Source organism: Brachybacterium paraconglomeratum (assembly GCF_039541415.1).
GTDB lineage: Bacteria > Actinomycetota > Actinomycetes > Actinomycetales > Dermabacteraceae > Brachybacterium > Brachybacterium paraconglomeratum_A.
Map to the genome: position 1 here is coordinate 115,344 of NZ_BAABGE010000002.1, position 56,822 is coordinate 172,165.

48 protein-coding genes and 1 tRNA gene (2 of these 49 cut by a window edge) are annotated in these 56,822 nt (G+C 70.0%); 23 read left to right on the forward strand and 26 right to left on the reverse strand.

Going from position 1 to position 56,822, the window contains the following annotated elements; genetic code table 11:
• Positions 1-1,684, reverse strand: partial view of an HAD family hydrolase gene (locus tag ABD893_RS00515; RefSeq protein WP_345075522.1) — the 5' portion only. It extends 140 nt beyond the left edge of the window; only the first 1,684 of its 1,824 coding nucleotides appear in the window; the start codon lies at positions 1,682-1,684; its stop codon lies off the left edge, out of view.
• A 185-nt stretch (positions 1,685-1,869) separates the two neighbouring features.
• Between ABD893_RS00515 and ABD893_RS00520 the strand changes: the two genes are divergently transcribed.
• The 6 genes from ABD893_RS00520 to ABD893_RS00545 all read left to right on the forward strand — a co-directional run bounded on the left by ABD893_RS00520 (position 1,870) and on the right by ABD893_RS00545 (position 9,276).
• On the forward strand, positions 1,870-2,943 hold the full coding sequence (locus ABD893_RS00520; RefSeq protein ID WP_345075523.1) for a LacI family DNA-binding transcriptional regulator: 1,074 nt from the start codon (positions 1,870-1,872) through the stop codon (positions 2,941-2,943).
• A gap of 320 nt (positions 2,944-3,263) precedes the next feature.
• Positions 3,264-4,508 carry a tyrosine--tRNA ligase gene (gene tyrS, locus ABD893_RS00525; RefSeq protein ID WP_345075524.1) on the forward strand — a complete coding sequence of 415 codons (1,245 nt, stop codon included), beginning with the start codon at positions 3,264-3,266 and terminating at the stop codon, positions 4,506-4,508.
• 224 nt (positions 4,509-4,732) lie between these two features.
• Positions 4,733-4,820, forward strand: a tRNA-Ser gene (locus tag ABD893_RS00530).
• Positions 4,821-5,151: 331 nt separating this feature from the next.
• Complete coding sequence (locus ABD893_RS00535) at positions 5,152-6,444, forward strand: hypothetical protein (protein WP_345075525.1); 1,293 nt, start codon at positions 5,152-5,154, stop codon at positions 6,442-6,444.
• A gap of 538 nt (positions 6,445-6,982) precedes the next feature.
• Positions 6,983-7,963 carry a hypothetical protein gene (locus ABD893_RS00540; RefSeq protein WP_345075526.1) on the forward strand — a complete coding sequence of 327 codons (981 nt, stop codon included), beginning with the start codon at positions 6,983-6,985 and terminating at the stop codon, positions 7,961-7,963.
• Between the two features lie 32 nt (positions 7,964-7,995).
• The gene (locus ABD893_RS00545; RefSeq protein WP_345075527.1) at positions 7,996-9,276 is read left to right on the forward strand and encodes a hypothetical protein; all 1,281 of its coding nucleotides are present in this window, start codon (positions 7,996-7,998) and stop codon (positions 9,274-9,276) included.
• 49 nt (positions 9,277-9,325) lie between these two features.
• Here ABD893_RS00545 and ABD893_RS00550 read toward each other — a convergent pair whose 3' ends face one another.
• Positions 9,326-10,390 (reverse strand): Rv2578c family radical SAM protein, encoded by a 1,065-nt coding sequence (locus tag ABD893_RS00550; protein ID WP_345075528.1) that lies wholly within the window; start codon positions 10,388-10,390, stop codon positions 9,326-9,328.
• A gap of 125 nt (positions 10,391-10,515) precedes the next feature.
• On the opposite strand from ABD893_RS00550, the gene ABD893_RS00555 reads away from it, so the two are divergent.
• From ABD893_RS00555 to ABD893_RS00570, 4 genes are read left to right on the forward strand one after another with little or no spacing between them, the layout of a single operon-like run.
• Complete coding sequence (locus tag ABD893_RS00555) at positions 10,516-11,061, forward strand: OsmC family protein (protein WP_345075529.1); 546 nt, start codon at positions 10,516-10,518, stop codon at positions 11,059-11,061.
• Positions 11,062-11,115: 54 nt separating this feature from the next.
• On the forward strand, positions 11,116-11,847 hold the full coding sequence (locus tag ABD893_RS00560; protein WP_345075530.1) for a methionine ABC transporter ATP-binding protein: 732 nt from the start codon (positions 11,116-11,118) through the stop codon (positions 11,845-11,847).
• Entirely contained in the window at positions 11,844-12,521 is a 678-nt protein-coding gene (locus ABD893_RS00565) for a methionine ABC transporter permease (protein WP_345075531.1), read from the forward strand. Before ABD893_RS00560 ends, ABD893_RS00565 begins: the two co-directional genes overlap by 4 nt.
• 26 nt (positions 12,522-12,547) lie before the next feature.
• Positions 12,548-13,384: a MetQ/NlpA family ABC transporter substrate-binding protein gene (locus tag ABD893_RS00570; RefSeq protein WP_345075532.1), complete on the forward strand. Its 837-nt coding sequence runs from the start codon at positions 12,548-12,550 to the stop codon at positions 13,382-13,384.
• 161 nt (positions 13,385-13,545) lie between these two features.
• On the opposite strand, the gene ABD893_RS00575 is transcribed toward ABD893_RS00570, so the two are convergent.
• Entirely contained in the window at positions 13,546-14,421 is an 876-nt protein-coding gene (locus ABD893_RS00575) for a tyrosine-protein phosphatase (protein ID WP_345075533.1), read from the reverse strand.
• Positions 14,422-14,488: 67 nt separating this feature from the next.
• Positions 14,489-16,585 (reverse strand): S9 family peptidase, encoded by a 2,097-nt coding sequence (locus ABD893_RS00580; RefSeq protein WP_345075534.1) that lies wholly within the window; start codon positions 16,583-16,585, stop codon positions 14,489-14,491.
• 263 nt (positions 16,586-16,848) lie between these two features.
• On the opposite strand from ABD893_RS00580, the gene ABD893_RS00585 reads away from it, so the two are divergent.
• Positions 16,849-18,006 carry an LLM class flavin-dependent oxidoreductase gene (locus tag ABD893_RS00585; RefSeq protein ID WP_345075535.1) on the forward strand — a complete coding sequence of 386 codons (1,158 nt, stop codon included), beginning with the start codon at positions 16,849-16,851 and terminating at the stop codon, positions 18,004-18,006.
• 58 nt (positions 18,007-18,064) lie between these two features.
• Complete coding sequence (locus ABD893_RS00590) at positions 18,065-18,763, forward strand: CE1759 family FMN reductase (RefSeq protein ID WP_345075536.1); 699 nt, start codon at positions 18,065-18,067, stop codon at positions 18,761-18,763.
• A 76-nt stretch (positions 18,764-18,839) separates the two neighbouring features.
• On the opposite strand, the gene ABD893_RS00595 is transcribed toward ABD893_RS00590, so the two are convergent.
• Positions 18,840-19,439 carry a hypothetical protein gene (locus tag ABD893_RS00595; RefSeq protein WP_345075537.1) on the reverse strand — a complete coding sequence of 200 codons (600 nt, stop codon included), beginning with the start codon at positions 19,437-19,439 and terminating at the stop codon, positions 18,840-18,842.
• 276 nt (positions 19,440-19,715) lie between these two features.
• Between ABD893_RS00595 and ABD893_RS00600 the strand changes: the two genes are divergently transcribed.
• From ABD893_RS00600 to ABD893_RS00610, 3 genes are all read left to right on the forward strand, one after another.
• Entirely contained in the window at positions 19,716-20,510 is a 795-nt protein-coding gene (locus ABD893_RS00600) for a sugar phosphate isomerase/epimerase family protein (RefSeq protein ID WP_345075538.1), read from the forward strand.
• A complete protein-coding gene (locus ABD893_RS00605) occupies positions 20,507-21,499 on the forward strand; it encodes a hydroxyacid dehydrogenase (protein WP_345075539.1) in 993 nt (330 codons plus the stop codon). The genes ABD893_RS00600 and ABD893_RS00605 overlap by 4 nt, the downstream gene beginning before the upstream one ends.
• 143 nt (positions 21,500-21,642) lie before the next feature.
• Positions 21,643-22,707 carry a LacI family DNA-binding transcriptional regulator gene (locus ABD893_RS00610; RefSeq protein ID WP_345075540.1) on the forward strand — a complete coding sequence of 355 codons (1,065 nt, stop codon included), beginning with the start codon at positions 21,643-21,645 and terminating at the stop codon, positions 22,705-22,707.
• An 80-nt stretch (positions 22,708-22,787) separates the two neighbouring features.
• Here the strand turns inward: ABD893_RS00610 and ABD893_RS00615 are convergent, their stop codons facing one another.
• From ABD893_RS00615 to ABD893_RS00635, 5 genes are all read right to left on the reverse strand, one after another.
• Positions 22,788-23,576 (reverse strand): hypothetical protein, encoded by a 789-nt coding sequence (locus ABD893_RS00615; RefSeq protein ID WP_345075541.1) that lies wholly within the window; start codon positions 23,574-23,576, stop codon positions 22,788-22,790.
• Positions 23,573-23,899, reverse strand: coding sequence for a hypothetical protein (locus ABD893_RS00620; protein WP_345075542.1), 327 nt, complete (start codon positions 23,897-23,899; stop codon positions 23,573-23,575). Before ABD893_RS00620 ends, ABD893_RS00615 begins: the two co-directional genes overlap by 4 nt.
• A gap of 105 nt (positions 23,900-24,004) precedes the next feature.
• Complete coding sequence (locus ABD893_RS00625; protein ID WP_345075543.1) at positions 24,005-24,886, reverse strand: sugar phosphate isomerase/epimerase family protein; 882 nt, start codon at positions 24,884-24,886, stop codon at positions 24,005-24,007.
• Positions 24,883-26,151, reverse strand: coding sequence for a DUF993 family protein (locus ABD893_RS00630; protein WP_345075544.1), 1,269 nt, complete (start codon positions 26,149-26,151; stop codon positions 24,883-24,885). The genes ABD893_RS00625 and ABD893_RS00630 overlap by 4 nt, the downstream gene beginning before the upstream one ends.
• A 5-nt stretch (positions 26,152-26,156) precedes the next feature.
• A complete protein-coding gene (locus ABD893_RS00635; protein ID WP_345075545.1) occupies positions 26,157-27,320 on the reverse strand; it encodes a Gfo/Idh/MocA family protein in 1,164 nt (387 codons plus the stop codon).
• A 300-nt stretch (positions 27,321-27,620) separates the two neighbouring features.
• Between ABD893_RS00635 and ABD893_RS00640 the strand changes: the two genes are divergently transcribed.
• Together ABD893_RS00640 and ABD893_RS00645 are read left to right on the forward strand one after the other, a co-directional pair.
• Positions 27,621-29,897, forward strand: coding sequence for a glycosyl hydrolase family 95 catalytic domain-containing protein (locus ABD893_RS00640; protein ID WP_345075546.1), 2,277 nt, complete (start codon positions 27,621-27,623; stop codon positions 29,895-29,897).
• Positions 29,898-30,007: 110 nt separating this feature from the next.
• The gene (locus ABD893_RS00645; RefSeq protein ID WP_345075547.1) at positions 30,008-31,543 is read left to right on the forward strand and encodes a hypothetical protein; all 1,536 of its coding nucleotides are present in this window, start codon (positions 30,008-30,010) and stop codon (positions 31,541-31,543) included.
• 24 nt (positions 31,544-31,567) lie between these two features.
• On the opposite strand, the gene ABD893_RS00650 is transcribed toward ABD893_RS00645, so the two are convergent.
• Positions 31,568-32,059 (reverse strand): hypothetical protein, encoded by a 492-nt coding sequence (locus tag ABD893_RS00650; protein ID WP_345075548.1) that lies wholly within the window; start codon positions 32,057-32,059, stop codon positions 31,568-31,570.
• Positions 32,060-32,322: 263 nt separating this feature from the next.
• Here ABD893_RS00650 and ABD893_RS00655 point away from each other — a divergent pair, with 263 nt between their 5' ends.
• Entirely contained in the window at positions 32,323-33,867 is a 1,545-nt protein-coding gene (locus ABD893_RS00655) for an HNH endonuclease signature motif containing protein (protein WP_345075549.1), read from the forward strand.
• A gap of 29 nt (positions 33,868-33,896) precedes the next feature.
• Here ABD893_RS00655 and ABD893_RS00660 read toward each other — a convergent pair whose 3' ends face one another.
• Positions 33,897-34,769 (reverse strand): phytanoyl-CoA dioxygenase family protein, encoded by an 873-nt coding sequence (locus tag ABD893_RS00660; RefSeq protein ID WP_345075550.1) that lies wholly within the window; start codon positions 34,767-34,769, stop codon positions 33,897-33,899.
• A 55-nt stretch (positions 34,770-34,824) separates the two neighbouring features.
• Between ABD893_RS00660 and ABD893_RS00665 the strand changes: the two genes are divergently transcribed.
• Together ABD893_RS00665 and ABD893_RS00670 are read left to right on the forward strand one after the other, a co-directional pair.
• A complete protein-coding gene (locus ABD893_RS00665; RefSeq protein ID WP_345075551.1) occupies positions 34,825-35,712 on the forward strand; it encodes a helix-turn-helix domain-containing protein in 888 nt (295 codons plus the stop codon).
• 4 nt (positions 35,713-35,716) lie between these two features.
• Entirely contained in the window at positions 35,717-36,211 is a 495-nt protein-coding gene (locus ABD893_RS00670; protein WP_345075552.1) for a thioredoxin domain-containing protein, read from the forward strand.
• Here the strand turns inward: ABD893_RS00670 and ABD893_RS00675 are convergent.
• From ABD893_RS00675 to ABD893_RS00730, 12 genes are all read right to left on the reverse strand, one after another.
• On the reverse strand, positions 36,208-36,717 hold the full coding sequence (locus ABD893_RS00675) for a hypothetical protein (RefSeq protein WP_345075553.1): 510 nt from the start codon (positions 36,715-36,717) through the stop codon (positions 36,208-36,210). The two genes, ABD893_RS00670 and ABD893_RS00675, sit on opposite strands and share 4 nt — an antisense overlap.
• Before the next feature lie 93 nt (positions 36,718-36,810).
• Positions 36,811-38,496 (reverse strand): ribonuclease J, encoded by a 1,686-nt coding sequence (locus ABD893_RS00680; protein WP_345075554.1) that lies wholly within the window; start codon positions 38,494-38,496, stop codon positions 36,811-36,813.
• A gap of 322 nt (positions 38,497-38,818) precedes the next feature.
• Positions 38,819-39,769, reverse strand: coding sequence for a dienelactone hydrolase family protein (locus ABD893_RS00685; protein ID WP_345075555.1), 951 nt, complete (start codon positions 39,767-39,769; stop codon positions 38,819-38,821).
• A complete protein-coding gene (locus tag ABD893_RS00690; protein WP_345075556.1) occupies positions 39,766-41,184 on the reverse strand; it encodes a pectate lyase family protein in 1,419 nt (472 codons plus the stop codon). Before ABD893_RS00690 ends, ABD893_RS00685 begins: the two co-directional genes overlap by 4 nt.
• A 42-nt stretch (positions 41,185-41,226) precedes the next feature.
• Entirely contained in the window at positions 41,227-42,732 is a 1,506-nt protein-coding gene (locus ABD893_RS00695; protein WP_345075557.1) for a pectate lyase family protein, read from the reverse strand.
• Positions 42,733-42,767: 35 nt separating this feature from the next.
• Positions 42,768-44,810 (reverse strand): pectinesterase family protein, encoded by a 2,043-nt coding sequence (locus ABD893_RS00700; RefSeq protein ID WP_345075558.1) that lies wholly within the window; start codon positions 44,808-44,810, stop codon positions 42,768-42,770.
• Between the two features lie 190 nt (positions 44,811-45,000).
• Positions 45,001-45,972 carry a carbohydrate ABC transporter permease gene (locus ABD893_RS00705; RefSeq protein ID WP_345075559.1) on the reverse strand — a complete coding sequence of 324 codons (972 nt, stop codon included), beginning with the start codon at positions 45,970-45,972 and terminating at the stop codon, positions 45,001-45,003.
• A complete protein-coding gene (locus tag ABD893_RS00710; RefSeq protein WP_345075560.1) occupies positions 45,969-46,478 on the reverse strand; it encodes a DUF4064 domain-containing protein in 510 nt (169 codons plus the stop codon). Before ABD893_RS00710 ends, ABD893_RS00705 begins: the two co-directional genes overlap by 4 nt.
• Positions 46,462-47,757, reverse strand: a complete 1,296-nt coding sequence (locus tag ABD893_RS00715) for a glycoside hydrolase family 28 protein (RefSeq protein ID WP_345075562.1) — start codon at positions 47,755-47,757, stop codon at positions 46,462-46,464. The genes ABD893_RS00710 and ABD893_RS00715 overlap by 17 nt, the downstream gene beginning before the upstream one ends.
• A 127-nt stretch (positions 47,758-47,884) precedes the next feature.
• A complete protein-coding gene (locus ABD893_RS00720; protein ID WP_345075563.1) occupies positions 47,885-49,399 on the reverse strand; it encodes an extracellular solute-binding protein in 1,515 nt (504 codons plus the stop codon).
• On the reverse strand, positions 49,396-50,124 hold the full coding sequence (locus tag ABD893_RS00725; RefSeq protein ID WP_345075564.1) for a YesL family protein: 729 nt from the start codon (positions 50,122-50,124) through the stop codon (positions 49,396-49,398). Before ABD893_RS00725 ends, ABD893_RS00720 begins: the two co-directional genes overlap by 4 nt.
• A complete protein-coding gene (locus ABD893_RS00730) occupies positions 50,124-51,140 on the reverse strand; it encodes an ABC transporter permease (RefSeq protein WP_345075565.1) in 1,017 nt (338 codons plus the stop codon). The genes ABD893_RS00725 and ABD893_RS00730 overlap by 1 nt, the downstream gene beginning before the upstream one ends.
• A 450-nt stretch (positions 51,141-51,590) precedes the next feature.
• Here ABD893_RS00730 and ABD893_RS00735 point away from each other — a divergent pair, with 450 nt between their 5' ends.
• Genes ABD893_RS00735 through ABD893_RS00745 form a run of 3 tightly spaced genes read left to right on the forward strand, consistent with a single transcriptional unit; the run spans position 51,591 to position 55,950 of the window.
• Positions 51,591-53,183, forward strand: coding sequence for a glycoside hydrolase family 43 protein (locus ABD893_RS00735; RefSeq protein WP_345075566.1), 1,593 nt, complete (start codon positions 51,591-51,593; stop codon positions 53,181-53,183).
• The gene (locus tag ABD893_RS00740) at positions 53,183-55,159 is read left to right on the forward strand and encodes a DUF6807 family protein (RefSeq protein ID WP_345075567.1); all 1,977 of its coding nucleotides are present in this window, start codon (positions 53,183-53,185) and stop codon (positions 55,157-55,159) included. The genes ABD893_RS00735 and ABD893_RS00740 overlap by 1 nt, the downstream gene beginning before the upstream one ends.
• A gap of 2 nt (positions 55,160-55,161) precedes the next feature.
• Positions 55,162-55,950 carry a rhamnogalacturonan acetylesterase gene (locus tag ABD893_RS00745; RefSeq protein ID WP_345075568.1) on the forward strand — a complete coding sequence of 263 codons (789 nt, stop codon included), beginning with the start codon at positions 55,162-55,164 and terminating at the stop codon, positions 55,948-55,950.
• Positions 55,951-56,060: 110 nt separating this feature from the next.
• Here ABD893_RS00745 and ABD893_RS00750 read toward each other — a convergent pair whose 3' ends face one another.
• Both ABD893_RS00750 and ABD893_RS00755 read right to left on the reverse strand, forming a co-directional pair.
• Positions 56,061-56,651, reverse strand: a complete 591-nt coding sequence (locus tag ABD893_RS00750) for a DinB family protein (RefSeq protein WP_345075569.1) — start codon at positions 56,649-56,651, stop codon at positions 56,061-56,063.
• Positions 56,648-56,822, reverse strand: the 3' portion of a protein-coding gene (locus ABD893_RS00755; protein WP_345075570.1) for an SRPBCC family protein. 335 nt of this gene lie beyond the right edge of the window; 175 of the gene's 510 nt are visible here — the last part of the coding sequence; the start codon falls outside the window, past its right edge; the stop codon is at positions 56,648-56,650. Before ABD893_RS00755 ends, ABD893_RS00750 begins: the two co-directional genes overlap by 4 nt.

Consider the following 56,822-nt stretch of genomic DNA (forward strand, 5'->3'; position numbering starts at 1 on the left):
GGCAGATGGTGCCGATGCCGGCCTCGCGCCCGCCGCGGCCGTCGTTCAGGGCCTTGTCCCCGACGTAGAGGACGTCCGCCCGGTCGGTGGCGAGTCCCGCGAGGGCGGCCTCGAAGATCTCGCCGCCGGGCTTGCGCACGCCCACCTCGTCCGAGTAGGCGGAGGGACCGATCATCGCGGTGAGCCCGTAGCGGGCGAGGATCTCGCGCACCCCTTGGCCGGAGATGGTGTTGGAGACGATGCCGACGACGATTCCCTGTTCGTGGCACCACCGGATCAGCTCGAGCGCGCCGGGGCGCGGGGCCGGCAGGTTCTTGCACCGGTGCAGGGTGAGGGAGAGCTGCGGGGCCTCGAGCCGCAGGGCGGCGCGCAGCGGAGCGGGCAGCTCTGCTCCGACGAGATCACCCCAGAGCATGGCCGGGTCGATCTCTTCGTGCAGGTGAGCGGGGTCGGCGGCGGCGTCGCGGGCGCGCTTGCGGGTGCGGTGACGCTCCCAGCCCTCGGCGGCGGCACGTTCGGCGGTGGCGAGGTCGATCGGGCTGCCGATCCGCTCGGACAGGGCCACGATCTGGGCGGAGACCTCCGCGAACCGCTCCGGGTTCGGGGTGGACAGGGTGATCACTCCGCCGTGGTCCAGCAGCAGCGCGGGGCGGCGGGAGGCAGCGGCCGACGGAGCGGGGGTGTGCTCGCCGGGCAGCGCGGTGCCGTCGGCGGTCGCGACCTCGCCCGTGGCGCCGCCGGCGGTCAGGGCGTCGCTGCCGGCGGCGCTCGCGGGGGCGGCAGCAGCTGCGCGGGCGGCCGCTGCCTCGAGCGCCGCCCGCAACGGTGCCAGCAGGCCCTCCGGGGTCTCGAGCACCAGGTCGGGGGTGTCGGTGACGCGGAAGGGAGGGTGATCGGTGCGGCGATCGCGGGTGATCACCACAGCGCCGACGCCGGCGCGGCGTCCGGCCACGACGTCGCGGTCCAGGGTGTCGCCGACGTACCAGGCCTCGGCCGGGTCGACGTCCAGCGCTTCGGTCGCGAGGCGGATCATGTCCGGATGCGGTTTGCGGATCCCGACCTCGTCGGAGTAGATCTGCACGCCGAAGGCCTCCCCGAGACCGAGGTTCTCGAGGATCGTGCGATGCGCGCGGCCCGAGTGAGCGTTGGAGACGATCCCGAGGCGGATTCCGCGGGCGGCGCATTCGGCGAGCAGCTCGGTGATGCCGGGGCGCTGGTGGTGGTCGGCGACCAGAGGCGCCATCGCGGCGAGGAGCTCACGGGCGTCCAGGGCCAGGGCGCTGCGCACGGTCGCGGGGAGGTCCGCCAGCAGGAAGTCCTCGACGATCTCGCGCGGCCCGAGCTCGCGTGGGGAGAGCCGCCGGCTGGCTGCGTTCTTCCACAGCGACAGGGCGGTGCGGCCGGTGCGCAGGGACTCCTCGACCTCGGCGAGATCAAGGTTGGCGCCGACGGCGAGGGCACGGTCCACCACGATCTCGGCCAGCTCCCGAGCCCAGGTCACGCGCGAGGTGGTGGAGATGACCACTCCCCCGAAGTCCAGCAGCAGCGCCCGCGGGGCCGGCAGGGAAGGTGCCGACGGCACGGGGCCCGGCTCCGGGGCGCGGCGCATACCGAGGGAGGGGTCCGGCAGTGAGGAGTCCAGCTGCATGGTGTCCGGCAGCGGCGGGCGAGGCGCAGTGCTCACGTCTCTCCGATCAAGAGGGGGAACGGCGCGAGGCCGGGATTCCGACGTCGCAAGAGCAACGCTAGGAAGAGACTCCGGTGGGCTCATGAACTCCTGGTGAACCTCCCGGCACGTCTTCACCGCTGGGTCTGAAACTCTTCAGTTCCACCGGTCAGAACACGAAAAGAGTCGTGTAGACCAGTCTCATGAGCTTTCCTGCTGACCGGACCGTCCGCCGGATCACGCTCGCGGACGTCGCCCGGGAGGCGGGGGTGTCGTCGGCCTCGGCGTCGATGGCGCTGAACGACCGCGCCGGGGTGGCGCCGGGAACCCGCGAACGGGTGCAGGCTGCGGCGCGGCGCCTCGGATACGGGCGCCGGCCCCGGGGTGCCGGGCTGATCGGGGTGCTGCCCACCGACCTCGGGAATCCCTATCACACGGACGTGATCGCAGGGATCGAGGCCGAGGCGGAGAGCCTCGGGCTCGGGGTGGTGATCGCCCACGGCCGACGCGACGGTCCCCACCTCGAACGGCAGCTCCAGCGGCTGCTGGAGCTCGACGTGGACGGGATCGTCGCGGTGACCACCTGGCTGAGCCCGCAGGCGCTCGAGCAGGCCGGGCAGCGGGTGCCGGTGGTGGTGATCGGGCGGATGCAGGATGCGGTCCCCGGCACCGATTCGGTGCTCAACCATGACCAGGCCGGTGCGGCGCTGGCCGTGAGACACCTGGTCGAGCAGGGGCATCGGCAGCTGGCCCATGTCACCCTGTCCACCCGGCCGGGCCCGGCGATGCGCAGGGCTGGCTTCCTGGCGGAGGCCGAGCGGCTGGGGCTGCGGGAGAGCGCGCGGGTGATCGGGCCCGACCCTGCGGAGGCTGATGCCGGCATCGAGCAGCTGCTGCGCGCCCTGCACCGCGGAGACGCCGACGCACCCACCGCCGTCTTCGCGGCCAATGACATCGCAGCGGTCACTGTGCTGCATCGCGCGGCAGACCGCCGCATCGAGGTTCCCACGCAGCTCAGCGTCGTCGGCTACGACTCCTCCGCGGTCGCGCTCACCGTGCGTCCCCACCTGACCAGCGTCAATCAGCCGCGTCAGGAGATGGGTCGCCTCGCCGCCCAGATGCTGCGCGAACGGATCGCGGGACGAGCGCACGACGCTGCGAGCGTCGTCGATCCGGTGCTGACGGTGCGTGCCTCCACAGGTCCCGGCCCGGCGCTGCAACGATCAGCCCCGCCTCCCCTTCGCTCGCCCGCTCGGCGACCGCCGGTTCTGCGCTGAGGACCTATCCGCCCCGCTCGGATCGGTCTGCAGCGCAGAATCGTTGCGCGCCCCTTCACCGCCTCGGCATCGTCGGCACCTTCGACGCTGTCGGACACCGGGCATGGGCTACTCTTCCGGCATGCACCTGCGCATCGACTATCCGCACGGCTCTGAGACGAGCCGCGCTGTCGTGCGCGCGCCGATGCCGTGAGGCAGGCGAGGTGAGATAGCACCGCTCGACTCAGAGCCCCAGGCGAGGACCACACGGTCCTCGCCTTTTTCGTCGCCACGACGCGGGGTTCACACGAGGTTCCTCGCCCTCCCGGAAGGACCTCTCCATGACCATCGACCCGACCCCGCCGCACGGCTCCCCTGAGCAGCTCCTCGCCGAGCTGGATCGCACGACGGACCAGATCATCGGCCGCCAGGACCTGCTGAACCGGCTGCGGGAGGGACGGCCTCTGCGCATCAAGTTCGGCGTCGATCTGACCGCCCCGGACCTCCATCTCGGCCACGCGGTGAACCTGTGGATGATGCGCACCCTCCAGGACCATGGCCACACCGTGATCTTCCTGCTCGGGGACACCACCAGCCGCATCGGCGATCCGACCGGCCGCAGCGCCTCACGCCCGGTGCTCACCGACCAGCAGATCAGTGACAATGCCGCCTCATTCCTCTCTCAGGTGACGAGGGTGCTGCGCTCTGAGCCCGAGCTGCTGCAGATCCGTCGGAACTCCGAATGGTTCGACGAGATAGGGGTCGCCGGGCTGCTGTCCGAGCTGAGCCTGGTGACGCACGCCCACCTGATCTCCCGGGACATGTTCCGCTCACGGAGCGCCGCAGGGGCGGAGATCGCGATACACGAGCTGATCTACCCGGTGCTGCAGGGCTTCGACTCCGTCGCCCTGCAATCGGACCTGACCATCGTGGGCACCGACCAGCTGTTCAACGAGTCGATGGGACGCGAACTGCAGGTCAAACATGGCCAGGCACCGCAGACGATCATCACCACCACCGTCACCCCGGGCCTCGACGGCGGCCCCAAGCAGTCCAAGTCGCTGAACAACTACGTGGGCCTGTGCGCCGCGCCGGAGGAGAAGTTCGGACGGCTGATGACACTGCAGGATGAGCTGGTGGACACCTGGGCCCGCGTCTACTCGGACCTTCCCCTCGAACAGGCGGAGGAGCTCGGCCGACGGGCACGTTCCGGAGGTGCCGCGGCCCGGGATGCGAAGCTGGACCTGGCCGAGGCGATCGTCTCCCGGCACGACGGCGCACCCGCAGCGAGGCGGAGTCGTGAAGAGTTCCTCCGCGTCTTCTCCGCGCGGGAACAGCCTCGGGAGATGGTCGCGCTTGCGCTGCGCAGCGCAACGATGTCGGCGCTCGACCTGGTGATCATGGCCCGGCCCGAGCTCTCCCGGAGCGAGGCCCGGCGCCTCCTGGCCGGCGGCGGGGTGGAGCTGGACGGACGCCGCCTCGCGGACCCTGAGGATGCCCTCGCCCCCGCCGACGGGCTTGTCCTGCGTGCAGGGAGACGGCGCTGGTTCCGACTCGAGGTGGCCGACCCGCGAGGGCTCCCCTGACTGGCCTCGGGGCCAGTGCCGCCGCTGCCCTGCTCTGCGACCGCCGCCTGCCTCGCCACCCATGTCGAGAATGGGCGCGTGGGAGCACGCTCTGGTCATATTTCCGCAGTGTGCTCCAGAGCGCCCGAACTCGACCGCGGCATGGGACGGATGTGACCTGCGTCAGTCCGGTTCGCACCACCCTGGGGTGTCAGGTACGCTAACCACTGCTCTTCTAGAGCGCTGGAGGATTCGCCTAGCGGCCTATGGCGCACGCCTGGAACGCGTGTTGGGTTAACGCCCTCGGGGGTTCAAATCCCCCATCCTCCGCCAGCGAAATAGCCCCTGACCTGCGATTTCATCGCAAGTCAGGGGCTATTTCTCTGCCCGGGTCCGGCTGCTCGAAGAAAGCCCGTGCCCGGCAGCTCGAAGACGGCGCTGTCCGCGGCCCGGAACCAGGTCCCCACGACGCCGCATACTCGTGACCGCATCGGAAGGTCACCCGCCACTCACGACGTCGATGCACGTCAGCGGGACGAAGCCCACCCGGAACCGGAAGCCGTGACAGCTCCGCACGTACCCCTCGACTCCCTTCACCTTCTCCCGTGCGGCCTGCACGGATATCCTTCGCCCAGCAGATGCTGACAAAAGCAAAGGGGAGCTGATGTCGAACGCAGGATGGGGTGGGCCCGGCAACGGACCGCAGGATGAGGCATGGCAGGACGGAGCTCCACAGGCGGGGGCACCGTCAGCCGGGGCGCCGCAGGGCGGCCAGCCGCAGCCCGGCGGCGGGCAGCATCCCGGTGGCCAGCCGCATCCCGGCGGCGGGCAGCCCGCCAGCCCGTACGGTGCTCCCTCGACCGCCCCCTGGCAGTCACCGCCCGCAGTCCCGCAGAGCCCCGGCCAACCCCACGGTCCCGGCGGCCCCCAAGGCCCCGGCCACCCCCAGGGCCCGAACGGTCCCGGACACTTCGGCCCGCAACCTCCACGCAAGCGTCCGTGGGCGCTGATCGCCGTCGCGCTGGGCTGTGTGCTGGCGATGATGGTCGTGGTCGGGGGTGGGATCACCTACCTCGTGCTGAGCCGCACCGGGGATGACTCCACGATCGCCACCGACACACCCGCAGATCCGTCAGCCTCTGGCGAGGCGGAGTCACCCACTCCGGCGGAGGCGAGCACCCCCTTCGAGGTGGTCGTGCCCTATGACCCGCCGACCGGCACCGTCGATGAGCTGTGGCAGGTCATGTCGGACAACCCGCTGACCGAGGGCACGCTGCCCACGCTCGGCACCTGCGATCTTCCGGCGACTCCGGTGGAGCCGAGCGTCGAGGAGCTGCAGGCTGTGCTGGACGCCGCCTCGACCTGTCTGAATCAGCTCTGGTCCACGACGAGCTCGGACCGGGAACTGCCGTGGCTGAGCCCGAAGATCGTCGTGTACACGCACCCGGATGTCCCTGCGGAGGCGGTCTGCGACTCCCAGTTCTCCGCAGATGCTCCCCGCATGTGCAATCTGGACGCCACGATCTACTGGCCCGTCGGCTACGGGACCGCGTCGGATCTCACCGACCCGGCGGACGTGCCCGCCGCCTACCTGTGGGACCTCGCCTTCACCTACACGAACACCGCGAGCTGGAACAGCTCGCTGACGGTCTACTACGTGACCATGCGCAATGAGCTCGAGACCACCGACCCGGAGCGGTTCGACGAGGCCTGGCGACGATTCACTTTGCAGAGGTTGTGCCTCGCCTCCGCCGCCTCGATGCAGTTCCCGACCGATGTCGAACCCGCTCCGGCGCTCCGCGACATGCTCACCGACCCCGGCAACTGGTCCGAGGGGGAGCCTCCGGAGAGCGTCAGCCCCGAGTCCCAGGCCCTATGGATCGAGCGCGGATTCTCCTCCCAGGGCGACCTCTCCGTCTGCAACGCCTGGGTGGCCGACCTCGAGCAGGTGACCTGACCATGGTGCCTGTCGGCGCAGCAATGACGTGGAGGACGAGGTCCATGGTGGCGGCCGCGAGCGGACCCCGCCCCTCGCGCGGCCCGCGCGGATATCCTGCCAGCAGCAATGACGTGACGGAAGCGAGGGGGAGCTGATGTCGAGCGCAGGATGGGGCGGTCCCGGCAACGGTGCGCAGGGGCCTGATCAGCAGCGACAGCACCCGCAGGGGCAGAACCCACAGGGACCGCACCAGCAAGGACAGCACCAGCCGGGCGGCTGGCAGCAGCCTCCTTCCCCGCAGGGTTCCGGTGCTCCCGCGCCCGGCGGCTGGCAGCGACCTCCCTCCCCGCAGTCCGCGCCTCCGGCGATGGGCGCTCCGGGCTACGGCGGACCCGGGCAGTACGGGCCCGTCGGCCCCGGATACGGAGGCCCTTCCGGTCCTCCGGGCCCTGGCGGTCCCCAAGGTCCCACCGGCCCCCATGGCCCGGCCGGCCCTCCCGGCCCCGGCGGTTTTGCCCAGCAGGCTTCGAAGAAGCGGCCGTGGGCACTGCTCACCGTGGCACTGGGCTGCGTCCTGGCGATGGTGCTCGTGGTCGGCGGCGGGATCACCTACCTGGTGCTCAGCCGCGGCGGGGAGGAGACCCCGATCGCCTCCGGCCCTCCGCCCGAGACCGAGCCCGTGACCGACCCGGAGACTGATCCGGACTCCGAGTCTCCGAGCGAAGACGTCACCACCGCTCCCGAGGAGGAGAGCTCCGGGTTCGAGGTCATCTCTCCGATCGACCTGCCGCCCGGCGATGCCGACGACATGAGGGCGATCCTGGAGGACAACCCGCTGGTCCACGGCACGTTGCCCTCGCTGACCGAGTGTGAGCTCCCTGACACTCCCGTCTCCCCGACTCCCGAGGAGCTGCAGGCCGTGCTCGATGCCTCCTCCACCTGCCTGAACCGGGTCTGGGCCACGGCGAGCTCGGATCGCGGGCTGCCCTGGGTGGGGCCCTCCGTCGTGGTCTACACCTACCCGGACATCCCCGCGGACTCCTCGTGCGATTCGAGCTTCGAGGAGGACTTCCCCCGGGTGTGCAACCTCGACAACACGGTCTACTGGCCCATCGGCTACGGCACCGCGCTCGACTTCCCCGACGCGGCGGACGTCCCGGGGGCATACCTGTGGGATCTCGCCTTCCTCTACCAGAACGCAGTGGGCTGGCAGAGCTCGCTGTCCACCTACTACGGGACCTTGCAGGACATGCTCGAAGACGGCAACGACGAGGAGCTCCTCCACGAATCCTGGCGGCGCTACAGCCTGCAGATGCAGTGCGTGTCCTCGGCGGTCGCCATGCAGGTCCCCTCGGGCGCCGAGCCCACCCCGGCACTGCGCGAGGCCCTGGCCAAGCCCGAGAGCTGGACCGAGGGCGACCCGCCGTACAACATCTCCCCCGAGAACCGGGCGAAGTGGCTGGAGATCGGCTTCAATTCCGGCGGCGACCTCGCCGCCTGTAACACCTGGCTGGCCGACGCCGAACAGGTGAGCTGAGCCAGAGGCAGAGCGCTCGGGGCAGGAGGAAGATGAGCAGCGAGGCCGACGGGGTCGACCCCTCCGACAGCCCCCATGTCACGGCTGACGACGAGGACACGGTGCAGCGCCCGGTGCTCGACGACGCCCCCTTCGGTCGCGAGATCATCCCTGATCACGCACCGATCCAGCGCTTCGACCAGCGCCCACGGTTCGAGACTCCGCCGTCGCAGCCGACGCCGCAGCACACCATCCCGTCGGCTCCCCCGCCCGGCCCGCAGTCGACCCCGTCGCACTCTCCACCGCCACGAGCCTCACCGCCGGACGCGTCACCGCCACACAGCTCGCCTCCACTGCCACCCGGGATCGACGCCACCACCGGGCCCCGACCCCGCAGGTTGCTGATCCCGGCGCTCGCCTTCGGCTGCGCGATGCTCCTGCTGATGGGGATCGGAGGCGGACTCACTGCGCTGTGGCTCACCGGTCCTCGCCAGCTCCCCTCCCCGACCGCGAGCGCGGAGCCCTCCGCCGGGACGTCGGAGGCCGAGCCGGGCGTCTGGCAGCCGCTCGAGCCCGGGCAGGTGCCCGTCGGCACTGCGGATGAGCTCCAGCAGGTCCTGGCCGAGAATCCGCTGCTCGCGGCGCGGCTGCCGGTCCCCGCCCAGTGCTCGCTGCCCGCGACCGAGGGCGGGGCGGTGCCTGCCGCGGAGCTGCCGGCGTATCTCGAGGCGGGCGCCGGATGCCTCGGCGCCGCCTGGGGCAAGGCGCTGGGCCCGGCGGGCATCGCCTTCGCCGCGCCCGCAGTGGTCGTCTACACCGCGGAGTCGCCGCCGGCCGAGGCCGCCTGCACGGCGGTGAACTTCACGGACTCGGCGCCCGTGATCTGCCATGATGACAACACGCTCTACTGGCCCGCCGCCTGGGACCCCGGCTTCTCCCACACCTCCGCGGACGAGGCACCGCAGCTGTACATGTGGCACCTCTCGTACTCGTACACGCTGTTCGCGCTGGCAGCGACGTCGCTGGATGGCTACTACGGTGCGCTGCTGCTCGAGCTGGCCGAGGATCCGGATCGGGCCGACGAGGCCCAGCGGCGCTGGGCGCTGCAGATCTCCTGCCTCTCCTCGGCGGCGGCCTTCCAGCTGCCGCAGGGGGTGCGACCCACCGATCGGGTGGAGGAGTTCGTCAGCTCAGTCCCGGCGCAGGGCGAACCGGTCCTCGCCGGAGATCCGGCGCAGGACTCGCGGGCCGCCTGGGTGGGCACCGGGCGGGACAGCCGGGGATTCCTCGGCGAGTGCTCCACCTGGGACGCTCCGGCGGGCGAGGTCGCCTGAGCGCTCAGCCCGACACTGTGCAGCCCAGCACCGTCCTGACCGGCACGTCTCAGAACAGCGACGGCTGCAGGGTGAGGTCCAGCGCCGCTGGCACGCTGCGGGGCCGACGGGCCGCGGCGACCGCACGCTGTCGCTGCTCGGGCTGGTCCTCATCCTCCTGGGAGTCCAGGCCGTGACGGATCAGCAGGGGCCGGAGCCGCTGCGCGAGGTGCTTGCGGTACGCCGCCGGGGCGTAGGAGGAGTTGCCGTAGAACCGGCGGTATCCGATCGCGAGCTCCGGATGCTCCCGCTGGATCCACTCCAGGAACCATTCCTTCGCTCCGGGGCGCAGGTGCAGCGCGCCGAAGATGACACGTGCGGCACCCGCCTCGGCGATCCGGGCGAGGGCCTCGTCGAGCTGGGCATCGGAATCGGTCAGCCACGGCATGATCGGCATGAGGAAGACGGTGACGCGGAAGCCGGCGTCGGTCGCAGCGCGCACGGTCGCCAGTCGCGCCGCGGTGGTGGGAGTGCCCGGCTCGACCGCCTTCTGCAGCGCATCGTCGAACACGGCGATCGACATCGAGATGTCTACGGGGACGCGCTCGGCCACCCGCTCGAGCTGCGGCAGATCGCGGCGCAGCAGCGTGCCCTTGGTGAGGATCGACAGCGGGGTGCCGGACTCCGCGAGAGCGTCGATGATGCCCGGCATCAGCCGGTAGCGTCCCTCCGCTCGCTGGTAGGGGTCGGTGTTGGTGCCGAGTGCGACCAGGTCGCGGGCCCAGGAGCGCTTGGCGAGCTCGGCCCGCAGCACGTCGGCGACGTTGACCTTGACGATCACCTGCTGGTCGAAGTCGGCGCCCGCGTCGAGGTCGAGATAGCGGTGGCTGCTGCGGGCGAAGCAGTAGACGCAGGCGTGGGAGCAGCCGCGATAGGGGTTGACCGTCCATTCGAAGGGCATCGAGCTCGCCGCCGGCACCCGGTTCAGCGCTGATTTCGCGGTGACCTCGTGGAAGGTGACGCCCTGGAATTCGGGCGTGGTCACGCTGCGCACCAGGCCCGACAGCCCCAGCAGCGCCGGGGCCTGCTGCTGCCCCTCAGACTCCGCGCCGATCTGCTGTCCACTCCATCGCATGCCGCACAGTCGAACACATGTTCGATCAAGCGTCAAGGTCGGCAGTGGTGGTCCCGCTCGAGAGGGGATCTCTTCGCGGGCAGGGCAGGAGCTCGACGGCACGGCGCGCGGCTTAGCCTGGAACGATGGCGACCACTCCCGCACCCCGCTCCACCCCCGGCCCGCAGGCCCCCACACGGCACGCCGTCGACCCCGCGCTCTACACCGCTCGGGTCGAGAACACCTGCGGCACCTCCGGCCGCGTGCTCATCCACGACGCCTCCGCCGTCGAGCTGGGAGTTGTGGACTCAGACCACGCCTCCCGCCCCGAGGGAGGCCCTCACCCTGAGGGAGCGGTCGCACTGCCGACGGGCGGTCCGGTCGCGGGCGCCGAGGGCTTCAACCCCGAGCAGTTCCTGGCGATGGCCTGGAGCACCTGCCTCGGGGAGACGCTGCGAGTGGTGATGGCGGCGCAGGGGCTCGAGCATCCCAGCCAGGTGAGCGTCGAGGTGGGGCTGCATCGCGACCCGGCCGGCGGCTACCGCTTCGCGCCCCGCGCCCTGGTGAGCATCGAGGGCATCGCCCCGGACCGGGCCCAGCAGCTGGTCGACGCCGCGCACGCCCGCTGCCCCGTCTCCAAGCTTCTGCGCGGGCAGGGCGAGCCGATGGTCGAGCTGATAGTTCAACACTGAACGTGATGCAGCGCATAACAGTCTGACCTGCATGCTCGGTAGGCTGGCTCGACGATGATCGAGCTGCGGAATGTCACCAAGAGCTTCCCTCAGGGACGCTCCACGGTGGCCGCGCTGAATGACATCACCCTCACCATCGAGGACCGCGAGATGTTCGGCATCGTGGGGGAATCGGGCTCGGGGAAGTCGACGCTGCTGCGACTGATCAACCACCTCGAAGCCCCCACCTCCGGGACTGTGCTGGTGGACGGCGAGGATCTCGGCGCGTTGCCGCCGCGCGAGCTGCGGAAGCGCCGACGCGACATCGGCATGGTGTTCCAGCAGTTCAACCTGCTGGGCAACTCGACCGTCTTCGACAATGTGGCCCGGCCCCTGCGGCTGCAGCGTCGCCGCGAGCGCGACACCGTGATGCAGATGCTCGAGTTCGTGAAGATGGCGGACCACCACCGCAAGCACCCCAGCCAGCTCTCCGGCGGCGAGAAGCAGCGGGTGGCGATCGCCCGGGCGCTGTCGACCCAGCCTCGGATCCTGCTGTGCGATGAGCCCACCTCGGCCCTCGATTCGGGGACCACCGAGGAGGTCATGGCGATCCTGCGCGACGTCCGCGACCGCTTCGGCACCATGATCGTGCTGGTCAGCCATGAACTGGACGTCATCAAGTCCTCCTGCGACCGGGCCGCCGTGCTCGAGCGGGGCCGCGTCGCCGCCCTCACCACGGTGACGCCGCCGCCCCGGACGGAGCGCTTCGACTCCTACGCCGAGCGCGCCCAGGAGTTCCTGGGATGAGCGATCTGCTGGCGCGCCTGGCCGAATACCGCGGCGAGATCACGCTCTCGATCCTCGAGACCGGGATCATGATGGTCAACTCCATGATCGCCGCGGTGCTGGTGGGACTGCCGATCGGGACCCTGCTCTACCTCGCCCGGCCCGGCGGGCCCTACCCTCGCCCCTGGCTGCACCGGGTGCTGAACACCTACGTGAACGTGGTGCGCTCGGTGCCCTTCCTGCTGTTCGTGGTGGCGCTGATCCCCGTCACCCGCTGGCTGGTGGGGACCTCCTTCGGCACCACGGCGGCGTCGGTCCCGCTCGCCTTCGTGGCCGCGGCGCTCTATGCCCGCTTCTCCGAGCAGACCCTGCTGGACGTGCCCGAGCAGACCGTGGAGCTGGCCCGTTCGCTGGGCGCCGGGCCGCTGCAGCTGATCGGCCTGTTCCTGTTCCCTGAAGCCCGCTCCGGCCTGGTGCTGAGCCTGACCACGGTGACGATCTCGATGGTCAGCTACTCCACGATCATGGGCGTCGTCGGCGGTGGCGGCGTGGGCGACTTCGCGATCCGGTACGGCTATCAGACCTACGAATACGACCTGATGTACACGACGATCCTGATCATGGTCGTGTCCGTGATGGTCATCCAGGGAGCGGGCACCCTGCTTGCCCGCATCATCGACAAGCGGGCGCGATGAGCGCCCTGACCAGGAACGAGACCCCCATGAACCGACACCTGTTGAACCGCCGCAGCTTCACCGCGACCGCGCTGGCCGGAACCACCGCCCTGGCCCTCGCCGCCTGCGGCGCGGGCGGCTCCGGGGGCGGCGAGGAGGACAAGGTCATCAAGGTGGCCTCCCACCTGCCGCCGATGACCGACGTAGTCACCCTCGCCGGGGAGGTCGCCGCCGAGGAGGGATACACGGTCGAGCTGGTGCAGGTCAGCGACAACGTCCAGTACAACAGGGTGCTCGCCGACGGTGAGGTCGATGCGAATTTCGCCCAGCACGAGCCGTACATGCAGGCGTTCAACGAAGCGCATGACGCGAACCTGGTGCTGCTGGACGGCATCTACGACGCGAAGGTCGGCTTCTACTCCAAGGCCTATGACGACGCCGAGCAGCTCCCAGAGGGCGCGAAGGTCGCGATCCCGAACGACCTCACCAACGAAGGCCGTGCGCTCGCGATCCTCCATCACGCAGGCCTGATCACCCTGCCCGAGGGCGCCGGCTTCGAGGGCCGAGTGAGCGGGATCGCGGAGAACCCTCTCTCCCTCGAGTTCGTGAACATCGACCTGCTGAACCTGCCCTCCGCCTACGACGAGGAGGGCATGGCGCTGGTCTACAGCTACCCCTCCTACATCGAGAAGGTGGGCCTGACCCCGGCCGATGCGATCCTGCTCGAGGAGCTGGTGGACCAGCGCTTCACCATCTCCCTGATCGCACGCGAGGACAACCAGGACTCCGAGAAGATCCAGGTGCTGCGCCGGGCGATGACCAGCGACGTCGTGCGCAGCTTCCTCGAGGACGAGCACAGCGACACCCTGCTGCCCGCCTTCTGAGGCCGCACCCGCATTACCCCTGGGTATCCCCTCTGAACTGTCGCCACGGACGAGCCGAAGCGACAGCTCAGAGGGGATACCTACGAGTAGCCGATGGCGCACGGCCATCAGCGAGCCCCACAGGGATCAGGGCTTCAGGCCCCGGCCCCAGCATCCACAGCTCAGGGCACCTCGCGCAGTCGCGAGCGCAGCAGGGCGAGTTCCTCCTCGCGGAGGCCGCCTGAGCGGAGGTAGGCCGCCGAGCCGCCACGGGCGTCGACCTCGGTCAGCGCAACCTCGATCGCTGAGGTCGGGGTGGAGACCATGAGCTGCTCGATCTCCGGCAGCGGCGGGACGCCGGCGCGGCGCATGCCCTCCAGCATCCGCTCCGCCCAGGGCCCGGCGAGCTCGGACTGGCTGCGGGTGTAGTCGGCGACGATGGCCTCGCGCTCGACTCCGGCGGCCGTGAGCAGGAGCGCGATCGCGACGCCGGTGCGGTCCTTGCCAGCGGTGCAGTGCAGGAGCACGGCACCACGCGGCGAGCCCACGGCCTGAGAGTCCTCGGTCTGCGGGTCCGAGGCTGCGGGTGCCGCAACCGCGCGAGCGCAGTCCGCGAACACCGTCGCCCCGTGTTCGAGCATCGAGCTGTACAGGGTGGCGAGAGTGGGGATCTTCGCGCGGAGCTGCTCGAGCATCTCCGCGGAGGGGCCAGCGCCGGGATCGGCGCCAGGACCGGTGTCGGGACCGGCACTGGCCAGCTGCGCCATCACGCCCGCAGACCCTTCCGCCATCTGCGCGATCGCACCCTCGAGGAGGGGACGCTCCAGGACGCGGATCACTCCCGCGGCCGGCAGTCGGTTCGGCGCCGTCTCCCGTTCCTGCGGCGTGCGGAGGTCGACCACGGTCCCGACGCGTTCGAGCAGGGCGAGGCCCTCATCGGTGAGCGTGGCCAGGGCATCGGAGCGCAGCAGCACGCCGGCGCGCACGGTGCCGCCGCCGACGAGCGGCAGCCCGCCCACGTCCCGTGCGTTGAACGTCCCAGGGAACATGCTGGTCATCGCGGCACGTCGATCATCCCTGCCAGATCGGCTGATCTCCTGCCGCTCGTCCCTCGCAGCACGTCGATCAGCCCAGCCGCGCCGGGCGCTGCCAGGCTTCGCCGCGCACGTGCTCGTCGAGGAAGCCGAGGAAGGTCTCGTACCAGACCTGCGCGTTTCCGCGGCCCTGAATCCAGTGGCCCTCGTCGGGGAAGTACAGGTAGCGGTGCTGGGTGCGGCCGTCGGCGTCCCGCGGGGTGGCCGAGAACTCGTGCAGGTCGTACCAGAGGGCGTGACCTTGCGCGATCGGGACCCGGTAGTCCTTGTCCCCGTGGATCACGAGCATCGGGGCGACGATCTCGGAGACGAAGTTCTTGGGGTTGTACTGGGCGTTCTGCTCCCGCATGGGGCGTTCCCAGCCGGAGTTGTCGGTGGTGTGCCCCATCGTGTCGGTGTCCCACAGGGAGGCGTGGGTGACGATGCAGCGGAAGCGGTCACCGGTGTGCCCGGCCACCCAGTTGGCCATATAGCCGCCATAGGAGCCACCGGCGAAGGCGGTGCGCCCGGCGTCGATGTCCGCGCGGCCGATGGTCGCGTCGGTGAGCGCCATGATGTCGGTGTACGGGGCGCCGCCCAGCTCGTGCTGGCCGCGGTCGATCATAGCCTGGCCGTAGCCGGTGGAGATGGCCGGGTCCGGCAGCAGCACCGCGTAGCCGGCCGCCACGAAGGGGTTCGGGTTCCAGCGGTAGGTCCATGCGTTCCAGGAGCCCCAGGGGCCGCCGTGGGCGAAGACGACCAGCGGGTGCGGGCCCTCCCCGTCGGGCAGGCGCAGCCAGGCGCGCAGGTCGGTGCCGTCCTCGGCGGTGGCGGCGACCTCGGTGAGGGTGCCGACGGGCGCGACGGCGTCGGCCGGGTTCGGCAGCGCGGTCACCTCGCCGGTGGCGGGGTCGATGCGCACCGGGTAGGGGGCGACGGCGATCCCGGAGGCGGAGGCGATGATCGCGCCGCCTGACACGGAGGCGGAGGAGAAGGCGAGGTCCTGGTCGGGCCCGCCTGCCAGACGGCGCGGGGCGGGATCCGTGACCCCGCCGATCCAGACCGAACCGCGGCCCTGGTCATCGCTGGTCGCCACCAGCGTCTGCTCGTCCAGCCACACCGGATCCACCCAGTGGTCCAGCTCGGGCCAGACCGGCACGGACTCCCCGGTGGTCAGGTCCAGGAGCTCGACGGCGCCGGAGAGGGTCGCCTCCTGCGTCCAAGTGCGGGAGCGGCCGATGAGGGCGTGGGTGCCGGCCGGGCTGAACTCGCCGGGGTCGTACTCGACCTCCGCGGTTGCCTCGCGCAGCAGTCGCGGCGGCTGCTCGCCAGCGAGGTCGAGCAGGTAGAGGTCAGGCGTGCCGAGCAGGTCGCCGCGGGAGTCCTGCATCGAGACCAGGGCGCGGGTGCCGGCCCGGTCCACGGTCCAGCTGAGCAGGCGCCCGGCCGGCATCGTGAGGTGGCGGAAGTGCAGCAGCTGCTTCGCTGGAGCATCGTCAGCATCGGCAGCGTCCTCGGCTGCTGGCTTGCCGGCGACTGCTGCGTCACCGCTGGCGGCAGCGCTCGCCTCGGCCCCGGGCGCGAGCGTCGGCTCGGCCCAGGCGAGGTCCTCGGGCAGGGTCGCGATCGCGAGGACGGGGCGGGTGGGGCCGAGGTCGTGGTCCCAGTAGCGGGTGGGGAAGCCGGCGTGGAGCGCCGCGGTCACCTTCGCTTCGGTGCGCTCTTTGGTGAGCGTGGCGTGCTCGGTCTCGTCCGTGGCCTGCGAGTGCACCTCGAGCTCGGTGATGAGCCGGCCGCCGGCCAGGTGGAGGCCTCCGAAGACACCGGGGCGGGAGGCGAGCTCGCGGGCCTCACCCCGCACAGGCAGCGCCCACAGCTGGGCGTCGTCGGCCTCGTCGCCGTCCTCGCCCACCCGCTTGGCGGTGAAGAAGGTGGTGCCGTCCTCGGCGGCGGCGACCGCCCCGATGGAGGCGTCACCGCGGGTCAGCGGCAGGATCTGGTCGCCGTCGAGCTCCACGAGCGCGCTGCGGTAGGCGGTGCCCTTCGCGTTCGGGGCGGATACCTTCGCGAGGATCCTGCCTCCGTCGGTGGTCTCCAGCCCGGCCAACCGGGTCGCGTCCAACAGGGCTTCGATGCTCTCTCGTGTCATGGGATGACATCCTGCCACCGTTTGCACTGTGGGGCCTGCGCTGCGGGCCGTTCAGATCCGCAGGCCCCAATCCGCGACTGCCTGGCCCGGAAGGCTGGACGAGGGGAGGGGCGGGAAGGGGGATCGTCATCACCCGGGCTTGCACACCCACGAAAGATAGTTCAATCTTGAATCATCACCCGGAGCGGTCCGCGGAATGACTCAGCAGATCACCACAGCAGACCACTCCGCGGCACCGAGACCTACCGCGAGGAGCGACCACCATGCAGTTCGGAATCTTCACCATCGCCGACATCACGCCGGATCCCACCACCGGCAAGGTGCCCACCGAGAACGAGCGCCTGAAGTCCATGGTCGAGCAGGGCAAGCTCGCCGAGCAGGTGGGCCTCGACGTCTTCGCGATCGGTGAGCACCACAACCCGCCGTTCGTCACCTCCTCCCCCACCACCACCCTCGCCTTCGTCGGCGCCCAGACCGAGAAGATCATCCTCTCCACTGCGACCACGCTGATCACCACCAATGACCCGGTGAAGATCGCCGAGGACTACGCGATGCTGCAGCACCTCACCGGCGGCCGCGTGGACCTGGTGATGGGTCGCGGGAACACCGGCCCGGTCTACCCCTGGTTCGGGCAGGACATCCGCAAGGGCGTCGAGATCGCGATCTCGAACTACGACCTGCTGCGCCGGCTGTGGACCGAGGACGTCGTGAACTGGGAGGGCGAGTTCCGCACCCCGCTGCAGCAGTTCACCTCCACCCCGCGCCCGCTGGACGGCGTGGCCCCCTTCGTGTGGCATGGTTCGATCCGCTCCCCGCAGATCGCCGAGCAGGCCGCCTATTACGGCGACGGATTCCTGCACAACAACATCTTCTGGCCGATGTCCCACACCAAGCAGATGGTGCAGCTGTACCGCGAGCGCTTCGAGCACTACGGCCACGGCAAGGCCCACCAGGCCTACGTGGGCCTCGGCGGGCAGGCGTTCATGCGCAAGAACTCCCAGGACGCGATCAATGAGTTCCGCCCCTACTTCGACAACGCGCCCGTCTACGGCGGCGGCCCCTCGATGGAGGACTTCACCGCACAGACCCCGCTCACCGTCGGCTCCCCCGAGCAGGTCATCGAGCGCTACCTGACCATGGCCGACCACGTCGGCGACTACCAGCGCCAGATGTTCCTCATGGACCACGCGGGCCTGCCGCACCAGACGGTCATGGAGCAGATCGAGCTGCTGGGCACCGAGGTGGTCCCGGTCCTGCGCAAGGAGCTCGCGGCCCGCAAGCCGGCCGACGTCCCCGAGGCACCCACCCACGCGAACCGGGTCGCCGCCGCCGCGGCGAAGGATGGCGCCTTCGACGACGCCTACAAGTTCGAGACCGGCGACAACTGGACCGGCCTGCGCGCCGAGGACTCCCGCCGCTGACCCGGCGACCCGCCTCCACCGCCCAGACACCCGCACCCATCGCTTCCGAGGAGCTCGCATGACCACCACCCTCCGTCTCGTCGCCCTCTCCGCCGGGCTCTCCACGCCCAGCTCGACCCGCATGCTCGCCGACCAGCTCTCGCGCGCCGCGGCCGCCGCGATCGGCGGCGAGGGCACCGAGGTGGAGGTGGAGGTGACGACGGTGGAGCTGCGCGAGTACGCCCACGACATCACCGACGCCCTGCTCACCCGCTTCCCGAACGAGCGGCTGTCGATGGTGGTGGAGTCGGTGCGTGCGGCCGACGCGGTCATCGCCGTCACCCCGGTCTTCAACGTCGGCCCCTCAGGCCTGTTCAAGATGTTCTTCGACGCGCTCGACATCGAGATCTGGAGGGACAAGCCGGTGCTGCTGGGCGCGACCGCGGGCACCGCGCGTCACTCCCTCGCGATCGACTATGCGATCCGTCCGATGCTCGGTTACCTGAAGGCCGAGGTGGTGCCGACCGTCGTGTTCGCGGCCTCCGCGGACTTCGGCGCTGACACCGAGGGTCAGGCCGACGTCCAGCCGCTCGCGGTGAGGGTGCGCCGGGCGGCGGGCGAGCTCGCCACGATGCTCAGCGCCGGGATGGGCACCTCGACCGACGGCGCGGAGACCTCCACGGCTGCGGCCGACGGCACTCCGGCGGCGCCGGCCTCGACCCTGGACGCGGAGTTCTCCGACTTCGTCCCGATGGGCACTCTGCTCGGCCGCGGCTGAATGGGCCCGGGCGCAACCGTCGGCATCCAGATGCCTTGCTGACCTCACGTCCCTAGGTCGGAACGAACGGCGACGCTCAGTCCGCGGAGTCAGGCGACTGCGGCGAATCGGCGCTCTGCGCGGAGACCGGCGATGCCGGGGAATCGGCGGAGACCGGTGACGGTGCCGAGTGCACGGTCTGCTTCGTCGGCGCAGGTGCCTTCTTCGCGGCCTGCGTCGTGGTCGGCGTCTTCGTCGATGTTTTCGTGGTCGTCGAGGACTTCGGGGTCGACGGAGCCTGCTGCGTCGTGGACCGCGGCGCCGGCGCTGCAGACTGCGCCGTGGGTGCGGATGGCGCAGAGACCGCGGTGACGGCGGGCATCGCCGAGATCGGGGACAGCGGCGACCCGGCCGAGCTCAGCGTCTCCACTGCCGGGACCTGCTGCGGGGACACCATCTGAGAGGTCGACTCGACCGACGCCCGAGCGATCGATGCTCGATCCATCGCCAGCTCCGCACCGTCGGCGACTGCCTGCTCGGCGGAGTCTCCGACCGAAGCCTCGGCGTCTGCGTGCCCGATCCCGGGCCCCTCCATGGGCGTCGGGGCACCGCCGGCGACCAGTGCATAGGCGACACCCGGCGCCAGCACGGCGGCGCTGGTGCCCGCCACCACGGTCCAGAGGGTCTTCCTGCTCATCGGTGCGCTCCTCGCTCGCTGCGTCGCCCCCGGCCGGGCGTCCGTCATGCCCCGTAGTACAGCGGTCGTCGATGAGACCCCGGACAGACCGTCATGAGAGGCCTCTCATGGTCGGGCGGCGGGCACCACGAGGAGGTCCGCAGCCGCGAGCATCCGCAGCGCCGCGACGTCGTTCCGGGCCGCAGCTCGCAGTCGCCTATCGCGAGCCGACGAGCGGATAGACTCTCGACGGGGGCAATCGCTTTCCGTCACCTCTCGTCCACCCAGGAGTGCCCATTGATCCGCCCCGGACTCTGCTCCGTCACCTTCCGCGACCTCGACGTCGAGTCCGTGATCGGTCATGCCGTCGCCGCCGAGCTCGAGTGCATCGAGTGGGCGGGGGACGCGCACGTTCCACCCGGCGATCCCGCCGCGGCGCGACGCGCTAGGGAGCTCACCGAGCAGGCGGGCCTCGCCGTCGCCTCCTACGGCTCCTACCTGCGCTTCGAAGGCTCCGACGAGGAGTTTCGCACTGCGGCCGACGGGGTGCTCATGTCCGCCCAGGAGCTCGGTGCGCCGCGGATCCGGGTCTGGGCGGGGAGCACCGGCTCCGCCGACGTCCCCGCTGAGGACCGCGTCCAGATCATCCGGCGAATCCAGCGGTTCGCCGACCGCACGGCTGAGCACGGCATCGACGTCGGCCTCGAATTCCACGGCCGCACGTTGACCGACGAGATCGGCTCGACCCTGCACCTGCTCGACGAGGTCGATCGCATCAACGTCCTCTCGTACTGGCAGCCCCACCAGGGGATGGACGCGCCGGAGGCGCTCGAGACGCTCCGCCAGGTGCTCCCCCGCACCTCCACCATTCATGTGTTCTCGTGGTGGCCCACGCATGAGCGCCTCGCACTGTCCGAGCGCGCCGCCCTGTGGCGGGACGCCTTCGCGATCCTCGCTGCGGAGGGCTCCGACCGTGACGCGCTGCTGGAATTCCTCCCCGGGGATGATCCGGCGCTGCTGCGCCGGGAGGCGGATGCCCTGCGCTCCCTGATCGCTGCCGGGACGTCTTTCGGCGCGGAGGCCGCGCGATGAGGGCGCTGCTGGCGATGCCCGCGGGTCTGCAGCACCGCATGTTCGACGCCGCCCAGCTGGCACGGCTGCGCGAGCTGGCCGAGGTCGACACCGAACGCACGATCGCGCACTGGGCCGACGCCTCGGAGGCGGAGCTGGCGGAGGTGGAGGTGCTGATCACCGGCTGGGGCTCCCCGCTGATCGATGCCGCCGCCCTGGCGCGCCTTCCTCGGCTCCGCGCGATCCTCCACACCGCCGGCACGGTGCGCGGCATCGTCTCCGACGCCGTCTGGGAGCGCGAAGACGTCGTGGTCACCTCGGCCACGGAGGTGAACGCTGTCCCGGTCGCGGAGTTCACGCTCGCCCAGATCCTGCTGGCGGGGAAGCGTTCCCTCGCCCAGGAGCACCGCTATCGGCGCGACCGCGCGTCGCACCCCGCGACCCACACCTCCGCCGAGATCGGCAACTATGGCGGCACCGTCGGCCTCATCGGCGCCTCCCGTATCGGCGTGCTGGTGGCAGAGCATCTGCGGCAATTCGACCTCGAGGTGCTGTTCACCGACCCCTTCGTCGACGCCGCGGCGATCACGGCGCTCGGCGCCACCAAGGTGGAGCCGGAGGAGCTGTACGCCCGCAGCGACGTGGTGAGCCTGCATGCGCCGGACGTCCCCTCCACCCGCGGCATGGTCAACCGTGAGCTGCTCGCGCTGATGCGGGACGGCACCACCTTCCTCAACACCGCCCGGCCCGCCCTGGTGGACCTGGACGCACTGCGCGACGAGGTGGTCTCCGGGCGCCTGGCCGCGGTGCTCGATGTGCACGACGAGCTCGCCGCCGACGATCCGCTCTGGGACGCCCCGCTGGCCTCGATCACCCCGCATATCGCCGGCTCCCAGGGCAATGAGCTGCACCGTATGGGTGAGGCGGCGCTCGAGGAGATCCGCCGCCTCGGTGCCGGGGAGCCACCGCGCTATCCCGTCGACGGTTCCCGCCGGGACGTCAGCGCCTGACGACTCAGCTGATAGCCCGCACGGGGAATCTCACTCCCCCTCCTCCGCCGTACGCCATCGCGCGCCGCATGGCCTCGATATGCTGACCCGATGCGGGGACAGCGTTTCCCGGCCCTCACAGACCCTCAGCAGAAGGAGTCCCGATGCCCGCCGTGCGCCTCAGCGACGTCGCCCAGGACGCCGGGGTCTCCCTGGCCACCGCCTCCCGTGTGCTCAACGGCTCCACTCGCGTGCCGGGGAAGGCCGTCGCCGAGAAGGTGAAGGCCTCCGCCGAGAAGCTCGGCTACGTCGCCAACGCCCAGGCGCAGGCGCTCGCGCGCTCCCGCTCCGGCCTGATCGGCCTGGTGGTGCACGACATCGCCGACCCCTACTTCTCGACCATCGCCCGCGAGGTCCAGCAGCAGGTCTTCGCCTCCCAGTCCCAGGTGCTGCTCACCCAGACCGACCGCCAGATCGACACCGAGACCCGAGCCCTGCGCTCCCTGCTCGCCCAGCAGGTCGATGCGCTGGTGCTGGTCGGCTCGCACCGCTACGGCACCGAATCCGACGCCGCCATCGGCAACCTGCTGCGGGGCTTCGAGCGCAACGGCGGCAAGGTGGTGGGCCTCGGCCAGTCCCTCGGAGTGGGCCGCACCATCGTGACGGACAACGCCGCAGCCTCCCACGAACTGGCCACGGCCCTGGTCGTCGAAGGCCATCGACGCTTCGCCGTGGTCGAGGGCATCGCCGGGATCCCCTCGGCCGGGGACCGCACCGGCGGCTTCGTCGCCGCACTCACCGAGGCCGGGATCGAGCCGGAGCTGAGCACCGCCGCGGACCTCACCCGCGATGGCGGCCACAAGCTCGCCGAACGGATCCACGACCACCTGCTCTCCTCACCCGGCCCTGCGGATGGACCGCTGTGCGTCTTCGCTCCGGCGGACGTCATGGCCCTCGGCGCACTCGGCGAGCTGCGCCGCCGCGGCGTGGACGTGCCCGGGCAGGTCGCGGTCGCCGGCTTCGGCGGGGTGCCCGGCGCGACCGACGCGAACCCGACCCTGACCACGATCGCGCTGCCGCTGGCCGAGATGGCACGGCAGGCCGTGGAATGGGCACTCGAGGGAAAGCCGGGGCTCGAGGAGCCCGAGGAGGACGACCGCCCCCGCGAGGTGCATGTGCGCGGAGACGTGCTGCTGGGCGAGTCCACCGAGCTGACCCGCGCCAGCTAGGGGCGCTGCGAACGACGGAACGGCCCGGACCGACGTCCGGAGCCTTCGGGGTCGCTCACGCCATCACCATCCCGCGCCGCTCAGGCTGGACGCAGCGCCGGCTTGATCGACCATCGCGTGTTCGCCCACACCACGTACAGGATCAGTGAGGACGCCAGCGCCCAGCACAGGATGGGCTGCCAGATCAGTCCCAGCAGGCCGATCCCCAGCACCAGCAGGCTGAGCAGGGTGAACGGAAAGCTGCGCAGCATGGCAAAGGCGGCTGTCCTGACCAGCACGAGGGTCCGGGCATCGGCCCCTTCGCTGATCAGTGCCGCGACGCCGAGGGCCGTCATCAGCCCGAGCAGAGCGGCGATGAACAGCGCCGGTGCGACCACCAGTCCCCAGCTCTGCGCGAGCACCCACTGCGCGTCCACGATCAGCACGAGCACGGCGCCCATCGGCAGGGCGGTCGCGCGCAGAGTCGTCACGGCGGTGGCACGAAGGGTGCGCAGCACCGGCCGCAGGAGCTGGTACTCGGAGAAGCCATCCCACCAGGAGGGCACGACGGCGTCACCCTCGGCGCGCAGCCTCTCCCCCACCTCGAAGGCGGGAGCGTCCCGGAACGCACAGAACGCCGCCACGATGATCGGCATCGCGAGGTAGAGCGCGACGATCAACGCTGGCGTCGATGAGAGCGGATCCGCCGCCAGCACGCACAGCAGCACCAGCGGAAGGGCGCCGACCACCAGGATCGCATTCAGCCTCAGCGCACCGAAGAGGAATGCAGCGATCGTCGACCAGGTCTGCGCGGCATGGCTGCTGCCCTCTCCCGAGGGCTTCGACGGCCCCTGCCTCGAGATCGTGACCCGGCGCTGCACAGCGCTCATCCCTTGAGCCCGGAGGTGGCGATGCCCTGGACGAAGTACTTCTGACCGACCATGAACACGAGCGCGATCGGCAGGACGGAGAGCACCGAACCGGTCATGATGCCGAGGCGGCGCACGTCCTCCTCGTAGTCCGTGCGCACCCCGTCCCGCCGGAAGCGCGCGTACTGGCTCAGCAGCGGGAAGGGCAGCGGCTCCGCGCCGGAGGCGAGCGCGGGGGCGAGCATCGCGCTGCGCAACGGCTCTGCAGGCTGCCGGGGGACGGCGATCCGTTCCCTCGCACCGTCGAAGGCGTGCGAGAGCTCCGGAGGCAGAGCAGCACACACGGCGGACTCGGGGCCGATGCCGTATTCGTCGTCGGCACCGGCCTCGAGACCCTAGGCCTGGCGCAGCGGCGAGCTCGGCTGTCGTGCACCGTCCATGTCTGCTCCTCAGGCGTGCGGCAGCACCAGCTGCTCGAACCGCTCGGCGATGATCTTCGCGGACTCGTCGGCCGGGGTGGCCCAGACGTCCTCGTTGAAGATCTCGACCTCGATGTCGCCGGTGTAGCCGGCCGCCGTGACCATCCGGGTGATCGAGGGGAAGTCGATGAAGCCGTCCCCCATATAGCCGCGGGAGAACAGCGGATCCGCGGCCAGGGGGAGGTTCCAGTCGCACACCTGGTAGCTCAGCAGGCGTCCGCCGGCCCCGGCTCGCGCGATGGACTGCTCGAGCGCCGGGTCCCACCACACGTGATAGGTGTCGACGATGACGCCGACGGCGTCGCTGCCGGAGGCCTCGGCAACATCGAGGGCCTGGCCCAGGGTGGAGAGCACGGCACGGTCGGCCGCGAACATGGGGTGCATCGGCTCGAGGGCGAGCGTCACCCCTGCAGACTTCGCGTAGGGAGCCAGCATCGCGATGCTCTCGGTGACCCGGGCACGCGCCGCCGCGAGGTCCTTGTCCTCCTGCGTGATCCCACCGACCACCATCACCAGGGTGGGGGCGCCGAGGGCGGCGGTCTCGTCGATTGCACGGCGGTTGTCCGCCAGGGCCTCCGCTCTGTCGGCCTCGACGGAGGCGGTGAGGAAGCCGCCGCGGCACAGGCTGCTCACCCGCAGCCCGGCGTCGTCGACCCGTCGGCGCAGGGCGTCCAGACCCACCTCGGCGATGTCCTGCCGCCACAGGCCCACCGCGTCGATGCCGCGAGCGGTGGTGGCCTCGAGGAACTCCTGCAGCGGGGTGGTGCGGAGACTCCAGCGGTTCAGCGACAGGCGCGGTGTGCCGGCACCGAGTCGTGCGGACGGGGTGGTCAGCGAGGGCGAGGTGGTCATGCGGGCTCTCCGTTCGGAAGGTCGTATCCGGCCTGGCGCAGCATGCCGTGCCAGCGCTCGGCGGCGAGCGCCGGCTGCTCGAGGTTGCCGGTGGTGGCGGCGAGCTCGATGGTGCGCGAGAGGTGCGGGAGGCTGCGGGCGGAGTGCATGCCGCCCACCATCACGAATGCCGGCTGGTGGCCATTGAGCCAGGCCAGGAACGCGACTCCGGTCTTGTAGTGGGGGGTGGGGGCGGAGAAGATGTGGCGGCCCAGCTCCTCCGAGGCGTCCAGGATCCGGGAGGCCTCGGCCGGGTCGCCCGCATCCAGCGCCTGCACGGCGGCTGAGGCCGCAGGGGCGGTCGCGGCGAACGCTCCCAGCAGCGCGTCGGAATACTTCCCGAGCACCTGCTCTCCCCCGGGCTCGGCGGTGAACGTGCCATCACCCACGATGAGGTGGGAGAAGTGGAAGTCGTCCCCGGTGAGCATGCGCACGCCTTCGGGGAGCCGTTCACGCACCGCGATCTCGGCGGCGTCGTCCAGCAGGCTCATCTTCACGCCGCGGATCTTCGCGGGGTCCGCCTCGATGATGCGCAGGAGCGTGTCGGCGCCGACGGCGGGGTCGTCGCTGCCGAAGTAGCCCGCGAGCTGCGGATCGAAGACGGTGCCCAGCCAGTGCAGGACCACGGGTGCGGTCGCGGCATCGAGCACCCGCCGGTAGACGTCCTCGTACTCGGCTGCTGTGCTCGCAGCGCGGGCGAGGTGGCGGCTGGCCATCAGCACCGCGCCGGCGCCGGTCGCCTCGGTGGCGCGGAGCTGCTCGACATACGCGTCGACGATCTCGTCGAGGCTGAGCTCGTGCTCGCTGCGCTGGTCGGTGTTGACCCCGGCGACCACCAGGTCGCTCACGCTCGCACCCGCCGGGAACACGGCAGAGATCTCCGGATCCTCGAGCGCCTCTCGCGCCGCCTCCGCGCTGCGGGTGATCAGCTCGCGGGTCGCGACCGGGTCCAGGCCCATGTTGCGCTGGGCGGTGTCCATCGCGTCGGCCACCCCGAGCCCGCGGGCCCACATGGTGCGGCGGAAGGCGAGGGTCGCGTCCCAGTCGATATCCGCCGGGGCGCCGGGGGTGTTGTCCCCGTGCACCTGCGGCACCACGTGCACCGCCGCATAGACCACGCGGGAGCGCAGCGGCGCGGCGGGGAGCGCGAAGGCGGGGGCGTCGGCGAGCGGGATGGTCCGCAGCGCGCCGTCCTCATCCAGCAGGGTCAGCTGCAGGTCACTCACGGCGCTCACACCTCCGTCAGCGGGTCGAGCGCGATGCGGCGGCCCTCCGCGGAGCTGGTCAGGCCCACCTCCGCGAGGCGCACGCCGCGCGCACCCGAGAGGAAGTCGAAGGGATACTCGCGGCCCTCGACATAGTGACGGAGGAAGTCCTCCCACTGGACCTTGAAGCCGTTGTCGAAGCCGTTCGGGCCGGCGTTGTCCGGCACCTCGATCCAGTCGCCCCGGTAGTCGTGGCCATCCTTGACGTCGGGGTTCCAGACCGGCTTGGGGGTCGCCTCACGCGGCTGGATCCGAGCGCCGTGCAGGCCCACGACGGCGCTGCCCTTGGTGCCGTCGACCTGGAACTCGACCAGCTCGTCGCGGTGGACGCGCACGTCCCAGCTGGAGTTCATCTGCACCACGGTGCCGCCCTCGAGGCGGAAGATGCCATAGGCGGAGTCATCCGCGGTGGCGGTGTACTGCTGGCCCTGTTCGTCCCAGCGCTGACCGATGTGGGTCGCGGTCTGGGCGTAGACGTCCTCGATGCGGCCGAACAGCTCCTCGATGACGTAGTTCCAGTGCGGGAACATGTCCGCGACGATGCCGCCGCCGTCCTCGGAGCGGTAGTTCCAGGAGGGACGCTGCGCGTCCTGCCAGTCCCCCTCGTAGACCCAGTAGCCGAACTCACCACGCACCGAGAGGATCTCGCCGAAGAAGCCGGAGTCGATCAGTCGGCGCAGCTTGAGCAGACCCGGCAGGTAGAGCTTGTCGTGGACGACGCCGTTGACGGTGCCGTGCTGCTTCGCGAGCGTCGCGAGCTCGAGCGCATCCTCGAAGGACTCCGCCGTGGGCTTCTCGGTGTAGATCGCCTTGCCGGCGGCGATGGCCTTCTTGAGGTTCGCGACCCGCAGGTTCGTCACCAGCGCGTCGAAGTAGACCTCGTAGTCGGGGTTCGCGAGCGCCTCGTCGACGTCGGTGGTCCACTTCGTCAGGCCGTGGCGCTCGGCGACGGTGCGCAGCTTCTCCTCGTTGCGGCCCACCAGCAGCAGGTCCGGCAGCAGGCGGTCACCGTTCGTGAGCTCCACCCCGCCCTGCTCCTGGATGGCGAGCAGGGAGCGCACCAGGTGCTGGCGATAGCCCATCCGCCCGGTGGCGCCGTTGACGATGATCCCGATCCTGCGTGTAGCCATGTGGATACTCCCTATGTCCCGTGAGTCCGCGGGCGTCCATGCCCAGCGGTAACCGCTTTCCTTTCCTAGAGTACATCACGTCGAGAAAAGCTGGGCAAGCCCTTGCCGTCCGAGCGTGCCACACCCCGTCTCCGCCCTCCGCCCGACGCCTCCTGATCGGCAACACCGGGCAAGGAGTGGCCCCGCTCACACCACTGCCCGTAGGAACATGGGCACAGCGGTCTCTCCGAGGGATGCGGTCGATGACGGCGCATCGAGCGAGCGGACCCAGCTCATCCCACGCCCGACGAGAGGCCCCCCGTGACGTCCGCCAGCAGCCCCACCCTCGCCCTGCACCGCCGCAGTCCCGCCGAACGCTGGCTCGAGGCCCTCCCCCTCGGCAATGGGCGACTCGGCGCGATGATCTGGGGCGATCCGCGCGCTGCCCGGTTCTCGCTCAACGAGTCCACTCTGTGGTCCGGCGGGCCGCAGACGGATGCTCCGCACCGCACCAGTCGCCGCGAAGCCGGGGCCGCCCTGACCCGCTCCCGCACCCTGTTCGAGAACGGCGACATCCCCGCGGCCCAGCAGGAGATCGAGCGCCTGGGTGCCTCCTGGTCACAGGCATATCTGCCGGTCGGCGACCTGTCCGTGCGCCTCGAGGGCCTCCCCGAGACCGGCAGGGCTGCCGAGCGGATCCTGGACCTCGAGCATGCCGAGCACCGGGTGCTGGCCGATCCCGGGGAGCAGCTGAGCTTCGTCAGCCGGGCCGACGAGGTCCTCGTCCACACTGCGCCCTGCCCCGACGGGCTCATCCCCAGCCTCGAGTTCTCCTCCCCGCTGCTCGAGGAGCGTCGTGAGGCTCTCGAGGGCAGCCTCACTGTGCTGCTGCGCGCCCCGTCGGACATCCCCGCCGGGCAGTTCCGGCGCGAGCAGGAGATCGCCTGGGAGAGCGACGGCGCGAGCCGCGCGGCGGTCGTGGCGCGCTGGCAGGTGCGGCACGGGCGCCTCCTGCTGGTCTGCGCGGTGGTCACCACCTGGCAGGGCCTCGGCAAGGCACCGGACCGGGAGGTGCAGGAGGTGCTCGACGAGGCATCGGCGCAGGCGGAGGCCGCCCTCGCTCGCGGCGAGGAAGAACTGCACCGGCGCCACCGGGACACCCCGCAGCCGGGCGCCGGCGAGGTCGCGCTCGAGCTGCGCGGATCCTCCGAGGCGAAGCTGCTGGCGACGAGCTTCGCCTACGGGCGCCACCTGCTGGCCTCCGCTTCGCGTCCCGGGCTGCCGCCCGCGAACCTGCAGGGGCTGTGGAATGCGCGTCTCGAGGCCCCCTGGTCCTCGAACTACACGGTGAACATCAACCTCGAGATGAACCACTGGGCGGCTGGCGTCGCCCAGGTGCCGGAGGCCGCGGCGGCGCTCGAGCAGTACGTGGCGATGCTGCGCACCGCCGGTCAGGAGACCGCGCGCCGGCTCTACGGGGCCGACGGCTGGACGGTGCACCACAACTCCGATCCCTGGGGGTACACCGAGCCGGTGCGGGGAGAACCGTCCTGGGCGACCTGGCCGATGGGCGGGCTGTGGCTCGAGCGGGAGCTGGACTCTCTGGCGAGCTTCAGCGGGCGCGACGCGGTGGAGATCGCCCGCGAGCGCTTCCCCGCCCTGCGGGAGGCGGTCGCCTTCGCGCTCTGCCTGCTGCATGAGAGCGCCGACGGGCATCTGGCCACCTTCCCCTCCACCTCGCCGGAGAACCTGTGGCTCACAGGGGAGGGCACCCCGGTCAGCCTCAGCGAGGGCACCGGGATGGACCGGTGGCTGCTGCACGAGACCGCCGAGCACCTGCTGGAGGCCGCGGCGCTGCTGGGCGAGGAACAGGATCCGGTGGTCCAGCGCGCCCGCTCGGCGCTCGCCCTGGTGCCGGGCCCGAGGATCGGGGCCGACGGCCGGGTGCTCGAGTGGCACCGTGACGGGCTGGTCGAGGCGGAGCCGGAGCATCGGCACGTCTCCCACCTGGGCTTCCTCTACCCCGGCCAGGGCGCGGTGGAGCCGCGGCTGGAGCAGGCCGTGACCCGTTCCCTCGAAGCCCGCGGGGACGAGGCCACCGGCTGGTCCCTGGTGTGGAAGGCGTGCCTCTGGGCGCGCCTGCACCGCGGCGACCGGGTGCAGGCCCTGCTCGAGCTGTATCTGCGCCCCGCCGAGACCGCGGATGGTGAGCGCAGCGGGCTCTACCCGAACCTGTTCTCCGCCCATCCGCCGTTCCAGATCGACGGGAACCTCGGCATCGTCGCCGCCCTCGCCGAATGCCTGCTCCAGAGCCACCGCGGGGAGATCGAGCTGCTGCCGGCGCTGCCGCCGATGATGGCCGACGGGTCCGTGCGCGGGCTGATCGCCCGTCCCGGTGTCGCGGTGGACATGGCCTGGAGCGACGGCGCTCTCACCTCGCTCGAGCTGCGGGCGACGGGCCCGGGGGCGCTGGGCACGCACCAAGTGCGCTGCGGGAACCGGATGGTGAGCGTGCGGCTGTCAGGGACGGAGCCGGTGACGCTGAACGCGGCGGCGCTGCGCGCGACGGGTCGGACGTCTGAGGTAGCGGGAATCTGAGAGCATGACGCCGGCCCCGGATTCCGGCGACGCAAGGACCGCGGGCTCGCAGCAGCAGAAAGGTGCGTGGCGCCGTGGGCGTGGGTGTGTTGTCCCGAGGGCAGGGACCGGTGCTGAGCCGCCGTGGATTCGTCGGGGTCGTCGGTCTCACGGCGCTCGCCCTGACCGGCACCCTCAGTGCCTGCAGCGGGGAGAAGAACCAGCTCACGGTCGACGTCGTCGATTCCGCACCCGCCTCGGCCGTGCTGCCCGGTGAGGACCTCGCCTGGATCGCGCTCACCCTCAGCGCGGCCCTCTTCCTCGCCGCCGATGGGGTCCTGATCGCCACGCCGGAGACGCTTGAACAGCTCGCTCCGGTGAGCTCCGCGACGGGCCTGCCGCTGCTGGTCGGCACCGACCAGGCGGTCGCCGAGGAGATCTCACGGCTGGGCGCCGGCACCGTGCTGACCGCGGCCGGCACGGATCTCAGCGGGCTCGGCGATCTCGTGGGCGACCTGGAGGTGGTGGAGATCGACTCTGCGCAGGAGGGTCCCGAGCTGCCCGCGGTGAACCTGGACGAGCAGGCAGTCGCGGTGACTCTGCTGGTGGACCCCGAGGCAGAAGCAGAGGCGGCGCTTCCCACCCGGACCCTCGCCTCCGCCGTCGTCCAGGCCGTCGGCGGCAGCATCGCCGAGATCCCCAGCGGGGTGCTCGGCCGCAGCAGCGAGACGATCGCTGCGGTCACGGAAGCGGCGGGCGATGACCCGGCCACCGGCGTGCTCGCCCTCGGCGCGAGCTTCGCAGCGAACTTCGGAGCGGGCGCCGGGGCGGCCGACGACTGGCCGGCCGCGCTCGACCGCACGCTCCGCACCCCGCAGCTGCCCGGCGGCGGGCACCAGGCCTTCCCGGGCCGTCGGATGGTCGCCGCCTATGGCTCCCCCGGTGTCCCCTCCCTCGGGATCCTCGGCGAGCAGAGCCTGCAGGAGTCGATCACCCGGGTCCAGGAGCTCGCCGCGGAGTACGCGGGCCTGGCCGAGGAGCCGGTGCTCCCGGCCTTCGAGATCATCACCACCATGGCCTCCTCCGAGCCGGGCGGGGACGGGAACTACTCCACCGAGCGCGACCCCGAGCTGCTGCGTGAATGGGTCGACGCGGCAGGCGAGGCCGGGGTCTATGTGGTGCTGGACCTGCAGCCCGGCACCACGGACTTCCTCACCCAGGCGAGGCTGTACGAGGACCTGCTGCTCGCGCCCCATGTGGGCCTCGCGCTGGACGCGGAATGGCGGCTCGAGCCCGGCCAGAAACATCTGGCGCAGATCGGGTCGGTCTCCGCGGCGGAGGTCAACGATGTCGCCTCCTGGCTGGCCGCCCTCACCACCGAGCACAGCCTGCCGCAGAAGCTGCTGATCCTGCACCAGTTCACCCACTCGATGATCAGCGACCGGCAGGACATCGACACCTCCCACCCTGAGCTGGCGATCACCCTGCACGCCGACGGGCACGGCGTCCCCGGTGACAAGCTCGGCACCTACCGCGCACTGCAGCGGGACCTGCCGGAGGGGATCTTCATGGCATGGAAGAACTTCTACGACGAGGACACCCCGATGTTCACGCCACAGGAGACCTACGAGGTCGAGCCCCGGCCCTGGTTCGTCTCCTACCAGTGAGCTCGGCGCGGTGAGCTCTCGCGCTCAGCCGGCGCGCAGGTGGGCGAGGAGCAGCCCGATCGGAATGCTCACCACGGTCAGCAGGAGCACTGCCCGGTAGGTCCACAGCGCCCAGGCCGGGCCCTTCGCTCCGCGGCCGACGGCGCGGATCATCAGTCCCATCGTCACCATCAGCAGCAGCCCGCCGCCGTCGACGATCCATGGCGAGGAGAGCACCGTCCCGGCGACCACCGCCAGGCATCCCAGGTTCCAGGTCAGCAGCTCGGCACGGAGGATCCCGGGCCAGGGGCGCTGCGGGGCGAGGGCGTGCTGGGCGATCCCGAGACCTGCCTGCAGCACGCCGCCGACGAGCACCAGGAACGCGGCAGCCCAGGATCCGTGTCCGAGCCCGAGCGGGCTCGTCACCGCCGCGACCAGCCCTCCGGCGATCACCCAGGCGCCAGCGACGGCGCGGAAGGGCAGATCATCCCGGAGGCGCGTCCCGGTGGCGGGACGGGAGTCGACGTGGTGGGTCATGCCCACCATTGTCTCGCGCCGACCATGGTGACTGCGGACATCCCGGCTCGCTCCTCCCCATAACGGGTTCATCCACATTCCTCGTCCTCCCATCACCCATTTCCCGGACTGACCTTTCCTCCACACCCGAGGGTTATCCACAATTTCCACCAATAAAGCCCTAGCCCTGGCGAAGCGGGGCAGTGCGACGTAAAATCATACGAAGAGAACGAGCTTCGGATGCACCGACGTGGAATGCAGAGAATCAAGGAAGAGGGGGTGGCATGATGTCTTCGAGCATGGACATACGGCCGTCCCGCAAGACTGCCATCGGTACTGATATCGCCACCGGCGCAGAACCTCCCCGCCCGACGGTCCGCGCCCGCAAGCCGCTGGACCCGGAGGACTTCGCCGCGCGCGCTTGGTGCGAGCCAGGCTCTTTCGAGGTCCATGCGGCGCAGGAGCTCTTCTCGACCCATCACGACGAAGCCCGGGCGTACGCAGAACGGCTGCGGAAGCTCGCAATGCTCTGGGACGACACTGTTGACTCGGATGGCGATGGAGATGTCTACGCGGTCCTCGTCGCCGACGCACGTCGGGTCACGCTGGATCAGGCCCGGTCACTACTTCGGGACGCCTGCACCGCCGTCACCTCCCTCCCCCGCACCTTCGCGCGTCTCGCCGCCGGGCACCTTCCGGTCTCCTGGTTCGAGCAGCTGCTGCGCCGCATTCGTCATCTCACCTCCGACCAGTGCTGGCAGGTCGATGAGCGAGTGTCGGAGTGGGACCTCGAGAACATCCGTGCCGATCGGTTCTCGAGGGAGCTCGGGAAGCTGATCACCTGGTTCGGATCCGCTGCAGTGCAGGCCACCCCCGCGGAGCAGCGTAACGTCGCCCTTGCAGGGAACCCCGAGAATGACGGCACCGCCTACCTCGGGATCACCGGGCCGGTTCACGAGATCCTCGCCCTCTCCCATCGTCTCGACGCCGCCGCGCGTGCCGTCCAGAACGAGCAGCGCCACGCACTTGAGGACGGCCGTCCCGTCCCCTTCGACATCGACGGCGACGCCGCCCGCAACGGCCACCACCTGACCCTCGCGGCGCTGCGGTACGCGATCCTCACCCGCAGCATGCTCGACACCGGAGGGATCGAAGTCCCCGGGAGCCGGCTCCGGCTGAACGTCGTCGTCCCCGTGATGACCCTGCTTGGCGAATCTGAAGCACCGGGGATGATCGACGGGACGATTCCGCTGCCCGCGGCGATGGCACGTCACCTCGCAGCGGGCGAAGACACCTGGTACCGAATACTCGCCGAGCCCGCCACAGGCGCCTTCCTCCCCCTGCCGCCCTCGCGATACTCACCGACCCCCGCGATGCAAGAGCATCTGCGCCTTCTCGATCCCGTATGCGCCGTCCCCGGATGCACCAGAAATGTTTGCACCGTGGGGGAAGCGGACCATATCGAAGAGTACGATCACAAGAATCCCGAGAATGGTGGACAGACCGAGATCGACAATCTTCATCGATTGTGTTGGCACCACCATGATCTGAAAACTCGAGGTCGCATCGACCCTGTGCGTGAACCAGACGGAAGCACCACCTGGATCATCGATGGGCATACCCGCATTCATGCCGAGCAGAACCACGATCTGCTCACGCCCGTGCTTGCGAAAGCCCTTCAGCACTCCTGGGACGTCTATCAGGAGATGCTCGCCTGGGAGGATGCACGCCATCGTGGACTCCTCCAGGACAGCGATCCGGCACCGCTGCCGAACCCGGGCGCGGCGCCGGTAGCAGAGCCCGAGCCCGAGCCCGAGCCACCCTACTGACCCGGAGGTCGACCCCTCCCGACCCGGAGTCAGTGGTTGCTCGCCACCCAGCCCTCGCCGCACTGCCCGCCGTACTCGGAGGCGTCGATCCGCACTTCCTCTCCGTCGGCGTCGAGCAGCGGCTGGTAGGAAGCGGCCACCTCGCGACTGCCCTCGGGGATGTAGTGGAAGATCAGCGAGCGCCGGAACCGGTCGGTACTCGTGTTGGGCTTCGAACCGTGGACCAGACTGCCGTGGAAGATGAGCATGCCCCCGGCCTTCATCTCCGTCTGCTCGACCCGCAGATGCGGGGGGATGCTCACCGTGATGGTGGTGAACGATTCCGTCGCGTCGGCTTCTTCGGGGCATTCGATCTCGTAGCGGTGGGTACCGGGCACCACGCCGAGCGCTCCGTTCTCGGCGTCGCAGTCATCGACCGCGATCCAGGCCGCGATACAGGTCTCGGGGTGGGACTGCAGGAAGTAGTTGTCCTGGTGCATGGCCTGGCCACGGGCACCGGCGGGCTTGAAGTAGAACATCGACTGCGCCGCCCACACCGGGCCCACGGTCTCGATCACCCGGCCCATCACCCGCTGCTCGAGCAGCCAGCGCCGGGCGACCTGTCCCGGCTCATGGTCTGCACGATGCGGCTGGATCATCCGCGGATAGGCTCGCAGCGGGTCCCCTTCCGGGATCTCGCCGAAGGACCCACCGCTGCCGTCGGTCTCGATATGGGTGGTGAAGCTGTCGCGCAGCTCGCTGATCTCCTCGGCGCTCAGCACACCGCGCAGATGCACCGCACCATTGCGGTCGTAGTCATCAGCCAGCTGGCGCGGATCCAGGCCCTCCGCATCGAAGATCTGCAGTCCGGTGACCTCTGCAGGGGAGGAACGTTCGACGGGGGTTTCCGATGTGGTCGTCATGATGTCAGTCTGGGTCCACACACTGACGCGGACCAGGTGATCGGAGGGTGAGGACATGGACGATCCTGCTGCACCCTCCGAGCTGCCGGCTCCGGGTGGCTTCTCCCTCATACCCGCCCTCGAGCTCCCTCCACCGCAGATCGAACGGGTGCAGGCCGGGGAGCTCACCCAGGACGCCCGCTATCGCGTGCGACGCTCCCGCGGCAGCGAGGACTGGTTGCTGCTGCACACTGTCGGCGGAGGCGGGCTGGTGCTCGCGGCCGATGGCTCACGCCTCGCGACCGCCCCCGGCGAGGGGGTGCTGCTGCGCCCGGGCACCGTGCACGACTACGGGACCGATCCAGTCGCCGGGCACTGGAGCCTGCTGTTCTGCCACGTGCACCCGCCGGCGACCTGGCTGGCCCTGCTGGACTGGCCCGACGCGGCCCCCGGGATCGGCCGCATCAGACTCGGCACCGAGGTGGATCAGCGGGTGCGCCAGCACCTGCGCGGAGCGGCACGCGCGGCACGCCTCGCCGTCGGCCGCCCGGAGCTGTTCGCACTGAACGGGATCGAGGCGGCGCTGCTCTGGTACGACACCCAGAATCCTCGTCGGCGCCAGCTCGACGAACGCGTGCTGCGGGTCCTCGAGCACATCGATGCCCATCTCGCCGAGCAGCTGGACGTGGCGAGCCTCGCGGATGTCGCCCACCTCTCCCCCTCCCGCCTGGCTCACCTGTTCTCCGCGCAGCTGGGCACGCCGCTCACGCGCTACGTCGAGGCGCAGCGGATGGAGCTCGCCGCCCGCCTGCTCGAGCTGACCGACGATCCCGTCGCGGCCGTGGCCCGCCGGGTCGGATTCCGCGACGCGCTGTACTTCTCGCGCCGATTTCGGGCTCAGCACGGGGTGAGCCCCTCGGCCCATCGGGCGCTCCAGCGCGGTCGAGTGCAGGTCGTAGGGTGAGAGCATGACTCGTCGACAGCGCTGGACCCTCCTGCTCATGACCCTTGCGATCCTCGTGATCGCCGTGCTGGTCGCGCAGGACGGTGAACTGCTCTCGGGCGTCGCATTCGGCGTCCTCGCCGTGCTCGTGCTGCACGTCTACAGCTGGTGGGCTCGGAGACGCGGCCGGCACACTCCCTGGGAGCGTGCCACAGCGCAGATCGCGCCCGACCACGCCGTAGTGCTGTGGAAGCCGGGCTGCCTCTATTGCGAGCGACTGCTGCTCCAGCTCCGCTCAGACTCCCGCGTGACCTGGGTGAACGTATGGCAGGACGAGGAAGCGAACGCTCAGGTGCGTGCCGTCAACCACGGCAACGAGCTCACGCCGACGGTGCTGCTCGGTGATCAGATCCTGCGGAACCCCACCGCCGCCGAGCTGCGCGAGCGCCTCACGTCAGCTGGCCCCGCGGCCGGACGCGTCCAGCGGGCGCCGGCTGCTCAGTCCCCGTCGGCCACTTAGTCTCCGTCGGCCGCACGCAGCGCGATCACGCTCTCCGGCGGCCAGACGTAGTCGTCGTCGCAGCGAAACCCGCGCAGCCAGGACACTCCCTCGACCACCCGCAGGTAGAAGCCCTTGGGGAACTCATGATCCGCGCTCAGCGGTTCGGAGACCACATGCAGCGCCCCGGTGGGGATGCGTCCCGCGGAAAGCAGGGAATCCGGCGCCTGGGACTGGGAGGCCATCGCGAGCCTCAGGTACGGGCCCGTGGTCGCCGGGCAGAGTGCGAGGCCCTGCCGCAGCGACGCAGCGATCACCTCGGGCAGGGTGCCTTCCTCGGGAAGGCCCAGGTCGGCGACGCGGCGCTGAGTGACCATGACGGTCTCCGGTGCACGCTCGTCGAAGCAGGGGTGGTCGAGCAATGTCTCCGCATGGACGTTGAGCTGGACCCCCGCTGCCGCCAGCCGCTCCCGCAGCTCCGCTCGGGAGAGGCCGCCCAACAGGAGCTGCAGTGCTGAGTCCGTCATGGACTCAGTATCACTGATGACAGGAACGGCGAAGGCCCCTCCGGCTCCCGCCACGAGGCGGGGCCGGAGGGGCCTTCGGGAACGAGCTGTCGATCAGGCGTCGACCACCACGGCCATGACGGCGGGCTCGCGGCGGTAGGTGCGGCGCAGGTAGCCGCTGACGGTGTCGACGATGATGTTCTCGATCGCGCCGATGTCCTCGATCTTGTCCTGCTTGGCGCGGGCCAGCGCCTTGTTGACCTGGGTCGACGCACCATCGAAGGTGCGCTTGTCGTGCACGAAGCCCTTGGTCATGAACTCGACCGGCTCGACCGGCTGGTACGTGTCGGGGTCGATGAGGGCCACCACGGTGACCACGCCGCCGCCGCTGAGCATGCGGCGCTCGGCGAGGGTGTCCTCGGTGGCGGTGCCGATGGTCTGGCCGTCGACGTAGACCAGTCCGGCCTCGACCTTGCCGGAGATCTTCGCGTGGCCGTCGATCAGGTCGACGGTGTAGCCGTCCTGCGCGATGACGATGTGATCCTCCGGCACGCCGGTGCGGCGGGCCAGCTCGGCGTTGGCGTGCATGTGCTTGGACTCGCCATGCACCGGCATCACGTTCTTCGGACGCACGATGTTGTAGCAGTACACGAGCTCGCCGGCGCTCGCGTGACCGGAGACATGCACCTTCGCGTTGCCCTTGTGGACGATGTTCGCGCCGAGATCGGTGAGCTTGTTGATGATCCCGTAGATCGCGTTCTCGTTGCCGGGGATCAGCGAGCTGGCCATCAGCACCGTGTCGCCCTCGCCCACCTGGATCTGGTGGTCGCCGTTGGCCATGCGGGCCAGCGCCGCCATCGGCTCACCCTGCGAGCCGGTGCAGATCAGCGTGACCTTGTGATCGGGCATCGACTGGATCTTGCGGAAGTCGACGACCAGTCCCTTGGGGATGGTCAGGTAGCCGAGATCGCGAGCGATCCCCATGTTGCGCACCATCGAACGGCCGACGAAGGCGACCTTGCGGCCGTTGGCATGGGCGGCGTTGAGCACCTGCTGGATGCGGTGCACGTGGCTTGCGAAGCTCGAGACGATGATCCGGCGCGGCGAGGTGGTGAACACCTGGTCGATGGCCGGGTTCAGGTCGCGCTCGGACATCGTGAAGCCGGGGACCTCGGCGTTGGTGGAGTCGGTGAGGAAGAGATCCACACCCTCCTCGCCCAGGCGCGAGAAGGCGCGCAGGTCGGTGATGCGGCCGTCCAGCGGGAACTGGTCCATCTTGAAGTCACCGGTGTGCAGCACGGAGCCGGCCTTGGTGCGGATCATGATGGCGAGGGCGTCGGGGATCGAGTGGTTGACCGCGACGAACTCGAGGTCGAACGAACCGGCCTTGTGCTTCTGCCCCGCTTCGACCTGGAGGGTCTTGGGGGTGATGCGATGCTCCTTGAGCTTCGCGGTGATGAAGGCCAGGGTCAGCTCGGAGCCGATCAGGGGGATGTCGCCCCGCTCCTTGAGCAGGTACGGCACGCCGCCGATGTGGTCCTCGTGGCCGTGCGTGAGCACGATCGCCTCGATGTCGTCGAGCCGGTCGCGGATCGAGGTGAAGTCCGGCAGGATCACGTCGATGCCGGGCTGGTGCTCCTCGGGGAAGAGCACGCCGCAGTCGACGATCAGAAGCTTGCCTGCGTGCTCGAACACCGTCATGTTGCGGCCGACCTCGCCGAGGCCGCCGAGCGCGGTGATGCGCAGACCATTGCGGGGAAGGCGCGGGGGAGCAGTGAGTTTACGGCGGGGGGTGGGCATGGGGAATTCTCTCCATCGTCGAAGGGTCAGGGTCTTAAGTCATTGGTGGCGCGCGCGTCACAGAGGTCGCAGCAAACGTCCACCCCTTAAACGTACGTCAGGATCGGCTCATTTCCGCATCCATGCCGAATTGACCACGTTCAGAATGTCGGATCCGCACGGTCTGCTCGCCGGTATCCCCTCTGAGCTGTCGCCGGTTCCCCCGCGAAGCGACAGCTCAGAGGGGATGCTCGTGGGGTGCCCCGGTGTCGCGCCACCGCCTCGCTCACCTGGTGAGACTCGGCCAGTGGGACTCCGCTGGCTGGGACTCAGCTGGCGAGGCTCAGCCGGCGAGCGCCCGGACCAGGACGTCGAGGGAGCGTTCGGCGCGGAAGCCGTGACCTCCGCCCGTGACCACGAGCTCGGGCGGGACCGCACCGTGTGCCTCCCATGCCGGTGCGAGGCGCGCGAAGGACTCCCGGGTCGCCGCGATCGGGAAGATGTGGTCCTGCTCCCCCGCCTCGAGGATCAGCGGACGCGGCGCGATGAGGGCGGCGATGTCCGCCATCTCGAACTCGGGCAGGAGCCCCGGGATGATGTTGCAGGGACAGTGCCGGATCGAGCAGAGACTCGCCTCGAAACTGCAGAAGTACGTCGCGACCAGGGCCGCCGTGATCGACGGGTCGGAAGCCGCGAGCAGCAGAGCGACCGCTCCTCCCCCGGAGCCGCCGGCGACGCCCACTCGCGTCGGATCCACGCCGGGCAGCTGCCGCAGAGCCTCTACGGCGGCGCGCGCGTCGGCCACCCGGTGGCCCATCACGGGGCGTCCATGCAGGAGCAGGCGCGCGGCGTCGATGCCACAGGAGTTCTCCGCCAGCTCGTAAGGCTCGGCACCCTCGGGGCGAGGGAAGCGTCGCCGGCCGAAGCTGATCATTTCCGGGCACAGCACCGTCAGCCCGGCCCGCACCAGCTTGTGGGCGAGGCCCTCGTGATACTCGTCCGTCGGTTCGGTGCGCACCAGGTCATCGATCCCGCGGCCGTGGCCGGCGACCAGCACCACGCCGGCCCCGGTGGCGAGCTCCGGGGCGGGGCGCAGGAGGAAGGCGGGGATCGAGTCTCCCTCGGCGGTGCGCACCCGCACCTCCTCGGGGGCTCCGGTGGCCGGGGCCGACGGGATCGCCTCGAGGTGCGCTGCGCCGTCACCCCCGGTGGTGGCGAGGCCCAGCAGAGAGATCAGCCGCTCCCGCCCCGCCGACGGGTCGGCCGGCGGGAGCGGGGTTCCGAGAGTGATCATGCGAGGCAGTCTGCTCCGATACGTCCCGGGGCGGGACCGAACTGCGGCCCTGCCCAGGCGCCGACCACGCCCGCGACGTGCTGGACCTTGTCCACGCACGAACGCTGAGTCGGCTCCCAGGAGCCGTCGTCGGCCAGCTGTTCGGACTCGGGGCGGCCCTCGTTGTATGCCGCGCGAAGATCAACAGAACGATGATCCACGAGGTTCCCGCGAGTGGTGATCTCGGTGCCCTTCAGCACCGACAGCAGCTGACCTGCCTCGACGACTCCGCCGGTGGTGAAGGCGTTCGCCTCGACCAGCAGATGGGACCCGAAGCCCACTCCGATCGAGTACCCGTAGCCCACCGTCTGCTGCTCGCGGATCAGGTAGTGGTTGTTGTACACATCGACCTGGCCGAAGCGCACGCGCGGTGCGCGCTGGCCCACACCCTCGTAGAGGTTGTGATGGAAGGTGACCCGGAGCGTGCCGGGGTCGCCGCGATCGGGCTTGTCCGTCGAGCCGACGAGGGTGAGCTTGTCGTGATCACGGAAGGTGTTCCAGCTGACGGTCACCAGGTCCGAGCCGTTGGTGACGTCCAGCGCCCCGTCATGGCGCTGGAATGTCCTGCCGAAGTGCTCCGGCAGCTGGTCATCGGTCATGGGCTCGTCGGTGAATGCGTTGTGGTCGATCCAGATGTGCGTGGACCCGTCGACGATGCGCACGCTGTCGTACTCGCTGTTCCAGTTGCCCAGCGCCCCGTCGGTCGGATCCCAGGACGGGAAGCAGTCGTAGGTGTCGGCGAGCACCAGATTGCGCACGATCACGTTGTCCACGCCGCGGATCGAGAGCGACGCCCCGGTGAGCCCGGCGCCCTCCGTCGCGCCGATGAGGGTGGTGTTCGCCGGAACGTCCACCTGGATCAGCGCACGCTGCTTCTGGGCGGCGATGCGTCGGGCATCCTCCTGTTCGCCCTCGGGCTCGCGGTCCGTGCCCCAGGTCTCGGGGTCGTAGGCCTCGAGATAGGCGTCGAGGTCGTAACCGGTGCCCTCGGCGATCTCCTCGCAGGTGATGGGTGCGCCGTCGTCGTCGGCGTTCATCGGGATGTTGCCGTGCACGCGCACGATGGCGGGGGCATCACCGGCTGCGGCCAGTGCGGCGATGAGCTCGGGCCGGTCGGAGACGTCGTAGATGTGCTCGGCGGTGGCGTCGGCGCCTCCGGTGGTTCCGCCGTCGGCGCTCGCCCAGCCGTCAGCCTCGGGGAGGACCTGGGTCTGGGTGATCGCGGGGCTGCGGGGATGCCCCTGCGGCGGGCCCTGGCCGTCCTTCGGAGCGGCGAGCACGGCAACGGGCACCATGAGCGCCGCGACGGACACGGCGACAGCGGCGCTGCGGGCGAAGGCCCGAGCGGTGCGTGTGGGGGTGGTGTGGGAGGTCATGATCGTCCTTGATCTGTGAGGAGACGGTCGACGAGGAGGCGGTCAGGCCCGTGGATCTGAGATCTCATGCGGTCCGTCGACGAGGAGCACGTCCACGAGCGTGAGGCTGTCGTCGAGAGACCGCAGCGGGTAGGCCGGGCGGTCATCGCCTGTGGTCCGGTCGAAGGTGTTCTCCAGGGTCAGCGCGTGGAGGGAGACGTCCGAGGCGAGGACGGTGCACGTCGCCCAGTCCTGGGCAGGCTTGTCGTAGGTGAGGACCACATCCGCCGGATCACCGCTCGCACCACGGAGCACGAGCCCGTCCACCCCTGGCCATACCGTCACCACCTCGCGATACGTCCCGGGATGGATGATGATCTCGACCGGGTGCGGCGACCGTGCGGCCGCCCCCACCGCAGCATGGATGGACAGCAGGTCACCGCTGCCGTCCTGCGCGACGTGGAGCCTCCGCGGGGCTGACTGCCGACGTGCATGCGGTCCGGCGTGCCGACCCAGCAGGCCAGCCACCTCGTCCACCGGGTCCAGCGCATACGAGTAGTGATCGGCGGGATCCGCGTCGATGCCGGTGTCCTCCCACGAGCCCCAGGAGCTGTCCCGTACGTTTCCGTTCTGCGCCACCCGCGAGGCGGCATCGCTCGCGCCGATGGCATTGCGCACGGACCGGAAGTCGCTGTGCTCGATGAGCAGCTGTGAGGCTCCCCGTGAGGCCATGCCGTATGAGCTCGCGCCGTCCAGCAGGCAGTTGTAGACGTGGCAGAGGGCCACGTTGTCGATGCTGCCGTTGCGCTGGTGGGTGTTGGAGAACCAGTTGTGGTGCAGGGTCAAGGTGGTCACCACGTTGTCGGTCCAGCCCACCCCGAGGGTCTTGTTGTGATCCCGGAAGACGCACCAGGAGACCGTCACATTCGTCGAGTCCTTGCGCACGTCGACCTGGCCGTCCCCGAGCCGGACGAACTCGCAGTGGTCGATCCAGACGTGCTGCGAGGTGTCGACACGGATGCCGTCGTTGTCGTTGTCGTCGCTCTTGCCATCCCAGTCCCCCGCGACATAGGAGTCCCGGAAGGTGAGGTTCCGGATCACGACGTTCGACACCTCGAGCAGTCGGAATCCTCCCCCGACGATCTCGGCCCCGCGCCCGACCCCGAGCACGCTGGTCTCGGAGGGGATGTCGAGCATCGACCCGAAGGGCATCTCGATGCTGCCGTGCACCAGCACGATCCGCGGACCCGCCGTCGACACTGCGGCGGCGAGCTCGTCTGCGGTGGTGACCTCGTGGACGGTGCCGCCCTGGCCGCCGACGGCTCCGGCCGGATTCTGCTCGGTCGGGACGCCCGCGAAGCCGGTCGCGGCCGGAGACCACACGGGCCCGTCCGCGGTCGAGGGTCCGCGGGGAACTCGCATTCGCTGCAGCTGGTCGATCCCGGTCCCGCCAGGCGGTACCGGCTGCTTCCCCGGTGCAGCGGCCGCGGTCGGCAGGCCGATGGCTGCTGCGGCGCCGACCGCTGCAGCGCCGAGGGTCGGCAGGTGACGTCGGGCGATCGTGGTCATGGAGTCCTCGTGTCGTCGGGGTCGGATCGGAGCGTTCATGACCACGGGGTCCAGTCGTCGTCACCCTGGAGGTAGTTCTCTCGGGTGTGCTCCGTCGCCTCGGTCGCGGTGAGCTGGGGCCTGCCGTCGGTCGGCGCTCCCGGCGCCAGGGCGCCCGGGCCGGTGTTGGCATGCTCGCGCAGGAAGTCCTCCTGCCAGGGCCAACCGCCCATGTCCGACCAGGCAGGGGTCTGGATGTGGTCGCCGAGATGGGAGTCCCTGATCACGGCGGAGGGTGCGACATCGGGATTGCTGCTCGGATGCCACGGGCGGCCCAGGAACACCGTTCCGGCAGCAGCGGTGGACGTGAAGGAGCAACCGGTGAACAGGAATCCGCGGATCCCGCCCCCGGTGCTCGGCGCGCACACATAGCCGTTGTTGCTCGCACTGCCGCGATCGTAGGAGCTGATCTCCGAGTCTTCGATGACCAGGCTGGCGCTGCCATAGATGAAGTCGACATCGCCCTCGATGAACGAATCGCGCACATAGACGCGGGAGACGACCTCGGCCGACGGTGTCTCGGCCAGGAAGGTGTCCTGGTTTCCGAGCAGGCGCACGCCGTCGAGCACGATCCGATCGCCGACGGTCCGCAGCGCCTGGGCCTGGCTGCTCCCGTTCGTCGCCTCGTCATATCCGTTCTCGACCGTGAGATCGGCGATGGTCACATCATCCGCGAGGACCGCGAGCGTGGCAGCTCCTGTCCGTCCGAAGTCGCCGCCATAGAACTTCTCGGTGCCGGCGGCGAGGTCATAGGTCAGGACCACGTCGGCGGCATCTCCGGTCTCTCCGCGCAGCACGAGGCCGGCGGGGGTGCCTGGCCAGATGCGCACGATCTCGCGGTAGGTTCCGGGAGCCACGACGATCTCCACCGGGTGCGGGGACCGCCACGCGGCACCGACCGCCGCACCGATGCTGGCGACGTCACCGGTGCCGTCGAGCGCGACGCGGATCCTGCGCCCGGCGTGCTCTTTCCGGGCGTGAGGACCTGCGTTCTTCTGGACGATGGCAGCGAGCTCATCGATCGGCTCAGCGGTGTACGTGTAGCGGTCGGACGGCTCGAAGGTCGGTCCGGTGTGGTCCTTGCGACCGCGGATCGCGGTGAAGCGATTGCCCCGCGAGTCGACCCGCGACTCCGGATCCTTCGCGACGATCGCGTCCTCGCCGTTCTCATAGAGACAGGCCTCGATCACCAGCTGCGACGCACCGCGTGACATGGTCCCGTACTGGCCCTGCCCCTGGAAGAGGCAGCTGTACACGTGACCGGCGGCGACGTTGTCGATGCTGGCGTTGCGCTGGTAGGTGTTCGAGGACCAGTTGTGATGGAGGGTGATCTCGGTGAGGACGTCATCGGTCCAGCCCACCCCGACCGTCTTGTTGTGGTCCCGGAAGATGCACCAGGAGACCGTCACGTTCGTGGAGTTCTTCCGCACGTCCACGAGCCCATCCCCGAGCCGGGCGAACGCGCAATGGTCGATCCAGACGTGCTGCGAGGTGTCGACACGGATGCCGTCGTTGTCGTTGTCGTCGCTCTTGCCATCCCAGTCCCCCGCGACATAGGAGTCACGGAAGGTGAGGTTCCGGATCACGACATTCGCGACCCGATCGAGATGGAACCCGCCGCCCACGATCTCGGCGCCGCGCCCTACCCCGAGGATGCTCGTATCGCTCGAGACCTTGAGATTCGTGCCGAAGGGAGTCACGGCGACCGTGCCCTGGACGAGGACGATCGTCGGACCGTCCCGGAGGATGGCATCGGCGAGCTGCTGGGCGTCACCGACCACGATCACCGAACCCCCGGCGCCGCCGACCGCTCCGGCGGGGTGCTGCGCGGTCGGCACTCCGGCGAAGCCGGTCGCGGTCGGTGACCATACCGGCCCGTCGGCCGTGCTCCGGCCGGAGGGGACCCGCATCTTCCGCAGCAGCTCGGCTCCCTCCGCTGCGCTCGTCGGGTCGGCGGAGGCGGAGGCGGTGGTCGCGAAGGTGGCGACGGCTGCGACACCCATGGCGGTGGTGAACTGGCGGCGGGACACGGAAGGCATGATCATCCTCGATCTGTTCTCGGTGGGCACTGCACGACCGGACTTGGTGAGGCGGAAGCTCCTGGTGCCGCGGGCAGTCCGAGGACTCGCGGCACCGCTCTGAGAACGCTGGACCTGTCTCGTCCAGGCGTGGTCGATCAGCCCCTTCCGGCGCGTGATGTGGATGTCCGCCCCAGGGGGCGCTGTCTGCTCAGCCCTTGACCGAGCCGATCAGGGCGCCCTTGACGAAGAAGCGCTGGATGAAGGGGTAGACCAGCAGCATCGGCAGGGTCGCCACGGCGATCACGGCCATCTTCACCGACTGCGCCGGCGGCACCACGTCCACGGCGGTGGAGTCGGCATTCACGCCGCTGGAGACGATGACGATCTGGCGCAGCAGCACCTGGATCGGCCACTTCGAGGAGTCGTTGATGTAGAGCACGGCGTGCATATAGGTGTTCCAGTAGGTCACGCCGTAGAACAGGCCGATGGTCGCGATCGAGGCGACCGACAGCGGCAGCACGATCCGGAGGAACACGCCCAGCTCGGAGCAGCCGTCGATGCGGGCGGACTCCTCGAGGCTCTCCGGGATGCCGGAGAAGAAGTTCCGCATGATCACGAAGTTGAAGGCGTTGATCAGCACCGGCAGCACCAGCGACCACAGCGAGTCCAGCAGTCCCAGCTTGGTCACCACGATGAAGGTGGGGATCATGCCGCCGCTGAACAGCATCGTGAAGACGACCATGAAGTTGATCGCGCGCCGCCCCAGCAGATAGGGCTTGGCGAGCGCGTAGGCCATCAGCGAGGTCACCACGAGGCTCAGGAAGGTGCCGCCTACAGTCACGACCGTCGAGACCCCGATCGCCCGGAAGATGGTGGGGGTCGAGAGGATGTAGCGATACGCGTCGAGCGTGAACTCCTTCGGAATCAGCAGGAAGTTGCTGGTGGCGAGCTCACCGGGAGTGGCGAAGGAGCTGCCGATGACGTGCACGAAGGGGATCACGCAGACCAGCGCGAAGGCGCTCAGGACGATCACGTTGACCACCTGGAACACCTTCTCACCGCGGCTGAGAGGTCGCAGCTTCGGGGCACCGCGACGGCGACGACGGGGCGGCGGATCGGTGGCCAGGACGGCGTCGGCGGCTGCGGTGGCGGGAATTGGTGCGGACTGCGAGGTGGTCATGAGGGGCTCCCATCCGTGACCGGGCGAAGGGCGAAGAATCCGGCGGCGACGAAGAAGATGAAGGCGACGGGGAACAGGATCAGCTGGCTGCCCAGCAGGCAGGCGAGGCCGGCGGCGAGGAACCACCAGCCGGCGGTGCGACGCCAGGGGCGCCGACGGGCCACGAACCAGCCGATCGCCGACAGCAGCAGCACCGCGATCAGGGTGACGGAGAACCAGGCCGCGAGCGTGCGGGCCAGCTCATGGGCCTCAGCGACGCCGAGGCCGGACTCGGCTTCGGCACCGACCAGCGCCGGCATCACGACCTGCTCGAAGGTGGCCGCATCGATCCGGTTCATCACCAGGGCGAAGCCGCCCAGGGCGAGGAAGGACACGGCCATCCCGATGCCGACCAGCCAGAGCTCGACGGTGCGGGACACCCGCGGTGCCGCCTGCTCAGCGGACCGGGAGGGGCTGCCGGGACGGGCGCTGCGGCCCGCGCGGCAGGGTTCAGTCATGGTGGACATCGCTCCCCCTGACGTCGAGCTCGAGATCGGTGCAGGAGGTGGTGTGGACGGTCGGACCGTCGGCCCCGCGCACCCGGACCCGGCTGAGCTCGCCGCCGGAGACGAAGCCGAGCTCGATCCCGGACCGGACCCGGGCCGGGACGTCCAGCGCCATCTCGGGGGCGGCGGCCCGCGGCTCGGCCGCGAAGCTGATGCTCACGTCGTGCATGCTGAGGTCCTGCAGCGGAGCCTCCGGCAGTCCGAAGATGTGCCCGGCGGAGGCGTGCACGTTGGTCGCAGTGAGGTGGGCCAGGTGCAGGGAGCGCAGGTGCGGGGTGCCGGCGTCCACCGGGCGGGCCTCGCGGTCGCCGACGTGCGGATCCTTGCCGTCGGGCCCGCAGAAGTAGAACGGGTTGACGGTGATCGGGCACAGCACGTCGTCCATGACGACGTTGGTGACGCGCAGGTTCTCGACGAGCCCGCCGCGGTCCCGGCGGGTCTTCAGTCGGATACCGCGGTCGGTGCCCTGGAAGATGCAGTTGCTGATCACGACGTTGCGCACGCCGCCGCTCATCTCGCTGCCGATCACCACTCCGCCATGGCCGTGGACCATGGTGCAGCCGGTGATGGTGACGTTCTCGGTGGCGACCCGGTCCGGGGTGGCCTCGGTGCCGGCCTTGATGGCGATGCAGTCGTCGCCCACATCGATGTGGCAGTCGCTGATGCGCACGTTGCAGCAGGACTCGGGGTTGATGCCGTCGGTGTTCGGGGAGTCCGCGGGGTTGCGGATGCTGATCCCGGAGACGGTGACGTCCTCGCAGAGCGCGGGGTGCACCGTCCAGGCCGGGGAGTTGCGCAGGGCGACGTCCTTGATCGTGACTCGCTCGCACTCGTGCAGCCCGATCAGCGTGGGCCGGGGGTGGGCGAGCTCCTCGCGGCGCTCACGGAAGGTGTCCCACCAGGCCTCCCCTGCCCCGTCGATGGTGCCAAGGCCGGTGATCGCGATGTTCTTCTCGCCGTGGGCGAAGAGGCAGGGCGAGTGCACCGTTCCGACCGCGCCCTCCCAGCGTGCCTCGACCGCGGGATAGAGCGCAGGATCCGGCACGAACTGCAGGACGGCGCCCGCCTCGAGGTGCAGGTCGATGCCGCTGCGCAGGCGCAGCGCACCGGTGCGGTGCACCCCTGCAGGGATGCGGACCTGACCGCCGCCGAGTGCTGCGGCCTCGTCGATCGCGTGCTGCAGCCGGGTGGTCGCCAGGGTGGCGTCGGCGGTGTCCTGGAGGGACGACGTGAGGGTCACGACGGGGCCTTTCATGGGCGGGATGGCGGGAAGGGCCAGCGCGGGATGGCGGGAAGGGGCCAGCGCCGGATGGCGGGAGGAGGCCAGCGCGGGACCGGACCGCGAGACGGCCCGGTCCCGGCGCGGATCAGCCGTTGAACTGCTCGTACGCCTCGGTGTATTCGCTGATGATGTCGTCCAGGCCCTGGCCGCGGGCGGACTCGATGGCCGCCTCGTAGTCGCCCATCGTCGCGGCGCCCATCATGAACTTGTTGTAGGCGTCGTTCAGGCCCTGCTCGATCGTGGCCCACTCGGTGTTGAACGTCTCCGAGTTCATCGACTGCACCGGGTTGGTGATCGCGTACTCCGCGCTCTCGGCCATCATCTCGTTGGCGAGGTTCACGTACGGGTCCGAGGACTTGTAGGTGAACGCGTTCTCCGCCAGGCGGGAGCTCGAGTAGGGCTGGACCTCCTGCTCCCACAGCGCCTGGTCGAGGGTGTTCACGGCGCCGTCGGCATCGATCTCGTAGTGGACGCCTTCCACGCCGTTGGTCATCAGGTTGTGCACTTCTTCGGTCATCAGCCCGTCGGCGAAGGCCAGCACTCGGCGCAGGTCGTCCTCGGTCTTCACGGACTGGGTCGAGATGGAGAACAGGCCGCCCATGCCGCCGCCGGTGTCGGAGATGATGCGGCGCGGGACGTCGCCGTAGGTGAGGTCGTTGATCAGGGTCCATTCGACGCCGGAATCCGGGTTGATGTCGTTCGCCAGCGCCACATAGTTCTTGGCCTCGAACAGGCCGGTGACCACGATGCCGCCCTTGTCCTGCGCGATCGCCTGCTGCTGGTTCTGCTTCTGGGTGGTGATGAACTCCTGGTTCACGCCGCCGGCCGCGTAGACGCCCTGGTACCACTCCATGGCCTCTTTCCAGGCATCGGAGGTGCAGGCCGGGATGATCTTCCCTGCGGCCTCGTCCAGCTGGAAGGTCTCGCCGGCACCGAAGTAGCCGGCCAGCGAGCGGAAGCCCACCTTGAAGCTCTCCTCGCGGTCGATGAAGCCGGTGACCGTGGCGCCGGTGCCGGTCGGGTCGCCTGCGGCGAAGGCCTTGGCGACTTCTCCGAGGTCCTCGATGGTGTGGGGGACCTCGAGGCCGAGCGCGTCGAGCCAGTCCTGGCGCACCAGCACTCCATAGCGGGCGAGGATCTTCTGGAAGGGCACCCCGTACAGGGTGCCGTCGAGGCGGGCTGCCTCGATGATCTTCGGGTCGATGTTCTTCAGGTTCTCGAACTCGCCCAGGAAAGGCTCGACGTCCCAGAACAGCCCGGAGGTCACGCCGCTGCGGATGCTCGAGTTGGAGAGATTGGAGATGGACGTGACGTCCGCGACGGAGCCCGAGGCGAGCGCCGCGTTCATCTTCTCCTCCTTGGAGGCGTCCGGCACCCACTGGATCTCGAACTTCTGACCGAGAGACTCGGTCAGGCGCGTCTGCACCGGACCGCTGGGCTCGGGGGTGGTGGGGGTGTGCAGCAGCGCCATCCAGGTGAGGGGACTGTCCGCACTACCCTCACCGCCGCTTCCACTGGAGCTGCCACCGCACGCGGACAGCGCGAGCGCGCCGGCTGCGGCGACGGGAGCGGACTGGAGGAGATTCCGGCGAGAGATCATGCTGGGGTTCCTTTCGGGAGGGGATGCACCCGGTCGGAGACCGACTCCGGGTGCGACGTGAGCGCGTCGGTGCGCTGCACGGGATGCGCGATGGTCCGCGCGGGGATGGCGGGGTCCTCGGCCGCAGCGGGCTCGAGGTCGCGGAGGATCCGCGAGCAGATGGCGGCGAAGACGGCGGCGGGCAGCGCCACTCCGAACATCGCCAGGAGGGGCAGGGCGAAGCGGAGCATCAGCGCGTGGCCGATCACCACCGCGGTGGTGCCGATGATCGTCCAGTGCAGGGAGCCCACTCCCAGCAGCAGCGCACTGGTCAGCTGGGCCCGCAGGCCCTTCACATCGAGCGCGGCGAGAACGGTGAAGACGTAGGCGGCGATGATCCAGAGCACGCCCAGGGCCAGCAGGTTCGCGGCCCGCAGGTACCAGTCGCTGAAGCTCGCGAGGTTCACGAAGATGACGCCGCCGGCACCCATCAGCACCGCACCCACCAGCACGGGCTGCCAGCGCAGTTCCCGGGCGTAGCGGAAGAAGGTCCGCGTGGACGGAGGGGTCTCGCCGTAGCGGAACCAGCGGTGAAGGTACTTCGCCATGGCGTAGCTGGCGGGTCCCACCCCGAGCACTCCGAGGCCCAGCGCGGTCACGGCGATCCACAGCAGGTTCAGCCAGGCCAGCCGCCAGAAGCCGGTCAGGCGCCGGTTGATCGCGAGGAACTGCTCGAAGCCGAACATCAGTAGACGCCCTCTTCGCCGAACTTCTTGGCGAGCGAGTTCGCGCCGACCACCAGGATCAGGCCCACCAGGCCCTTGAACAGGCCGACGGCAGTGGCGAAGCTGAGCTGGCCGTTCTGGATGCCGGCGGTGTAGACGAAGGTGTCGAAGATTTCGCCGACCTCGCGGTTCATCGAGTTCAGCAGCAGGAACATGTGCTCGAAGCCGAGCTCGAGGAAGTCACCGATCGACAGGATGAACAGCACGATGATGGTGGGGCGGATCGCGGGCAGGGTGATGTGCCAGGTCTGCTGCCACCGGTTCGCGCCGTCGATCTCCGAGGCTTCGTAGAGCGCCATGTCCACGGCGGTCAGAGCCGCGAGGTAGACGATCGTCCCCCAGCCGGCGGTGCGCCACACATGCTGGAAGACATACATCGGGCGCAGCCAGTCGGGATTGGTCAGGAATCCGATCGGCTCGCCGCCGAGGGAGACGATGAGGTTGTTGATCGCCCCGCCGTCCGTGGTGAGCAGGACGTAGAACAGCGACACCACGATCACCCAGGACATGAAGTGCGGGATGTAGATGATCGTCTGGATGCTGCGCTTGAAGAACCGGCCCCGCAGCTCGTTCAGCAGCAGCGCGAGGATGATCGGCACCGGGAACGAGATCAGCATCAGCAGCACCGAGAGCAGCAGCGTGTTGCGCAGCAGCATGAAGAAGGTGTCCTGCGTGAACAGGCGCACGAAATGCTCGAAGCCGACCCAGGGGCTGCCCATGATGCCGAGGAACGGCTTGTAGTCCTGGAACGAGATGATCAGCCCGCCCATCGGCAGGTACTTGAACACCAGGAAGTACACGATGCCGGGCAGCGCCATCAGGTACAGCGCGCGATGCCGCCACAGCTTCGCGGCCAGGGTCTTGCGCCGCAGCGGCGCACCGCTGGAGCCGGCGCTCGCGGTGGAGGGCGAGCCAGCATCCGGGGCAACGAGCACGGATGAGCTCGCCCGGGGGTCGATCACGGAATCAGCCACCATTGGCCTTCCTTGCTCTTCGTCGAGGGAGGTTCGAGTCGATGAGACCCGACGGGAAACCGCTCTATTGGAAACCGGTATCCCGCTGCGTCCCAAGTGTGGAGTCGGTTCGTGCGGCTGTCAACAGGATCGGAGCGAAAATTTTCAGACGTTCCGCCGCCGCCACCCTCGGCACCTTCCATCAGGCCAGGTCAGAAGATGATCACAGATCGGCAACACTCACCGTGGCGGGCGCTTGCAGCCGCTCCGATCCGCTCTCGCAGCTCCTTCGAAGTGCTGGTACTGTGTGCGACCACGGGTTCGGAAATCGGTTCCCCGCGTGTTTCTCGTACCGCTCCTGGAGCGGTCTCACGACGAACATCCCGGGCGGCGACCCACCTGGCGCCCGGCGCCCTGCCACCCGTGATCATGCCCCGGATCGATGTCGATCCCACCCCTGATGGAGGAGCGAAGTTGGAGCACCGTTCGAACCCCGTCCTCGACGCGGACTGGCCCGATCCAGACGTCATCCGCGTCGGCACGGACTACTGGATGATCGCTTCCAGCTTCCACCGCGCCCCCGGCCTGCCCGTGCTGCGTTCGAGCAACCTGGTGGACTGGAAGCACGTCACCAATGCGCTGCCGTCCCTGGTCCCGGCTGAGCACTACTCCCTCCCTCGCCGGGGCAGCGGGGTGTGGGCACCCAGCCTCCGCGAGCACGCGGGCACCTTCCACATCGTCTATCCCGATCCGGACCACGGCATCTTCGTGCTCGACGCCCCGCACCCGGCAGGTCCCTGGAGCGCCCCGCGGCTGCTGCTGGCGGGCCGGGGCCTGATCGATCCCTGCCCGCTGTGGGATGAGGACGGCCGCGCCTATCTGGTGCACGGCTGGGCCCGTTCCCGGGCCGGGGTGAAGAATCGCCTGTCCCTGCTCGAGGTCACCCCCGATCTCACCGCGGCGCTGTCCGCATCGCAGGTGGTGATCGACGGCGCCGAGCTGACCGGAATGCTCACGCTCGAAGGGCCCAAGGCCTACCGGAAGGATGGCTGGTACTGGATCTTCGCGCCGGCCGGCGGAGTGGCCGACGGCTACCAGGTCGTCTTCCGCTCGCGCTCGATCGAAGGGCCCTACGAGCACCGCATCGTGCTCGAGCAGGACTCGACCCCCGTCAACGGACCCCACCAGGGCGCGCTGGTGGATGACAGCGAGGGTCGCTGGTGGTTCCTCCACTTCCAGGACCGTGGCGTCTTCGGTCGGGTCACCCATGTGCAGCCGGTGCGCTTCGATGAGGAGGGCTGGCCGCATATGGGCGAGAGCATCGATGAGGTCCGCGGCCGCCCGGTCGCGCTGGTGCCGACCCCGGGGCCGGGCTCCACTTCCACCGCCGTGCAGGAGACCTACTGCGAGCCCACCCGCTCCGACTCCTTCACCGCGGGCGGGAGCGCCACGGTGCTCCACCCGCGCTGGCATTGGCAGGCGAACCCGCGGCCCGAGTGGGCGCGCAGCGGCGAGGGCCGGCTGGCCCTCGCCTTCGCGCCGAGCCCCCGCGGAGATCTGCGGGATCTCGGGGCCATCCTCACCCAGCAGCTGCCCGGACAGCCGTCGACCTGGACAGCGACGCTCGAGCTCCCCGCCGCCCCGACTGGAGCGGAGGTCGGCACCGAGATCGGCACCGAGCGCGCAGGTCTCGTGGTGCTCGGCCTGAGCTATGCCTGGGCGGGGCTGCGCCGCACGGGCGACCGGATCGAACTCGTGCACGGGACCATGGCGGAGGACGAGGTGGATGAGGTGGTCACCGTCCATCGCCTGCTCACCGAGGAGCCCGGGGCCGCGGTGGCCGCGGTGTCGGTGCAGCTGCGCCTGGAGTGCGATCGCCTCGGCCGGATCCGGCTCCTGGCCGACGGGCTCGTGCTGCTCGAGGGCTGGCAGGCCACCAAGGGGCACTGGGTCGGGGCCGAGGTCGGCCTCTTCGCCTCGGTGGACAGCATGGTGCACCATGGCCTCACCGAGCGCAGCGCGCGTTTCAGCGCCGTCGTCGTCGAACGAGAAGGACGTGAGATCTGATGGCACGCAGCAGCGGCAGCCCCACCATCACGCAGGTCGCCGAGGCGGCCGGGGTCTCCCGCGCGACCGTCTCCCGGGTCCTCAACGGCCGCACCTCCGTCGATCCCGGCATCGGCGCCCGCGTCCGGGAGGCGGCAGATCGGCTCCAGTACCGCCCCAACCTCACCGCCCGCTATCTCTCGACCGGTCGCACCATGACCGTGTCGCTGGTGATCCCCGACCTCGGCAACCCCATGTTCCAGAGCGTCCTGCGCAGCCTCACCCGAGCGGCGGAGGCCGACGGATACGGGGTGCTGGTCGCCGAAGCCTCGACCCCCGAACGGGAGGCCGGCATCGCCCGGGACGCCCGGCGCCAATGCGATGCGGTGGTGCTGGTCGCGCCGCGCATGAACGAGCTCGAGCTCGAAGCGCTGATCCCGGAGATCGCGCCCGTGGTGGTCCTGAACCGCAGCCTCGATGATCCGCGGGTCGCGAGCGTGGGCATCGACTACGGCAGCGGCATGTCCCAGCTGGTGCAGCATCTGGAGGCGCTGGGCCATCGCGATCTGCTCTACGTCTCCGGTCCGCCACGCAGCGCGGCCCACCAGGAGCGGCTCAGCGCGCTGAACGCCCTGGTGGACACCAGGCCCTCCCTCAGCATCCGCACCATCCTCGGGGGCGCCACCATGACTGCAGGTCACCGGGTTGCCGAGCAGGTGCTCGAGTCCGGGGCCACCGCGGTGATGGCCTTCAACGACCTCGTCGCCTTCGGGCTCCTCGCCCGGCTGAACCAGTTCGGCGTCGATGTGCCGGGCGATCTCTCGGTCACCGGATTCGACGGGATCGAGCTGTCCCGCTTCGCGGTGCCCACGCTGACCACCGTAGACCAGGAGGAGCTCGACACCGGAGCCGTGGCCTGGTCGCTGCTGCACCGGCAGCTGGACCCGAGCAGCGCCCCCGAGCCCACCGAACATGCGCTGCTGACGCCTCAGCTGCTGCTCGGGGACAGCACGGGGCGGGTGCCCCCATCCCGAGCCCCGTCCATGCAGGCGGTGCCGACCCTCGCCGAGCAGACCGTGCGCGAGCTCGACCGCTCCCCGCTCGCCTGGGTGCAGGAGAACGGCGGCTGGAACCTCACGCACGGCAGCACCCTGCTCAGCACCGCCGTGGACGGCAGCGCGATGGTGCCGGTGCACAGCCCGCGCCCCCACCTGCATCCGGTGCGCACGCTCGACGGGCGGCCGACGACGCTGGTGACCCCCGTGGATCATCGCCACCACTACGGCGTCTCGCTCGCCCTGCCCGACGTCAACGGCACCACCTATTGGGGCGGGAGGACCTTCGTCGAGGGACGTGGCTCGACCCTGCTGTCCAATCACGGCACCCAGCAGGTAGGTGGAGTCGAGGTGTCCGAGGACGGCAGCTCCCTGCTCTCGCAGATCACCTGGCTCTCCCACGAGGGACGCGCCCTGCTCACCGAGCAGCGCACGCTGTCCGCGATGCTGCTGTCCGAGGAGCGGGGCTGGTCCCTGGCCTGGCACAGCAGTCTCACCCCCGACGCCGAGCCGCTGCACCTGACCAGCCCCGCCACCCGTGGCCGGCCCGGTGCGGGATACGGGGGGCTGTTCTGGCGCCTGCCCGGGGCGGACGAGACCCGAGTGCTGGTGCAGGAGGGCGCGGGCGAGGCCCTCGCCCACGGCTCCTGCGGCGCGGCCCTGGTGATCCAGCGTCGCCATGGCAACTCCTGGTCGAGCGTGGTGATGGTGCAGGACGCGCAGGGCCAGGGCCGCATCGACCCCTGGTTCGTGCGCGCCTCGGACTACGTGGGCGTCGGCCCGAGCCTCGCCTGGGATGACGCCCGCGAGGTGCCGCTCGGCGAGACTCTCGAGATCTCGCTGCATATGCTGCTCCTGGACCGCCAGGTGAGCATCGATGAGGTCTCCGGGCTGCTCAGCGCGATGCCCGCGACCGCGACCGCAGCCGCGGAGGAGGTCTGAGCATGCACCAGACCTCTCCCCCGGCCCGTCGACGACGGATCGTACTCGCCGGCGATTCGACCGTCGCGCCCTACGTGGCCACGGCCTACCCGATGTCAGGCTGGGGTGCGCACCTGGGTGCGGCGCTCACCGCGCGCTGTGCGCTGCTGGACGCGGGTGCCGCCGACTCCGGGGCCGACGGCGCGGTCGCCACTCCGCTCCACGTCATCGACCTGGCCAAGAACGGCGCGACCACCGAATCCCATCGCGACGAGGGGCTCTGGGCGGCGGTGCTCGATGCGACGGCGCCCGGCGACCTGGTGCTGCTCCAGTTCGGCCACAACGACCAGAAGCACGAACGCCTCGCCGCCTGGGACGGGTACACCGAGAACCTCACCCGGATGATCGAGGAGGTGCGGGAGCTCGGCGCGCACCCGGTGCTGTGCACCCCGGTGGCCCGGCGCCACTATGAGGGTGGGAAGCTGCTGCGCACCCATGGGGAGCATCCCACCGCGATGCTCGCCCTGTCCGAGACCTTCGATGTGCCGCTGCTGGACCTCCAATCCCGCACCCGCGCGCTGATCAGGAGCCTCGGCGAGGAGCCCTCACGCCAGCTGTTCACCCAGCTCCCGGCCGGCGTCAGCCCGCTCTATCCCGAGGGCATCGAGGACAACACCCACTTCTCGGTCGACGGCGCGATCGCCGTCGCCGAGATCGTGGCCGAGCTGCTCGCCCCGCTCCTGCCGCAGCTGCCCGCCGGGGTGGACGCTGCAGTGGCCGCACCTGCGGCCATGATGGCCGGCCGGAAGTAGGCGCGTTCCCGGAGGGGAGCCACGCCGTGGCTGGGCATCCCCTCTGAGCTGTCGGCTGAGCGGGTGCTCGGCGACAGCTCAGAGGGGATGGACGCGCAGGGCCGGGGGGATCACGTGCCCGGCGGAGCCCACCGCGGGTCGCGGCCGAGGAAGGCGAACAGCTTCTCCTGCTCGGTGGCGTCTTCCGGGACCGGCTGCTGCTGGCCGAACTGGCCGGTGGGGCGCAGGTACTCCTCTGCCGCGCTCATCCCGGTGTAGGCGTCGTGGACCATGCCGGCATCGAGCCGGTCATCCTGCCCCGAGGAGCGGGCGAGGTCCCAGGTATGGAAGAAGACGTCCCCGGTGAAGAACTCGTCGATCACCTCGGGCAGTGGGCGGTCCGATCCTGTGTGCGGATTCGAGTGGAGGTGCCGGCCGGCAGCGGGATCCGCAAGGAGTGCGCGGATCTGGCGGTCGAGATGGGTCCACGCGCCGGCGGGGTCCCGATCGGCTGACGGACCCTCCTCGAAGCGGAATGCCGACCCGCCGTGGATCATGGCTGGCAGCCAGGTGACCAGATGCTCCACGACATCCCGGGCGCGCCACTCCACCACGGGGGTGGGGGCGTCCCAGTCGGTGACGCCGCCGACGGTCGCGGTGAAGCCGGAGGCGATCGCGCGGTACTTCTCCGCCGGTGGCAGCTGGGACAGGGCGGCGCTCAACGGGCCACGCCCGGTGCGCCATCGGCCGCCAAGAGCTCGTCGAGAGCGGCGTATCCCTCGTGGATCCCGACGTCCATGCCGGACTCGAGCATCTGAGCCCGACCCTCGAAGGAGTCGAAGAGGGACTGGCTGCGCATGCGGGTCCAGCCGTCCCCGAGATCCTCGACGCGC

Excerpts from the sequence above, each read along its gene's own strand:
- ABD893_RS00570 (WP_345075532.1), top strand. The coding sequence starts at position 12,548 with ATGAACCGACACCTGTTGAACCGCCGCAGCTTCACCGCGACCGCGCTG.
- ABD893_RS00585 (WP_345075535.1), top strand. The coding sequence starts at position 16,849 with ATGCAGTTCGGAATCTTCACCATCGCCGACATCACGCCGGATCCCACC.
- ABD893_RS00605 (WP_345075539.1), top strand. The coding sequence starts at position 20,507 with ATGAGGGCGCTGCTGGCGATGCCCGCGGGTCTGCAGCACCGCATGTTC.
- ABD893_RS00730 (WP_345075565.1), bottom strand. The coding sequence starts at position 51,140 with ATGGTGGCTGATTCCGTGATCGACCCCCGGGCGAGCTCATCCGTGCTC.
- ABD893_RS00710 (WP_345075560.1), bottom strand. The coding sequence starts at position 46,478 with ATGTCCACCATGACTGAACCCTGCCGCGCGGGCCGCAGCGCCCGTCCC.
- ABD893_RS00560 (WP_345075530.1), top strand. The coding sequence starts at position 11,116 with ATGATCGAGCTGCGGAATGTCACCAAGAGCTTCCCTCAGGGACGCTCC.
- ABD893_RS00555 (WP_345075529.1), top strand. The coding sequence starts at position 10,516 with ATGGCGACCACTCCCGCACCCCGCTCCACCCCCGGCCCGCAGGCCCCC.
- ABD893_RS00655 (WP_345075549.1), top strand. The coding sequence starts at position 32,323 with ATGATGTCTTCGAGCATGGACATACGGCCGTCCCGCAAGACTGCCATC.
- ABD893_RS00635 (WP_345075545.1), bottom strand. The coding sequence starts at position 27,320 with ATGGCTACACGCAGGATCGGGATCATCGTCAACGGCGCCACCGGGCGG.
- ABD893_RS00695 (WP_345075557.1), bottom strand. The coding sequence starts at position 42,732 with ATGACCACGATCGCCCGACGTCACCTGCCGACCCTCGGCGCTGCAGCG.
- ABD893_RS00550 (WP_345075528.1), bottom strand. The coding sequence starts at position 10,390 with ATGCGATGGAGTGGACAGCAGATCGGCGCGGAGTCTGAGGGGCAGCAG.
- ABD893_RS00520 (WP_345075523.1), top strand. The coding sequence starts at position 1,870 with ATGAGCTTTCCTGCTGACCGGACCGTCCGCCGGATCACGCTCGCGGAC.
- ABD893_RS00615 (WP_345075541.1), bottom strand. The coding sequence starts at position 23,576 with ATGAGCGCTGTGCAGCGCCGGGTCACGATCTCGAGGCAGGGGCCGTCG.
- ABD893_RS00725 (WP_345075564.1), bottom strand. The coding sequence starts at position 50,124 with ATGTTCGGCTTCGAGCAGTTCCTCGCGATCAACCGGCGCCTGACCGGC.
- ABD893_RS00545 (WP_345075527.1), top strand. The coding sequence starts at position 7,996 with ATGAGCAGCGAGGCCGACGGGGTCGACCCCTCCGACAGCCCCCATGTC.
- ABD893_RS00740 (WP_345075567.1), top strand. The coding sequence starts at position 53,183 with ATGGCACGCAGCAGCGGCAGCCCCACCATCACGCAGGTCGCCGAGGCG.
- ABD893_RS00685 (WP_345075555.1), bottom strand. The coding sequence starts at position 39,769 with ATGATCACTCTCGGAACCCCGCTCCCGCCGGCCGACCCGTCGGCGGGG.
- ABD893_RS00575 (WP_345075533.1), bottom strand. The coding sequence starts at position 14,421 with ATGACCAGCATGTTCCCTGGGACGTTCAACGCACGGGACGTGGGCGGG.
- ABD893_RS00565 (WP_345075531.1), top strand. The coding sequence starts at position 11,844 with ATGAGCGATCTGCTGGCGCGCCTGGCCGAATACCGCGGCGAGATCACG.
- tyrS (WP_345075524.1), top strand. The coding sequence starts at position 3,264 with ATGACCATCGACCCGACCCCGCCGCACGGCTCCCCTGAGCAGCTCCTC.
- ABD893_RS00590 (WP_345075536.1), top strand. The coding sequence starts at position 18,065 with ATGACCACCACCCTCCGTCTCGTCGCCCTCTCCGCCGGGCTCTCCACG.
- ABD893_RS00700 (WP_345075558.1), bottom strand. The coding sequence starts at position 44,810 with ATGCCTTCCGTGTCCCGCCGCCAGTTCACCACCGCCATGGGTGTCGCA.
- ABD893_RS00660 (WP_345075550.1), bottom strand. The coding sequence starts at position 34,769 with ATGACGACCACATCGGAAACCCCCGTCGAACGTTCCTCCCCTGCAGAG.
- ABD893_RS00680 (WP_345075554.1), bottom strand. The coding sequence starts at position 38,496 with ATGCCCACCCCCCGCCGTAAACTCACTGCTCCCCCGCGCCTTCCCCGC.
- ABD893_RS00625 (WP_345075543.1), bottom strand. The coding sequence starts at position 24,886 with ATGACCACCTCGCCCTCGCTGACCACCCCGTCCGCACGACTCGGTGCC.
- ABD893_RS00705 (WP_345075559.1), bottom strand. The coding sequence starts at position 45,972 with ATGACCACCTCGCAGTCCGCACCAATTCCCGCCACCGCAGCCGCCGAC.
- ABD893_RS00690 (WP_345075556.1), bottom strand. The coding sequence starts at position 41,184 with ATGACCTCCCACACCACCCCCACACGCACCGCTCGGGCCTTCGCCCGC.
- ABD893_RS00595 (WP_345075537.1), bottom strand. The coding sequence starts at position 19,439 with ATGAGCAGGAAGACCCTCTGGACCGTGGTGGCGGGCACCAGCGCCGCC.
- ABD893_RS00720 (WP_345075563.1), bottom strand. The coding sequence starts at position 49,399 with ATGATCTCTCGCCGGAATCTCCTCCAGTCCGCTCCCGTCGCCGCAGCC.
- ABD893_RS00675 (WP_345075553.1), bottom strand. The coding sequence starts at position 36,717 with ATGACGGACTCAGCACTGCAGCTCCTGTTGGGCGGCCTCTCCCGAGCG.
- ABD893_RS00610 (WP_345075540.1), top strand. The coding sequence starts at position 21,643 with ATGCCCGCCGTGCGCCTCAGCGACGTCGCCCAGGACGCCGGGGTCTCC.
- ABD893_RS00535 (WP_345075525.1), top strand. The coding sequence starts at position 5,152 with ATGTCGAACGCAGGATGGGGTGGGCCCGGCAACGGACCGCAGGATGAG.
- ABD893_RS00580 (WP_345075534.1), bottom strand. The coding sequence starts at position 16,585 with ATGACACGAGAGAGCATCGAAGCCCTGTTGGACGCGACCCGGTTGGCC.
- ABD893_RS00650 (WP_345075548.1), bottom strand. The coding sequence starts at position 32,059 with ATGACCCACCACGTCGACTCCCGTCCCGCCACCGGGACGCGCCTCCGG.
- ABD893_RS00745 (WP_345075568.1), top strand. The coding sequence starts at position 55,162 with ATGCACCAGACCTCTCCCCCGGCCCGTCGACGACGGATCGTACTCGCC.
- ABD893_RS00670 (WP_345075552.1), top strand. The coding sequence starts at position 35,717 with ATGACTCGTCGACAGCGCTGGACCCTCCTGCTCATGACCCTTGCGATC.
- ABD893_RS00665 (WP_345075551.1), top strand. The coding sequence starts at position 34,825 with ATGGACGATCCTGCTGCACCCTCCGAGCTGCCGGCTCCGGGTGGCTTC.